Source organism: uncultured Clostridium sp. (assembly GCF_910588715.1).
Taxonomy (GTDB): domain Bacteria; phylum Bacillota; class Clostridia; order Clostridiales; family Clostridiaceae; genus Clostridium.
In genome coordinates, this window is record NZ_CAJURG010000001.1 from 389276 (window position 1) to 446946 (window position 57671).

The 57671-nt window shown below is 26.6% G+C and carries 56 protein-coding genes and 1 other annotated feature (2 of these 57 running past the window's edge); of the genes, 6 read left to right on the plus strand and 50 right to left on the minus strand.

Annotated features, from left to right (window positions below):
• The 10 genes from QZ321_RS01935 to QZ321_RS01980 all read right to left on the minus strand — a co-directional run.
• Nucleotides 1-894, minus strand: the 5' end (the start) of a protein-coding gene (locus QZ321_RS01935) for a valine--tRNA ligase (RefSeq protein ID WP_291741348.1). The gene continues 1749 nt to the left of window position 1, outside the view; the window shows 894 of its 2643 coding nt (coding positions 1-894); the start codon lies at nt 892-894; its stop codon lies off the left edge, out of view.
• 178 nt (nt 895-1072) lie between these two features.
• Nucleotides 1073-1345 (minus strand) — a binding site (T-box leader).
• Nucleotides 1346-1428: 83 nt separating this feature from the next.
• On the minus strand, nt 1429-1815 hold the full coding sequence (locus QZ321_RS01940; RefSeq protein ID WP_291741351.1) for a hypothetical protein: 387 nt from the start codon (nt 1813-1815) through the stop codon (nt 1429-1431).
• A 73-nt stretch (nt 1816-1888) separates the two neighbouring features.
• Nucleotides 1889-2020: a CPC_1213 family protein gene (locus QZ321_RS01945; RefSeq protein ID WP_264319213.1), complete on the minus strand. Its 132-nt coding sequence runs from the start codon at nt 2018-2020 to the stop codon at nt 1889-1891.
• A gap of 330 nt (nt 2021-2350) precedes the next feature.
• Nucleotides 2351-2821 (minus strand): hypothetical protein, encoded by a 471-nt coding sequence (locus tag QZ321_RS01950; RefSeq protein WP_291741354.1) that lies wholly within the window; start codon nt 2819-2821, stop codon nt 2351-2353.
• A gap of 111 nt (nt 2822-2932) precedes the next feature.
• A complete protein-coding gene (hypE, locus tag QZ321_RS01955) occupies nt 2933-3940 on the minus strand; it encodes a hydrogenase expression/formation protein HypE (protein ID WP_291749161.1) in 1008 nt (335 codons plus the stop codon).
• Between the two features lie 18 nt (nt 3941-3958).
• The gene (hypD, locus tag QZ321_RS01960; protein ID WP_291749163.1) at nt 3959-5038 is read right to left on the minus strand and encodes a hydrogenase formation protein HypD; all 1080 of its coding nucleotides are present in this window, start codon (nt 5036-5038) and stop codon (nt 3959-3961) included.
• On the minus strand, nt 5016-5270 hold the full coding sequence (locus QZ321_RS01965; protein ID WP_291741362.1) for a HypC/HybG/HupF family hydrogenase formation chaperone: 255 nt from the start codon (nt 5268-5270) through the stop codon (nt 5016-5018). Before QZ321_RS01965 ends, hypD begins: the two co-directional genes overlap by 23 nt.
• The gene (gene hypF / locus QZ321_RS01970; RefSeq protein ID WP_291749165.1) at nt 5242-7566 is read right to left on the minus strand and encodes a carbamoyltransferase HypF; all 2325 of its coding nucleotides are present in this window, start codon (nt 7564-7566) and stop codon (nt 5242-5244) included. Before hypF ends, QZ321_RS01965 begins: the two co-directional genes overlap by 29 nt.
• 157 nt (nt 7567-7723) lie before the next feature.
• Complete coding sequence (locus QZ321_RS01975; RefSeq protein WP_291749167.1) at nt 7724-8674, minus strand: carbohydrate kinase family protein; 951 nt, start codon at nt 8672-8674, stop codon at nt 7724-7726.
• A gap of 131 nt (nt 8675-8805) precedes the next feature.
• Nucleotides 8806-13095, minus strand: a complete 4290-nt coding sequence (locus QZ321_RS01980; RefSeq protein WP_294196053.1) for a 2-hydroxyacyl-CoA dehydratase — start codon at nt 13093-13095, stop codon at nt 8806-8808.
• Nucleotides 13096-13246: 151 nt separating this feature from the next.
• Here QZ321_RS01980 and QZ321_RS01985 point away from each other — a divergent pair, with 151 nt between their 5' ends.
• The gene (locus QZ321_RS01985; RefSeq protein ID WP_291748640.1) at nt 13247-13603 is read left to right on the plus strand and encodes a tetratricopeptide repeat protein; all 357 of its coding nucleotides are present in this window, start codon (nt 13247-13249) and stop codon (nt 13601-13603) included.
• Nucleotides 13604-13616: 13 nt separating this feature from the next.
• Here the strand turns inward: QZ321_RS01985 and QZ321_RS01990 are convergent, their stop codons facing one another.
• The 3 genes from QZ321_RS01990 to QZ321_RS02000 are packed head-to-tail and all read right to left on the minus strand — an operon-like array spanning nt 13617 to nt 16579.
• The gene (locus QZ321_RS01990) at nt 13617-14672 is read right to left on the minus strand and encodes a transglutaminase-like domain-containing protein (RefSeq protein WP_294196054.1); all 1056 of its coding nucleotides are present in this window, start codon (nt 14670-14672) and stop codon (nt 13617-13619) included.
• Between the two features lie 16 nt (nt 14673-14688).
• Entirely contained in the window at nt 14689-15324 is a 636-nt protein-coding gene (recX, locus tag QZ321_RS01995; protein ID WP_291748645.1) for a recombination regulator RecX, read from the minus strand.
• Nucleotides 15325-15337: 13 nt separating this feature from the next.
• Nucleotides 15338-16579, minus strand: a complete 1242-nt coding sequence (locus QZ321_RS02000) for a pitrilysin family protein (RefSeq protein ID WP_291748647.1) — start codon at nt 16577-16579, stop codon at nt 15338-15340.
• Between the two features lie 213 nt (nt 16580-16792).
• On the opposite strand from QZ321_RS02000, the gene QZ321_RS02005 reads away from it, so the two are divergent.
• Nucleotides 16793-17479, plus strand: coding sequence for a response regulator transcription factor (locus tag QZ321_RS02005; protein WP_291748651.1), 687 nt, complete (start codon nt 16793-16795; stop codon nt 17477-17479).
• Nucleotides 17469-18986: a HAMP domain-containing sensor histidine kinase gene (locus QZ321_RS02010; RefSeq protein WP_291748653.1), complete on the plus strand. Its 1518-nt coding sequence runs from the start codon at nt 17469-17471 to the stop codon at nt 18984-18986. The genes QZ321_RS02005 and QZ321_RS02010 overlap by 11 nt, the downstream gene beginning before the upstream one ends.
• A gap of 45 nt (nt 18987-19031) precedes the next feature.
• On the opposite strand, the gene QZ321_RS02015 is transcribed toward QZ321_RS02010, so the two are convergent.
• The 7 genes from QZ321_RS02015 to QZ321_RS02045 form a co-directional block, all read right to left on the minus strand.
• Nucleotides 19032-20939 carry an ABC transporter permease gene (locus QZ321_RS02015; protein WP_291748656.1) on the minus strand — a complete coding sequence of 636 codons (1908 nt, stop codon included), beginning with the start codon at nt 20937-20939 and terminating at the stop codon, nt 19032-19034.
• Nucleotides 20939-21691, minus strand: coding sequence for an ABC transporter ATP-binding protein (locus tag QZ321_RS02020; protein WP_294196057.1), 753 nt, complete (start codon nt 21689-21691; stop codon nt 20939-20941). The genes QZ321_RS02015 and QZ321_RS02020 overlap by 1 nt, the downstream gene beginning before the upstream one ends.
• Nucleotides 21692-21811: 120 nt before the next feature.
• Nucleotides 21812-22837 carry a sensor histidine kinase gene (locus QZ321_RS02025; RefSeq protein ID WP_294196059.1) on the minus strand — a complete coding sequence of 342 codons (1026 nt, stop codon included), beginning with the start codon at nt 22835-22837 and terminating at the stop codon, nt 21812-21814.
• Nucleotides 22834-23505, minus strand: a complete 672-nt coding sequence (locus tag QZ321_RS02030) for a response regulator transcription factor (protein ID WP_291741293.1) — start codon at nt 23503-23505, stop codon at nt 22834-22836. The genes QZ321_RS02025 and QZ321_RS02030 overlap by 4 nt, the downstream gene beginning before the upstream one ends.
• Before the next feature lie 50 nt (nt 23506-23555).
• Complete coding sequence (locus QZ321_RS02035; protein WP_291741296.1) at nt 23556-23963, minus strand: hypothetical protein; 408 nt, start codon at nt 23961-23963, stop codon at nt 23556-23558.
• A gap of 30 nt (nt 23964-23993) precedes the next feature.
• Nucleotides 23994-24737, minus strand: coding sequence for an SDR family oxidoreductase (locus QZ321_RS02040; RefSeq protein ID WP_291748661.1), 744 nt, complete (start codon nt 24735-24737; stop codon nt 23994-23996).
• Between the two features lie 66 nt (nt 24738-24803).
• Nucleotides 24804-25739: a metallophosphoesterase gene (locus tag QZ321_RS02045; RefSeq protein ID WP_291741302.1), complete on the minus strand. Its 936-nt coding sequence runs from the start codon at nt 25737-25739 to the stop codon at nt 24804-24806.
• Between the two features lie 169 nt (nt 25740-25908).
• Here QZ321_RS02045 and QZ321_RS02050 point away from each other — a divergent pair, with 169 nt between their 5' ends.
• Nucleotides 25909-27081, plus strand: a complete 1173-nt coding sequence (locus QZ321_RS02050) for an amidase domain-containing protein (RefSeq protein ID WP_291748662.1) — start codon at nt 25909-25911, stop codon at nt 27079-27081.
• A 110-nt stretch (nt 27082-27191) separates the two neighbouring features.
• Here QZ321_RS02050 and QZ321_RS02055 read toward each other — a convergent pair whose 3' ends face one another.
• From QZ321_RS02055 to glyA, 18 genes are all read right to left on the minus strand, one after another.
• Entirely contained in the window at nt 27192-29291 is a 2100-nt protein-coding gene (locus QZ321_RS02055; RefSeq protein WP_291748665.1) for a sodium-translocating pyrophosphatase, read from the minus strand.
• Nucleotides 29292-29426: 135 nt separating this feature from the next.
• Nucleotides 29427-29576, minus strand: coding sequence for a hypothetical protein (locus QZ321_RS02060; RefSeq protein ID WP_291741308.1), 150 nt, complete (start codon nt 29574-29576; stop codon nt 29427-29429).
• A gap of 30 nt (nt 29577-29606) precedes the next feature.
• The gene (locus QZ321_RS02065) at nt 29607-29756 is read right to left on the minus strand and encodes a hypothetical protein (protein ID WP_291741310.1); all 150 of its coding nucleotides are present in this window, start codon (nt 29754-29756) and stop codon (nt 29607-29609) included.
• A 363-nt stretch (nt 29757-30119) separates the two neighbouring features.
• On the minus strand, nt 30120-32084 hold the full coding sequence (locus QZ321_RS02070; RefSeq protein WP_291748668.1) for a YgiQ family radical SAM protein: 1965 nt from the start codon (nt 32082-32084) through the stop codon (nt 30120-30122).
• Nucleotides 32085-32344: 260 nt separating this feature from the next.
• On the minus strand, nt 32345-32983 hold the full coding sequence (locus tag QZ321_RS02075) for a hypothetical protein (protein WP_291748670.1): 639 nt from the start codon (nt 32981-32983) through the stop codon (nt 32345-32347).
• 155 nt (nt 32984-33138) lie between these two features.
• The gene (locus QZ321_RS02080) at nt 33139-33882 is read right to left on the minus strand and encodes an N-acetylmuramoyl-L-alanine amidase (protein WP_291748671.1); all 744 of its coding nucleotides are present in this window, start codon (nt 33880-33882) and stop codon (nt 33139-33141) included.
• Nucleotides 33883-33948: 66 nt separating this feature from the next.
• Entirely contained in the window at nt 33949-34461 is a 513-nt protein-coding gene (locus tag QZ321_RS02085; RefSeq protein ID WP_291741319.1) for an AmiS/UreI family transporter, read from the minus strand.
• Between the two features lie 32 nt (nt 34462-34493).
• The gene (locus QZ321_RS02090; protein WP_291748673.1) at nt 34494-35696 is read right to left on the minus strand and encodes an ammonium transporter; all 1203 of its coding nucleotides are present in this window, start codon (nt 35694-35696) and stop codon (nt 34494-34496) included.
• A gap of 119 nt (nt 35697-35815) precedes the next feature.
• Nucleotides 35816-36664 (minus strand): urease accessory protein UreD, encoded by an 849-nt coding sequence (locus tag QZ321_RS02095; RefSeq protein WP_291741323.1) that lies wholly within the window; start codon nt 36662-36664, stop codon nt 35816-35818.
• Between the two features lies 1 nt (nt 36665).
• A complete protein-coding gene (gene ureG / locus QZ321_RS02100) occupies nt 36666-37277 on the minus strand; it encodes an urease accessory protein UreG (RefSeq protein ID WP_291748676.1) in 612 nt (203 codons plus the stop codon).
• A 101-nt stretch (nt 37278-37378) separates the two neighbouring features.
• The gene (locus QZ321_RS02105) at nt 37379-38080 is read right to left on the minus strand and encodes an urease accessory protein UreF (protein WP_291748678.1); all 702 of its coding nucleotides are present in this window, start codon (nt 38078-38080) and stop codon (nt 37379-37381) included.
• Entirely contained in the window at nt 38070-38534 is a 465-nt protein-coding gene (gene ureE, locus QZ321_RS02110; protein WP_291740644.1) for an urease accessory protein UreE, read from the minus strand. The genes QZ321_RS02105 and ureE overlap by 11 nt, the downstream gene beginning before the upstream one ends.
• Nucleotides 38535-38554: 20 nt before the next feature.
• Entirely contained in the window at nt 38555-40270 is a 1716-nt protein-coding gene (gene ureC / locus QZ321_RS02115; RefSeq protein ID WP_291740643.1) for an urease subunit alpha, read from the minus strand.
• A complete protein-coding gene (locus tag QZ321_RS02120) occupies nt 40270-40605 on the minus strand; it encodes an urease subunit beta (RefSeq protein ID WP_291740641.1) in 336 nt (111 codons plus the stop codon). The genes ureC and QZ321_RS02120 overlap by 1 nt, the downstream gene beginning before the upstream one ends.
• 13 nt (nt 40606-40618) lie before the next feature.
• Nucleotides 40619-40921 (minus strand): urease subunit gamma, encoded by a 303-nt coding sequence (locus tag QZ321_RS02125; RefSeq protein WP_291740640.1) that lies wholly within the window; start codon nt 40919-40921, stop codon nt 40619-40621.
• A gap of 84 nt (nt 40922-41005) precedes the next feature.
• Nucleotides 41006-41722 carry a carbonic anhydrase gene (locus QZ321_RS02130; RefSeq protein WP_291740639.1) on the minus strand — a complete coding sequence of 239 codons (717 nt, stop codon included), beginning with the start codon at nt 41720-41722 and terminating at the stop codon, nt 41006-41008.
• Nucleotides 41723-41882: 160 nt separating this feature from the next.
• Nucleotides 41883-42641: an exodeoxyribonuclease III gene (locus QZ321_RS02135; protein ID WP_291748684.1), complete on the minus strand. Its 759-nt coding sequence runs from the start codon at nt 42639-42641 to the stop codon at nt 41883-41885.
• A gap of 92 nt (nt 42642-42733) precedes the next feature.
• Nucleotides 42734-43969, minus strand: a complete 1236-nt coding sequence (glyA, locus tag QZ321_RS02140) for a serine hydroxymethyltransferase (RefSeq protein ID WP_291740635.1) — start codon at nt 43967-43969, stop codon at nt 42734-42736.
• 151 nt (nt 43970-44120) lie between these two features.
• Between glyA and QZ321_RS02145 the strand changes: the two genes are divergently transcribed.
• Both QZ321_RS02145 and QZ321_RS02150 read left to right on the plus strand, forming a co-directional pair.
• On the plus strand, nt 44121-44879 hold the full coding sequence (locus QZ321_RS02145; RefSeq protein WP_291748686.1) for a threonine/serine exporter family protein: 759 nt from the start codon (nt 44121-44123) through the stop codon (nt 44877-44879).
• Nucleotide 44880: 1 nt separating this feature from the next.
• Nucleotides 44881-45339, plus strand: coding sequence for a threonine/serine exporter family protein (locus tag QZ321_RS02150; RefSeq protein ID WP_291740631.1), 459 nt, complete (start codon nt 44881-44883; stop codon nt 45337-45339).
• Nucleotides 45340-45386: 47 nt separating this feature from the next.
• Here QZ321_RS02150 and QZ321_RS02155 read toward each other — a convergent pair whose 3' ends face one another.
• The 12 genes from QZ321_RS02155 to QZ321_RS02210 all read right to left on the minus strand — a co-directional run.
• Nucleotides 45387-45533 (minus strand): hypothetical protein, encoded by a 147-nt coding sequence (locus QZ321_RS02155; RefSeq protein WP_291740629.1) that lies wholly within the window; start codon nt 45531-45533, stop codon nt 45387-45389.
• A 151-nt stretch (nt 45534-45684) separates the two neighbouring features.
• Nucleotides 45685-47472 carry an aspartate--tRNA ligase gene (gene aspS, locus QZ321_RS02160; RefSeq protein WP_291748689.1) on the minus strand — a complete coding sequence of 596 codons (1788 nt, stop codon included), beginning with the start codon at nt 47470-47472 and terminating at the stop codon, nt 45685-45687.
• A 20-nt stretch (nt 47473-47492) separates the two neighbouring features.
• Nucleotides 47493-48740 (minus strand): histidine--tRNA ligase, encoded by a 1248-nt coding sequence (hisS, locus tag QZ321_RS02165; protein ID WP_291748692.1) that lies wholly within the window; start codon nt 48738-48740, stop codon nt 47493-47495.
• A gap of 4 nt (nt 48741-48744) precedes the next feature.
• Nucleotides 48745-50178 carry a coproporphyrinogen III oxidase gene (locus tag QZ321_RS02170; RefSeq protein ID WP_291748694.1) on the minus strand — a complete coding sequence of 478 codons (1434 nt, stop codon included), beginning with the start codon at nt 50176-50178 and terminating at the stop codon, nt 48745-48747.
• Between the two features lie 14 nt (nt 50179-50192).
• Nucleotides 50193-50810, minus strand: a complete 618-nt coding sequence (locus tag QZ321_RS02175) for an MBL fold metallo-hydrolase (protein ID WP_291748698.1) — start codon at nt 50808-50810, stop codon at nt 50193-50195.
• A 26-nt stretch (nt 50811-50836) separates the two neighbouring features.
• A complete protein-coding gene (dtd, locus tag QZ321_RS02180; protein ID WP_291748700.1) occupies nt 50837-51286 on the minus strand; it encodes a D-aminoacyl-tRNA deacylase in 450 nt (149 codons plus the stop codon).
• Between the two features lie 59 nt (nt 51287-51345).
• On the minus strand, nt 51346-53529 hold the full coding sequence (locus QZ321_RS02185; RefSeq protein ID WP_291748703.1) for a bifunctional (p)ppGpp synthetase/guanosine-3',5'-bis(diphosphate) 3'-pyrophosphohydrolase: 2184 nt from the start codon (nt 53527-53529) through the stop codon (nt 51346-51348).
• Nucleotides 53530-53652: 123 nt separating this feature from the next.
• Nucleotides 53653-54171 (minus strand): adenine phosphoribosyltransferase, encoded by a 519-nt coding sequence (locus QZ321_RS02190; RefSeq protein ID WP_291740616.1) that lies wholly within the window; start codon nt 54169-54171, stop codon nt 53653-53655.
• Nucleotides 54172-54232: 61 nt separating this feature from the next.
• Nucleotides 54233-55087, minus strand: a complete 855-nt coding sequence (locus QZ321_RS02195; RefSeq protein ID WP_291740613.1) for a DHH family phosphoesterase — start codon at nt 55085-55087, stop codon at nt 54233-54235.
• Between the two features lie 201 nt (nt 55088-55288).
• Nucleotides 55289-56161, minus strand: a complete 873-nt coding sequence (gene secF / locus QZ321_RS02200; RefSeq protein WP_291748705.1) for a protein translocase subunit SecF — start codon at nt 56159-56161, stop codon at nt 55289-55291.
• 4 nt (nt 56162-56165) lie between these two features.
• Nucleotides 56166-57419 carry a protein translocase subunit SecD gene (secD, locus tag QZ321_RS02205; protein WP_291748706.1) on the minus strand — a complete coding sequence of 418 codons (1254 nt, stop codon included), beginning with the start codon at nt 57417-57419 and terminating at the stop codon, nt 56166-56168.
• Nucleotides 57420-57517: 98 nt separating this feature from the next.
• Nucleotides 57518-57671: the final stretch of a DNA topoisomerase III gene (locus tag QZ321_RS02210; RefSeq protein ID WP_291748708.1), read on the minus strand. The gene runs 2024 nt beyond the window's last position; 154 of the gene's 2178 nt are visible here — the last part of the coding sequence; its start codon lies off the right edge, out of view; its stop codon occupies nt 57518-57520.

Below are 57671 nucleotides of genomic sequence, written 5' to 3' on the forward strand. Positions count from 1 at the left end.
TCTTATTATTGGAAGATTGTGTCTTTTACCAACTTCAAAGTCATTAGGATCATGAGCTGGAGTTATTTTAACTGCACCTGTACCAAACTCTATATCAACATAATCATCACCAACTACTGGTATTTCTCTATCAGTTAAAGGTAATTTTAATGTTTTACCAATTAAGTGTTTAAATCTATCATCATTTGGATTAACAGCAACAGCAGTATCTCCAAGTAATGTTTCTGGTCTTGTAGTAGCTATTTCTAAGAATCCAGAACCATCAGCTAAAGGATAATTTATGTGCCAGAAGCTACCTTCTTTTTCTTCATATTCAATTTCTGCATCTGATAATGCTGTTGTACATTTTGGACACCAGTTAGTTATTCTATTTCCTTGATATATAAGTCCTTCATTATATAACTTAACAAATACTGTTCTTACAGCTTTATTTAAGTTTTCATCCATCGTGAAAGCCTCTCTTGAAAAATCAGCTGAAACTCCCATCTTTTTCAGTTGTTCTCTTATATGTCCTCTATACTCATCAGACCATTCCCAAACCTTTTCTAAGAATGCTTCTCTTCCCATTTCTTTTTTAACTAAGCCTTGCTTTAATAGTTCATTTTCAACTTTAACTTCAGTTGCAATTGAAGCATGGTCTTGTCCTGGTAACCATAAAGTGCAGTAACCTTGCATTCTCTTAAATCTTATAAGCATATCTTGAAGAGTATTATCAAGGGCATGACCTAAGTGAAGTCTACCAGTTATGTTTGGTGGTGGCATAACAATTGAAAATGGCTTTTTAGTTTTGTCAACAACAGGAGTGAAATACTTTTTTTCTTCCCATGTCTTATAAATTCTTTCTTCAAATTCTTTTGGATTATAGGTTGTGGCTAAATTCTTCTTTTCTTCCATCAATAAACCTCCTGAACATTTTTATATTTAAAGTTCTTAATATGTAAGACCACTTTACTATTCTTAAAAATAAATATTTATAATTTCATAAAAAACAGTATTCTTTAATTATATTGTCCATAATTTTATTTTTAAATCTATTTTACTTTTTATAGACATAAAAAAAGCCTTAGTCCTAAAAAAGGACGAAGACTCGTGGTACCACCTTTATTTCTAAGAAAATTGAAGCTTTTAACATTAAATTACATAAATAAAACTATTAATAACCTCTTTAATTTTTTACTTAGATCTCAATTCAAATAACGACTTAGATAAGCCGTCTTTAGCTACTACTATTTCACTAAAGAAACTCAAAAGCTACCTTCAGGATATTTCATATAGAAGACTTACAGCATATGTCTTCCTCTCTTAATACTTCCTATTCCCTACTCCTCTTTATCACTGCTTTTTAAATATTTATTTGTTCTTATATTATGATATTTTTTTCTCTTTGTCAACAACTCTTCTATAATTTCAAATTATTTTTGCTATCTATTATTTTTTTATAGTATTAATAAAATCTTCATAACTTTCTGGTTTTCCATTTCCAAAAATAACTTTAAATTCATTAGTATCTATGTCCTTATAATTTATATAAGTTTTATTCATATCTAATCTAGATATATCACTAAAATTAAACATCTTTAATACTTCTTCTTTAGTTGAATTCTCCCCTAATGTTCCTGCCTTAGTAATTCCCCCTACTGTTACTAATTTATAAGCTCCACAAGGATTTAAATATTCCGTTTCATCTTCACCTTTTTCTTTGCTATAATAATACCCACAACAAGTACAAACTTTTCTTAATCCATGATTATTTTTTTCTATTCTTACTAATCCTCCACAAATTTTACACTTCTCAATATTTAATACGTTATCCATTTTTTTACCCCCATATATTCTTATTATATTAATTTATATTACTTATAATAAGAACATATGAGGGTATTTAAATTTAAATCTTAAAATCTGTTGGATCATAAGTTTTTGCTTTAGGTTCTCCAAAGCAAGCCTTTACACTTTCAACTTGTGGATTATGATTTACATTTTTATGTTGATGTTTTGTTTTTTTCATTTTATTTCCCATTAATCTCACCTCATTAATATTTTTTCCTTAATCCTAATTATTATCCTGTTATATATTTTCCATTTCCTTTTATATTCATTTACGAGTATATTATTTACTATTATATTTTAATTTATTTTTTGGTCACCTTTTATTTTTTTATTCATATTATTGTATTATATGGCTTTTAATTTCGGGCATGGTACATTATTAAAATATTTAGTGTGACACTAATATGCTTACCTTTGAATTAATTAAAAATCCTCCTCTTATTTAAAATTGCTACTGCTAAATGACTCTATAAAACCACAATATAAAAATCAGAATTTTTATATTGTGGTTTTAGTCTTTTTAATTTACTTTTTTATAAAATTCATTATATATTTCTTTTGTATATCCATAATCAATTAATACTAATTTATTTTTGACAATTCCCCAACTAGTAAGTTTATATAAATCTGCCCATACTAAATTATATTTATCATGAATTTCTTTAACAGCTTTATTATTTTTTAGTTCTCTTTTATCTTGAATATTAAAATAGCTCAAAAATTTCTCTTCACTTTTAATTTTATCAGCTTTTTTCATAATCAAGTATTTATAATCACTAGATAAAAAGTATACTTTTGCAAGTAGTGCAGAGTTACTATCTTTTGATATTAAAAATTCGGCTTCATTTTGAGCAATTCCTTTAATATTTCTAGCAATTTTTATTACAAATCCATTATTTAAATCATATACCTTCCTAGCAGAACCTTTTCCAATATATTTATATAATCCTGATTCTATTCCGTATAAAATATTATAAATATCAACATGCATATTAAGCACCTACTCTTTTGTATAAAATTAGAGTACTTTATAAAAAGTACTCTATAATTTATATTATTCAAATAACAATTTATAGGTGCTTAAATTATTAATCTGTAATCTTTAGCATATTCTTACTAATATTTCGCCTTCTGGCATGTTAATAATTCTTCTTCCTCCAATATTAGTTTTTAAATATAATTTATTTTTCCCGTCATCTATTGCTTTTCCTAATATAATAGAATCTCTTCCTACTTTATTGTTTTTCATTACTTTCAATACATTATCTGCATCTTTTTCATCTACTATTACTACTACTTTTCCTTCATTAGCAATAAATAATGGATCCATTCCCAAAATTTCACACATAGCTGATACTTCTGGCTTTACTTTTATAAACTCTTCTTTTATTTCCATGCTAATTTTGCTATGTTCTACTATTTCATTTAAAGTTGTTGCTAAGCCACCTCTAGTTGGATCTCTTAAAACTCTTACATTATTACTAACAGATAATATGTCTTCTATTAATTTATTTAATAAACAACAATCACTTTTAATATTAATATCAAAACCTAAGTTTTCTCTTTCATTCATTATACACATGCCATGATCTCCTAATGTACCACTTATTATTATAACATCACCATCCTTTACTTTATTTCCACTTAAATAATTATTATTTTCTTTAATTATTCCTATCCCTGTAGTATTAATATAAATTTTCTCACAATTTCCTCTTTCAACTACCTTTGTATCACCTGTAACAATTTTAACTCCTGCTTCTTTAGCTGTCTTTGACATAGACTTTACAATTCTTTCAAGCTCTTTAATCGATAATCCCTCTTCTATTATAAATCCTACAGAAATATATAAAGGTTTTGCCCCACTCATGCATATATCATTTATAGTGCCACAAATAGCTAATTTCCCTATATCTCCTCCTTCAAAAAATATAGGATTTATTACAAAAGAATCTGTAGACATTGCAATCTTTCCATTTATGACAGGTAAAACACTTGAATCATTCTTTTGTGATAAAAATTCATTATTAAAATATTTATAAAATAAATTATCTATTAATTCATTAGTTGCTTGTCCCCCACTTCCATGGGATAAAGTTATTATATCCATATAAACCACCTCCTATATTTATCTATATTTATAATATGCTGAACAAGTCCCTTCATCTGATACCATACATGCTCCAATTGGATTTAATGGAGTACATACTTTCTTAAAAAGCTTACATTCTATTGGCTCTTTAATACCTAGTAATATTTCTCCACAAGAACATCCATTATTTATATTGCTTTCTTTCATTTTAATTTTAAATTTATACAAACTATCAAAGTTTTTGTAATTATCATTTAACTTTAATCCAGCATTGTTAATCTTTCCAAGTCCTCTCCATGTACTTTCATTTAAAGTAAATATACTATTTAATAATTCTTTTGCTTCCTCATTACCATTTTCTTTTACTAACCTACTATATAAGTTTATTAATCCATAATCATTTTCTTTTTTCATTTTAATTATCATATATATAGATGCTAAAATATCATTTACCTCAAATCCACTAATAACCATTGGAATTTTATATTTATTAGCTATTTCTATAAAAGGCTTTTCTCCTATTATAGTTGCAACATTACCAGGACATAAAAATCCATCTATCTTAACATTTGGATTCAAAATTAAAGATTCCATTGCTTCTGGCATGGTTTTTAAGCTATTTAATATAGAAAAGTTTTTTATATTTTTTTCCATTGCAATTTTTATACTAAGAGCTATTATTGGTGCAGTAGTTTCAAATCCAATTGCTAAAAACACTACCTCTTTTTTAGGATTTTCTTCTGCTATCTTTATACTATCTAAAGGTGAATACACAATTCTTATATCCATACCTTTAGCCTTTTCCTTTGCTAAAGTGCTATAACTACCAGGAACTCTAATTAAATCACCAAACGTAGTTATTATCACATCTTTTCTTTTAGAAAGTTCTATTGCTGTGTCTACATAGCCTTGTGGTGTTACACAAACTGGACAGCCTGGTCCATTTATAAGTTTAATATTATCAGTTAAAATATCTTTTAATCCACTTTTTAATATTACATTTGTATGTGTTCCACAAACCTCCATAATTGAAATTTTACTATCATAACTTTTATTTATATTATTTAATAAGTTTTGAGATATATTAATATTTTTAAGTTCTTTTAATATTTCCATTTAATTTACACTCCTCTATAGCATCGCTTAACTCATTAAATATATCTAAAGTTTCTCTTGCATACTTTTCATCAATTTTTTGTATTGCACATCCTGCATGAACTAATACATAATCTCCTACACTTGGATTTTCAATAAACATTATATTTACTCTTACTTTAACTCCATCATAATTTACAATAGCATCATTTTCTAATATATCTTCAATTTTTGCTGGAACAGCTATGCACATAATTACTCCCCTCCAATTCTTCTTTTAATAACTCATTTGCAATTATTAATTGTCCTAAACTTACACCACTATCATTACAAGGAATTATTTTATTAGTTAATACCTTAAATTTATATTTCTCTAATCCCTTAACAACTCCTTCAAATAATATTTCATTTTGAAAAACGCCACCACTAATAACTACAGTATTAATATTAGTTTTTTCTCTTATATATAATGTCATTTCAATTGTGCTTTTTATTATAGTATTATGAAATTTTCTTGCTATAATATTTATATTAACTTTTTTATAAATATCATAAATGATTCCTTTTATAATTTTATTAAAATCTAATATAAATTTTTCTTCATCTTTTTTAATTTCAAATTTATAACTTTCACCCTCTTTTTCATCACATATATTCTCAAGAGTAATTGCTGCTTCTCCCTCAAAAGTTATTTCATCAATAAGTCCTAATATAGAAGAAACTCCATCAAATAATCTTCCCATACTAGAAGTTCTTGGGCAGTTTATTTTTTTATCTATCATATTCCTTATTATGTTATATTTTTTATCCTTTAAATTATTAGGGACAAAGTTATTAAATTCATCATTAAATATTTTATAAATTAATGAAATTCCTATTCTCCACGGCTCTTTAATTGCCTTATCTCCACCAGGCAAGTAAAATTCATCTAAGTGTCCAATCCTTTTAAAATTACTTTTAGTACATATTAAAAATTCCCCACCCCATATATTTTTATCTTCTCCATATCCAGTTCCGTCAAATGCAATTCCAATAACCTTTTCATTAATATTGTTTTCTGCCATACAACTTACAATATGACTATGATGATGCTGAACTTCTATTATCTTAATATCCTTATTTATATTTAAAATATTTTTTAAATCAATATTTCTATATTCAAAAGATGGATGCTTATCATATACTAATACTTCTGGTGTAACATCATATATTTTTCTAAAATGTTTTATTGTTTTTTCAAAAAAATCTATTGTTTCAGTATTTTTTAAATCACCTATATATTGACTAATAAAAATATCATTTTTATTACTTAAAGAAATAGAATTTTTAAGCTCTGAACCTAATGCTAATATATTTGATACTGTATTTATATTTAATGTATATGGAAAATATCCTCTTCCATTTCTAATAACTCTCTCTTTACCTAAAGTAATATTGCTTACAGAATCATCAATACTAATATAAATATCTCTGTTATGCATAAAAAAATAATCTACAATATCACTTAACTTTTCAATCGCCTCATTATTTTTATATATAATTGGTTCACCACTAATATTTGCACTAGTCATAACTAAACTATCTAATTCATCATCAAATAATAAATAATGTAACGGTGTATATGGAAGCATAACCCCTACCTTTTTATTATTAGGCGATAGATTTTGTGGAAATATATTTTCCCCCTTTTTATATAAAAGTACAATTGGTCTTTTATTACTTTTTAACACTTCCTCTTGAAGATTATCTAAAACACAATATTTTTTTACAGTTTCTATATCTTTCATAATTACTGCTAATGGTTTTCTTGGTCTATTTTTTCTTTCTCTTAGTGTTTTAATTGCTTGTTCATTTTTACTATTACAAACTAAATTAAAGCCACCTATTCCTTTAATAGCAAATATATTTCCTTCTTTTAATAAATTTATAGCCTTAATAAAATAATCATCACATTGTATTTTATTTTTATGTTTATCTATTATATATACACTTGGTCCGCATTTAGGACAAGCATTTGGTTGAGCATGAAATCTTCTATTATCTGGACTAGTATATTCCTGCTTACAATTATCACACATTTCAAAATAATTCATAGTAGTAGATACTCTATCGTAAGGTAAGGACTTTATTATTGAAAATCTTGGTCCACAGTTTGTGCAATTAGTAAATGGATACCTATATCTTCTATTATTTTTATCAAATATTTCATTTTTACATTCAGAACATATTGAATAATCTGGTGAAATATATGTTGTTGCATTTAAATTATTAATACTTTCTTTTATAATAAAATTTTCATATCCTAATAGTTCCATATTATTTATATTAATTGAAGTTATCCTTGATAAAGGTGGTGCATTATCCTTTAATTTATTTATAAAATTATTAATATTATTTTCATCACCTTCAATATCTATAAAAACACCTTTACTTGTATTATTTACCCAGCCAAATAAATTATTTAATTTAGCTAATTTATAAACAAATGGTCTAAAACCAACGCCTTGAACTATTCCTTTTACTTCAATAAATTTTCTATTTTTACTCATATAATTTATCCTCTAATTTTTTAGTTTATTTTATAAATTAATTATATCATCTTTTTATCATTTTTACATTTTAAGGTAATTGATTGTAAAAAAATAAGACTAATTAGATATTATAATTTATTAACTTTAATAATATCTAATTAGTCTTATTATATTTTTAATTTTCTCTCCACTTTGTCCTATTAATTAAGTCCTTAACTAATTCATGACTCATTTTAGGATTTATTGTTTCTTCATGAGTAATTGTAATTATTGACATAGCAACTGAATACTTAAGTGTATCCTTAATATTTAAATTATTCATATATCCATATCCTATTCCAGCTACAAATGAATCTCCAGCTCCAGTAACATTTTTTACATCTATTTTTTCACAACAAGCTAATTTTCCTTCTTCACCTTCACTAGTTATGTAATAAATTCCATCTGCATCTAAGCTTATAAATACATTCTTTACTCCTTGTTCTATAAAGAATCTACCTGCTTTTCTTAAATCATTGTCAGTTTCAATTTTAAATCCACATAACGCTTCTGTTTCAAATCTATTTGGCTTTATAGTATGAAAATATTTTATTAAATGGCGTATCTTTCTCGCTTTCTTTGCAGATACTGGGTCTAATATAAACTTGCTTTTACCTTCATATTTTTTTAATATGTATTCTAATAAATTTGGATTATCTGAATCAACAATTGTATATTCTGCATTTAAAAAAACTTCATGCTTTCCATTTATAAATTCTTCATCCATTTTATTTAAGCTTTCCATATCTACAACTGCAGATTCCATTTCTCCTTGATGATTTAATATTGCTAAATATGTAGGTGTATTTTCCCCTTCTAAAAAAAGAGAATTCTCCATATTATAGCCATATTTTCTAGAGTGTTCTAAGATACTCTTTCCATGTTCATCATCTCCTAAAGTAGAAATAAATTGTGTATTTACTCCAACTCTAGCCAAATTTTCAGAAATATTTCTACAAACGCCTCCAAAAGATATTTTTATATGTCCTGGAATAGAATCTCTTTGTGCATAACTTCTTCCACAAAAACCAAAAATATCAACTATCGATGCTCCTAAAACTAATATATATGGATTATTATCACTCATACTATCTCTCCTGCTATAAATTTAACGTATTAAAATATAAATACATTATATTAAAGACAAGAAAAAAAATAAAGAGAAAAATAAAAAAATTGTCGAATTTTTTATTTCTCTTTATTTTTATACTCTTACTTTTATATATTATTGGTTCCTAAGGTATTTATATCTATTTTTATTTCACTTCTACATTTATATCCTTCTTGTGTTACATTTATATTTTTAAATGCAACTGACATCATCAATTTAATTCTATTTAATTGATTAACTTCTGATGATCCTGGATCATAATCTACTGCTATAATGTTTGAAAATGGATATTTAGTTTTTAATATCTTTATCATCCCTTTACCTGTAACATGATTAGGTAAGCACGCAAATGGTTGAACACATACTATGTTGTTTACATCATTTTCTATAAGCTCAATCATTTCACCTGTTAATAACCAACCTTCACCTGTTTGATTTCCTAATGAAACTACACTTGAAGCTTTATTTGCAAGATTTTTTATATAAATTGGATTTCCAAATCTTTTACTTTTTTTAAGCTCTTTTATAACAACTTTTCTAAATGATTCAATATAGCTAATTGCTATAATACATACATTTTTAACAATATGACTTTTAGATAAATATTTACTTTTAAAATTAGAATTATAACAACAGTATAAAAAGAAATCTAATAATTCAGGAACTACAACTTCAGCACCTTCACTTTCTAAAATATTAACAATATTATTATTTGCTGTTGGATGATATTTAACTAATATTTCTCCTACAACTCCTACTTTAGGTTTTTTAATATCATTTATCTCTAATTCATCAAACTCCCTTATTATATTTTTTATATTTTCATTCATTTCTCTTTTATTTCCATTTAAAATATTTTCAAAGGCTTTTTCTCTCCAAAACTCATATAATTTATTTGCAGAACCTAATATCTTTTCATAAGGTCTTACTCTATAAAGTACTCTCATAAATAAATCTCCATATATAACTCCCATTACAAGTCTTTTAATAAGAGAATAACTTATGGTAAATCCCGGTTGCTTTTCAATACCTAGTACATTTAATGATATTATAGGAACATTTTCAAAACCTGCTTCTTTCAATCCTTTTCTTAAAAAACCTATATAATTAGTTGCCCTACATCCACCACCAGTTTGACTTATTATTACTGCAGTTTTTTTTGTGTCATACTTTCCAGATTTTAAGGCACTTATTATTTGTCCTATTACTAAGATAGATGGATAACATGCATCATTATTTACATATTTTATACCTTCTTCTATAGCTTCTTTATCATTTGCAGGTAAAACCTCTAAATTATACCCCACTGATTTAGCTGCCTTTTCTATAAATTGAAAATGCATTGGTGACATTTGTGGAGAAAGAATTGTCCACTCTTTTTTCATTTCCTTAGTAAATAAAACTTTGTTATACTTATTATCAAAAGTTTTAAGTTCTATTTTATTCTTTTCTCTTTCTTCCATAGCTGCTTTTAATGATCTAATTCTAATTTTTACTGCACCTAAATTACTTCCTTCATCTATTTTTATTAAAGTATACATTTTCCCCTTTGATGCTAATATTTCCGATACTTGGTCACTTGTTACAGCATCTAATCCACAACCAAATGAAGTAAGTTGAACCAATTCTAAATCATTTCTTTCCTTAACAAAAGCTGCTGCTCTATAAAGTCTAGTATGATACATCCATTGGTCTATAACTCTAATTGGTCTATCTAAGTTTCCTAAATGAGCAACACTATCTTCAGTAAACACAGCCATATTATATGAAGTAATTATATCTGTTAAACCATGATTTATTTCTTGGTCTATATGATATGGTCTACCACTTAAAACTATGCCTTTCATATTATTTTCTTCAATATATTTTAATGTTTCTTCACCCTTTTTTCTTATATCACTTATTACCTTTTCCCTTTCTTCAAAAGCTGAATCTACAGCTATTTTGGCTTCCTTAATGGTTATATTAAACTCTTTAAATATATCATAAATTCTCTTGTATAATTTCTCTTTATTATCAAGTGATAAAAATGGAGAAATATACTTTATATTTTCTTTATTAATTTCATCTATATTATTTTTTATAACTTGAGGATATGATGTAACAACGGGACAGTTATAATGGTTATTTGCCTTATTATCTTCTTTATATTCATAAGGTATACATGGATAAAATATAGTTTTTATTCCATTATTTATTAATGACATTATATGTCCATGAGTTAACTTTGCTGGATAGCATACTGATTCTGATGGGATTGTTTCTATTCCTAAATTAAATATTTTTTTACTTGAAGGAGAAGAAAGTATAACTCTAAATTTTAATTTTGTTAAAAGAGTAAACCAAAATGGGTAATTTTCATAAATATTTAAAACTCTTGGTATACCAATTTCTCCTCTTACTGCTTCCTCCTTAGATAATGGTTTGTAATTAAAAATTCTTGATAACTTATATTTGTATAAATTAGGAACCTTCAACTTTTTAGAACTAATCTCTAATGGCCTTTCACACCTATTTCCAGTTATATATTTTCCATCATTATCAAATTTATTTATAGTTAATAAACAATTATTTCCGCATCCTCCGCACCTTTCACAAGTAGTATTAAAACTAAAGCTTTCTAACTTTTCTTCTTTTATTAAAGTAGATACCTCTCCTTCCTTATAATTTTCCTTACTAACTAACGCTGCTCCATAAGCTCCCATTAACCCTGCTATATCAGGTCTCATAACATTAGCCCCTGTTAATTTTTCAAAACTCCTTAATACCCCATCATTGTAAAATGTTCCACCTTGTACAATTATGTTTTTTCCTAACTCCTCAAAGTTTCTAATTTTTATAACCTTATACAATGCATTTTTTATAACTGAATAACATAATCCAGCAGAAATATCTCCAACACTAGCTCCTTCTTTTTGAACTTGCTTTACTTTAGAATTCATAAAAACTGTACATCTAGACCCTAAATCAACTGGCTTTTTAGCTTTAACTGAAAGAGATGCAAATTCATCTATTGAAATATTTAATGACTTACTAAATCCTTCTATAAATGAACCACATCCAGATGAACAAGCTTCATTTAATAATATATTATTTATTACACCTTCTTTAATCATTAAAGCTTTCATGTCTTGTCCACCAATATCTAGTATAAAATCAACATTAGGCATAAATGATTTTGCCCCTTTAAAATGACATACAGTTTCAATTTCTCCTATATCTATTCCCAAAGCTGCTTTTATTAAACCTTCTCCATACCCCGTTACTGTAGCCTTTGCTATAGTTATATCATCATTTATCTTTTTATATAAATCTTTTAATATATCGACTGTTTTATTTAATGGACTTCCTTCATTATTATTATAACTAGAATATAATAATTCATTTTTTTCACTTATTACTACTAATTTAGTAGTTGTAGAACCTGCATCTATACCTATAAATACCTTACCCCTATAATCTAATAAATTAGCTCTTTTAACCTTGTTAGATGAATGTCTATTTATAAATTCTAAATATTCCTTATCATCTTTAAATAAAGGCTCTAAAACGTCTTGTAATTCATCTTTACAATCAATCTTATTTAAGTTTTCTATTAAATTTTCCAATGTAACAATACTTTCATTTTCTGATAATAATGCTGCACCAATAGCAACATATAACTCTGAATTTTTAGGTATAATATACTCTCCTTCTTTTAAGTTCAAGGTTTCTATAAATCTTTTTGTTAAACCATCTAGAAAATGTAGTGGTCCTCCTAAAAAAGCTACATTACCACGTATTGGCTTCCCACAAGCAAGTCCGCTTATAGTTTGATTTACAACAGCTTGAAAAATAGATGCTGCAATATCACTTTTCTTAGCGCCTTCATTAATAAGAGGTTGAATATCTGTTTTTGCAAATACACCACATCTAGATGCTATTGGATATATAATATTTGAATCCTTAGATAATTCATTTACTCCTTTTGCATCTGTATTTAATAATACTGCCATTTGATCAATGAATGCACCTGTTCCACCTGCACAAGTTCCATTCATTCTTTGGTCAATTCCATCTTTTAAATATGTTATTTTTGCATCTTCTCCACCAAGTTCTATTACAACGTCAGTTTTATGTAAAAACTCTTCAACAGCCTTTGTACATGATATAACCTCTTGCTCAAAATTAACTCTTAACCATTTTGATACTGCAATTCCTCCTGATCCTGTAACTATTACTCTTAAATTAACATTTCCTATATTATCCATACATTCATTTAGTACATTATTTAATGTATTTTTAATATCCGAAAGATGTCTTTTGTAATCACTATATATTACTTTATTATAATAATCTAAAATCACAACTTTTATAGTTGTTGAACCTACATCTATTCCTAACTTAAAACTTTTCATTATTATCCCTCTTCCTTAAATTTTCAACTTTCCAAATTGCACCATTTTTCTTGTTTTAATATATATTATTACCATAATATTTTTTTATGAATAATATTATATTTTATAGACAATAATTTAAATAATAAATCAAGATCTATGGGAGGTCATCATGAGTTATTTTACTGATGGGAATAAATATTATAATAATAAAGATTATTCTAAAGCAATTGAATATTACATAAAATCAATTGATGCTAATGAAAATGAAGGATTTGCTTATTATAATACTGGTGTATGTTATATAAAGCTTAAGGATTTTAAATCTGCTATTAATATGCTAAAAAAAGCATTAACCATACACGAAGAAAGTAAATATTATTTTAATTTAGCATACTGTTATGCAATGTTAGAAAAAACTAATAAAGCATTAATTTATTTTAATAGAGCCTGGGCTCTAGATGCTTCAGATAAAGATTGTGAAAAAGCAATAAATTTAATTATGTCTAAAAATAAAAAAGCGCTATAAAAGCGCTTTTCTTTTACCACTCTCCTGCAATGCTATCAGTAATATGCTCTTCATAAAAGTCATCATTATTAAAATAATCACCTGCATAATAAAACGTAGTATCTACTGGTATCCATTTATCAATTTCACTTATATAAACTTCATTCCATGCATGTGGTCCAAATTGCGAACCATCATATGCAGTTCCTGTTAATAATCTAACCTTTAAATTTACTGCTCTTGCCATGGCAACATACAGACATGAATAATCAAAACAAATTCCACTTTTTGTATTAAATGCTGTTATTGCTCCACTATCTTCCACCTTTTCATTATTTAAAGCCTTTTTAGCTCTATCATAATCATATTTTAAATTACTACCTATCCATGAATATAATATTCTAGCTTTATCCATATCATTATCAACATTTTCAGTTAAATTTATTGCCATTTCATTAATTTCTTTAGTAGACTTAATTCCATCTTCTAATGTTACTCCATTATAATATATTACTATATTACTAGCTGGTAAAAACTCTTCAACAATTTCATCGGTAAGTTTACTTGTATTTTCCTGTAATATTTCTTCTAGCTCAGAGTATATTTTATTTTCATTAAATACTGCTACTTTATTAAAACTTCCTATTGTATTATTGTAAGTAATTATAAATATAAAAATAATTGATATAATTATAATACTTTTTAAAATTCCAAATAATGATGATAATAATACTAGTAAAATACTATTTCCTCTATTTATATTTGAAAATATAGGAATTAAAATTATTTTTAAAAGCTTATATAAAATGCCTTGTATAGTGAAAAATAAAATTATCAATAAAATAATTTTAAAAATATCATTATATATTCCATTTAAGCTTGAAATTTTCAAAACTATATTTGTAATACTTTTAAGTGTTACATCTATTTTTAAAGATATTAATAAAATACTTATAAATATAGAAAAATAATAAATAACCCTTTCTAAAGAAAAACTTATTGTTCTTCTTTTAATAGTATTTTTAACACTACTAATTATAGATAATATTAATATAAATAAGCATATTGAATAAGATAGCATTTCATTCATTAAACTTCCCCTTTATTTAAAAATCTTCTGATTTAACTATAGATTTAATAACATCTTTAATTAAATCATAATCATACCCTTTTCCTACTAAAAATCTAAATAACTTTTGTGATAATTTATAATTATCATTTTCTCTTTTAGATAAAATCTTGTATTTTTTTAATGCTATCTCATGTAAATCTGATTTTACTTCATCTGTATCTAATTTTTCTAATTCTTCTTCAATTATACTTTCATTTATGCCTTTTTGTATAAGTGTATATTTAATTTTTTTCTTTCCTTGGTTTTTAGACTTATCTTTTACATACATTTTGACATAAGTTATATCATTTAATAAATTATATTCCCTTAAAAAACTTATTGTTCGTTTAATTATATGGTCTTCATATCCCTTTAATGCTAATTTGTCCCTTAACTCCTTTTCAGTTTTATAAGTCCTTTCAATTATTTTAAGAGCTGAATTTTTGCATTTTATATAATTATCTTCATTTGCTATCTTTTTTAATTTTTCAACATCAACTTTATCTTTAACTTTTAAATTTTCTTTATATACTAATTCTGCACTTATAGAAAAAGCATATTCTTCATCGATATAAATATTTACTCGTTCTTTATTTTTTTTACCTAGTTCAATTTTAGTTATTATACTCACAATTATTGCCACCTTATGAAGATTTTAATATATGAATAGTGGGATTATTTAATACATTATTTGCTACTTCATATATTTCATCAGCAGTTATTGTATTTAAACTATCCATATCTTTTAAAAATTCAAATATATCTTCACCTTCTAAACTTTGACTTAATATATAATTACATAATTCCACCGAATCTTCTAATGTAGATATTACTGCTGTTTTATGAACTTTCTTCATTATATTTAAATCATGCTCTCCAATTATTATTTTTCTAAACTTAATATCTTCAAAAATATTTTCAATTGCAGTTGATGCATCTTCAATATCTTCTTCATCTACAGCTGTATATACATATAATGTTTTTACATTTTGAGTTATATCTAAATGCGAATATATATCATATGCCAACCCCCTATTTTCTCTTATTTCTCTAAATAATAATGAGTTAGCACTTTCACCAAGCCTATGATTTAATATTCTTAATGGTAATTCATACTTTTTATCTAAATCATAAAATGTAAATAAATAAATTATTGTACAAAGTTCTATATTTTCCCTAGTAGTTATCTTTTTTATATTTTTATTTTTCTCATCCTTAACTACTAATTCAATATTCTCTTTTGCTTCCCATTTACCAAAATATTTTGATATTTCTTTAATAGCCTCATCATGTGATAATGATGATACCATTGTTATCAATGCATTATTAGGTATATAATATTTTTTATAATACTCATAAAGTTCTTTCTTTGTAAATGATTTTACATTTTCATCTAAACCTGCAACATCATATCTTAATGCACTTTTATTAAATGCTATTTCATTTATTTTTTTAAAACTAAAATCCTCTACATTATCTTTACTCGATCTTATTTCTGCTAATATTACTCCCCTTTCTTTTTCAACTTCTTCGTCTGGAAACTTAGAGCGAATTAACATATCACTTAATATTTCTATAGCACTTTTTAACTCTTCTTCTAAACAACTTATTGAATAAACTGTTTGTGAAAAATCTGTATAAGCATTATACTCTCCCCCTAAAGCCTCTAAATCATCATTTAACTTTTGAAATGTTCTATTTTCAGTTCCCTTAAATAACATGTGTTCTATATAATGGGAAATTCCCTTTTCATTTAACCCTTCATTTAAAGCACCAACTTTGACACCTATGTTAATTGATGAGATTTGGGTATCTTTTTGTATTGTTATCACTTCTAAACCATTTTCTAATTTATGCTTTTTTACATCAAAATTTATTTTTACCATATCTTATACCTTCCCCCATCCTTATAATTTCCTCTAGAATTATAATATAATATGTTTAACTTATAATTACAACCAAATAATATTTCTATACTTAATACATTTTTTATAATACAATTTTTATATGAATTATTATGCATTATTTTGTATGATAGTTTATAATTAAATAATAATATTTTATAATTTATAATAAACTTAATTTTTAAAGGAGAATTTATGAAAAAAACTATATTAATAATAGAAGATGAATTAAAGATAAGATTTCTTTTAAGAGATTATTTAAATGCAGCAGGATTTAATGTTTTAGAAGCTTGTGATGGAGATGAAGGACTATTTGTTTTTAAAAATAATAAAGTTGACCTTATTCTTTTAGATATAATGATGCCTAAAATTGATGGAATAACAGTATTAGAAACTATTAGGGAAGTATCTAATTTACCTATAATTTTACTTACAGCTAAAAGTCAAGAAGAGGATAAGCTTTTTGGATATGAAATGGGTGCTGATGATTATGTAACAAAACCTTTTTCACCTAAAATATTAATTGCAAAAATTAAAGCCTTATTAAAAAGAACTATTTCTGATAAAGATGATTTTAATCTCACTCAAAACTATAATGGACTAACTATAAATAAATTAGCTCATGAAGTAAAAATTAATAATGAATCATTAACACTTTCACCAAAAGAATTTGAACTTTTAGTTTACTTATCTGATAATATGGGAATAGCTCTAAGCAGAGATACTATTTTAGATAATGTTTGGGGAATAGATTATTATGGTGATTTAAGAACTGTTGATACAAATATTAAAAGACTTCGCGAAAAACTTGGTGAAAAGTCTAATTATATTATAACTGTTAGGGGTAGTGGCTATAAATTTGAGGTTCAAAATGAAAAATAGTATTTCAAAAAGAATAACACTAATAACCTTTGGACTTATATCAATAGTTTTTTTACTTACTTTTTTATTTCAAAATATGTTTTTTGAAGAATTTTATTTAACAAAAAAAACTGAATCACTAATATTAGATGTTAAAAGAATTAAAACACTATATTCTTATCAAAATTTTAATACTGGTAATTTAAGCAATGCATTAATAAATTATGAAGAAAAAAATAATTCACGTATTGCTATATTTTCTTTAGATGGTACTATTGAATATTTATCTTATTTTGATAAAAATAATATCGAAGATATGAAATCACTTACAGACTTTTGTTCTGAGTTATTATCTAACGAAGAATTAATTCAAGAAGTTTTACTAACAAATAAAATTAAAAGTACTATTTTTACTAATAGATATAGTTCTTATAAAAAAATAGGCATAATATCGTCAATGTCTCTTCAAAGCAAAAATGATGCCATACTTATTTCAGTCTCCTCTGTTCAACCAATAAAGGAGGCCTCAAGTGTAATTCGTAGCTTTTATATATATTTATTTATAGGATTTTTAATCTTGGCTATTTTTTTATCTAAAATTTATTCTAAATTAATAAGTACACCTCTTATTAATTTAAATAAAGTGGCTAAACGTATGTCTAATTTAGATTTTGAAGCTAAATGTGAAGTAAATTCTGATGATGAAATTGGGAATTTAGCAAAGACGCTTAATTTCTTATCTTCTAATCTTGAAAATTCACTTCAAAGGCTTCAAGAAAAGAATGAACAATTAGAAAAAGATATTGAAAAGGAAAGAAATCTTGAAAATATGAGAAAAGACTTTGTTTCTAGCGTTAGCCATGATTTAAAAACGCCCCTTGGGATTATTAGTGGTTATGCTGAAGGTTTAAAAGATGGAATTGTCTCTGGAAAAGATGCTGAAAACTATCTTGAAACAATAATAGATGAAGCAACTAAGATGAATCTTCTTTTAACAAATATGTTGGATTTATCAAAGCTTGAATCAGATACCATAAGTTTAAATTTAGAGTCTTTTAATATAGTAAGACTTATTCGAGGTATGGTAAAAAGATTTTCATTAGAGCTTCAAAATAAGGAATTAAATGTTGTATTTAATCTTCCAGAATATTCCTATGTAGAAGGCGATGTTATGATGTTAGAAAGAGTTGTTCAAAATCTTTTATCTAATGCAATAAAATATACTCCTAGAGGAAATATAATTCTTATATCCGCTATAGAAAAGGAAGAAAACTATTTAATTTCAATTGAAAATAAAGGAATTACTATTCCTGATAAAGAACTTGATAATGTTTTTGCACGATTTTATAGACTTGATAAATCTGGTGATAGAACTAAAAATAGTTATGGTCTTGGATTAGCTACCGTAAAAAGAATATTAACTCTTCATAATAGTAATTTTTTAATAAATAATGGTGAAAATAGTGTCATATTTAGTTTCACACTAAAAAAACAAGATTTAATATCATCAGATGAATTTGAAATATAAAATAAATGGGTACCTATTTTTAAGGTACCCATTTAAATATTTTATCTAAACTTTAACTATATTTTTGAAACTCTTAATTGATATAATTGCACTAAATATGAATATAATTATTGATACTAAGACACTTATAACAAAAGTCAAGTTTAGGTCTTCTGATAAAAACTTTCCTAAAACCTTTATTGCAAAAAAGCTATGAATTAAGCCTATAGATAATGGAAGCACATAAAACAATATAACTTCTTTTCTTATTGCTTTTTGTAAGTCTTTTTTTGATGCTCCTATATTTTTTAAAATTTTATATTTATCTTTATCTTCTGTAGCATCACTATATATCTTAATATAAATAATACTAGCTTCTGCAAGTACAAATACTAAAAATAAAAATGATCCAATAGCATAAACAAGTTTTAGCCACTCTACATTTTTAGTTTTATAAATTCCCACTTGAAAATTAATATCATTTGAAATATAGGGCTCTAATTTTTGAGATAATTTAATTATAGTATCTTCATTTAAAAATTTGTTATCATCATTTATCTTAATTCCATAAAAATTTATTAATTCTCCTTTTAATTTAAGATTTTCATACTCATCACTATTAACAACTATTGTTGCATAATTTAATAAGGAACCTAATACTTTAAATCTTATATTGCCTTCACTAATTTCAAATACTTTATCAGCAATAGTAACTTTATTTTTTTTAATAAAGCTTGCTAATGTTCCAGGTCTTTGAATATATATTGCTTTATTTCCTTTAACCATTTCTTCATTAACTTTTTCTAAATCCTTTTCATATCCATTAATTTTTAAAATATCCCTAAATTTATTATATGGAATTACTATATACTTTTCTTTTTGAAATTCATCAACATCTTTTAATGTATTATCCACCATTAATACATCAGTACTTAAATCAAATTTCTTTTCCCTTAATAAATCAGTAATTTCTTTATTTATATTTAAATTATCTATTTTATTTGTAGAAGAAAAAGACATTGAAAATAACTGATCATTTTGTTCACTCATTGAATATAATCTTCTCATTGATACTGATGTACCTAAAACAGTTACTGTACATGCAGTTAAAATACCAATTGTAGCATAAGTAGTGTAGTTTTTCTTTATTCTATAAGCTAAACTATTAATAGTTATTATATTTTCACCCTTATACAAAATATTTTTATTATTAATTATAAAATTAAGAGCTACTGGAATAACTGCATAAAATAATCCATAAGTACCTATACAAACTAATATTAAAGTTTTAAAAGCATTAATTTGAGATATAATTACCAAATAATATCCATATAAAATACATCCTAAAGATAATACAGCAATAATATAAATAAAAGCATTTACTTTAGGCATTTTTTCTACTCTTTTACTATTATTTATAAGTTCAATTACCTTACTTCTTGCAATATTAATAAATCCCTTAATACTCATTAGTAAAAATATTCCCGTAAAAATTAAAAATGTATTTATTACTGCATTAGCTGTAATATCAAGTTTTACATCAACCTTAAAACCAGCTAAAGCAAAAACTATCATTTGAAAAAACTTAGAAAATAATATTCCAACACAAATTCCAATTATACTAGCTGATATACAAATTAACATCATTTCTGAGAAATATATTTTACCTATAGTTTTTAAATCTACACCCATAAAGGTAAAAAGACCTATTTCTTTTTTTCTATTTTTTAAAAATATATTAGATGTATACCATATAAAAAATATCATAAATATAACTAAAATAACAGTTATTAATCGTAAAATCATTTCTGTATACATAATATTTGCTTCTCCTAAAAGCTTAATAGCCTCTCCATCAAGCAATATTAAAATATTACTTAATATAATTACAGAAAATATCATTGATATAAAAAACATTGTATATGTTTTTATATTATTTTTAAAATTACTAAAAGCTATAGAAAGTACACTCATTATTTAGCACCCCCTAAGGTTGCTAATAAATCAATTATCTTACCATAAAATTCTTTTCTATCATTTCCCCTATTTAATTGACATTTTATTTCTCCATCACTTAGCATATATACTTTTTTAGAATAACTTGCACTAAAAGCATCATGAGTAACCATTATTATTGTTGCTTTAGTATCTTCATTTACTTTTTTTAAGCACTCTAATAAATCTATAGATGACTTTGAATCTAATGCACCTGTTGGCTCATCTGCAAATATAACACTTGGATTAGTAATTAACGCTCTTGCAGCAGCCCCTCTTTGCTTTTGACCCCCAGATAACTCATAGGGATATTTTTTTAAATGATCCTTAAGCCCAAAAATTTCTGCCATTTTAATGACTTTTCTTTCTATTTCTTTATTTCCTTTTCTCCCTAAAGCTAATGGAAGAGCTATATTATCCATTAATGTCATATTATCTAAAAGACTATAATCTTGAAATATAAATCCTATTTTTTCTTTTCGAATATTAGATAATTCTTTATTTTTAACTTTAGTAATGTTTATTTTATCTAAAAATATTTCACCTTTAGTTGGCTTATCTAGCGTAGATAACAAATTTAAAAGTGTAGTTTTACCAGCTCCTGATGGACCCATTATTGATATAAATTCTCCCTTATCAACAGATAAAGAAATATTATTTAAAACTCTAGTTTTAAAACCTTTAATTCCATAATCCTTTGATAAATTATTTAATTTTAATATTTCACTCATTAGGCGTTTCCTCCAAAAATTAATTTATATTTTTCTAAAACATTAAAAACCTTATAAATTAATTTTAGTGGATTTTTAATAATTAATCCTTAACTTAATATTACATTTTAATTTTTAATATTACATTTTTGTAATATTAGTAAATTCAGATTTCTTATTAAACTTTATTGTAAATATAGTATAGTTATCTTTTACTGATTTTACTTCAAAAGAATTTTCTAGCTTTTCTAATATTTTTTTAGAAAAATAAAGCCCCATTCCTGTTGATTTATATATAGTGTTTCTACCATTACTGCCTGTAAAACCTTTATTAAATAATCTTTCTATATCTTCTTTTAAAATTCCAATACCATTATCTCTTATATTTAAATAAATATATTTTTCATCTTCTTCACAATAAAACTTAATTTCTCCATTTTCTTTTGAATATTTTATTGCATTATTAATAATTTGATTTAAAACATATAAAATCCATTTTTTATCCGTGAAAACTTTAAAATTATTATTTTCTAATTTTATTTCTATATTATTTCTTATAAGCATAAAAGCATTATTTTTAATAGCTTGTTTTATTAAATCTTGCACATTTACTTCTGAAATAAAAATATCTTCAGAAGCTGCTGTTGCTCTGCTTCCATACATAACTGAATTAACTAAAAAATTTATTTTTTCAATTTCATTTTTTATATCTAAGCTAACATATTCATTTTCCATACGCTCTAAAATCATATATATTGTACTAATAGGTAATTTTATTTCATTAGTCCACTTTGCAATATACTCTTCTAAATCTTTAATTTGAGTTTCTCTTATGTTTAATTCTTTTAAATAATTTTCATCTTTTTTATTAATTATGTATCTCATTATTTCTTCTTCTAAAAATTCTTTATTAATATCACTTATATTAATATCATTATTTTTTCTCATAATTTCATAAATTTCTTTAAATCTATCTTTCCAAATAATATATTTTATTATAAAGGCACAAATATAAATAAATATTAACATTATATCTAAATATAGTAATTCTTCAAAATTATCATTTAGCAAACTTAATACTAAAAAATATATATTAATAAAAAATAAAACACCTAAGTTAAATAAAATAAATCTTATATTTTCATAAATAAATCTTTTTAAATTCATTTTATTAAATACCCAATTCCCTTTTTTGTTTTAATTATATCTTTTAAACCTAATTCATTTATTTTTCCTCTAAGCCTTGTAATATTTACAGTTAATGTATTATCATTAACAAATTCATCATCATTCCATAAACTCATCATAATTTTTTCTCTTGATACTACTTTTTCTTTGTTTTTTATTAATAATGATAGTATTTTTATTTCATTTTTAGTAAGTTCTATTTCCTTATCATCATATCTAAAAATGCATTTTTCAATATCTAAAACTGCATCATTATAATAAATTAATGTATCTGAGTTGTTATAATCATAACTTCTACGTAATAAAGCATTTATTTTTGATATTAGTACTTCAGTTGAAAAAGGCTTTGTAATATAATCATCTCCACCATTATTTATCCCCATAATAATATCCATATTAGAATCTCTTGAAGATAAAAATATTATAGGAACTTTAGAAACTTCTCTTATTTTTTCACACCAATAAAATCCATCATAATAAGGCAGATTAACATCCATTAATATAAGGCTAGGTTTATTATATATAACTTCTTTTAATATATTATCAAAATTTTTTATTATATCTACTTCAAATGACCATTTTTTTAATGATATAGATAACTCTCTTGCTACGTTTAAGTCATCCTCAATTATTAAAATTTTTTTCACACTTCTCACCCCTAAATAATAGCATTAATTTATATCACTAATTTTAAAAATTAAATATAAATACGGTCTATCTTCTTAAAAATTATTTCTTTTTTTACTTCTAAGGTTTCCTTATTTATTTCTACCTTAAAAATGTTAGGGCACCCTTCTTCTCTCCATTTTTTCATAAACTTTGAATTTGCTTCTAAAATATAATAATACTTTTCATCAAAGTCATCAGAAAACTCTAAATAGGATAATTTACTATACCTATCTAATTTTATGTTGTTTTTATCTAAATTTTTAATAATCGGTAAAAAATATTTTAAAGGAAGTTCGTATTGATATATTCCTTTTATTTCTTTTCCATCTATTAAAGCTCTCTTTAAAAATCTATTTTCTTTTTCATCTAGCTGTTTAAATCCAAGTTTAAATATTGGTTCATTTGACTTGCTTTTATCTATTTTTATCTTTATCATATTAATCACCACTTTTATTTTAGATATATCTTATAAGAAAGCACCATCAACTTTAATGATTTGTCCAGTTAGATACTTGCAGTCATCTTTACATAAAAATATAACTGCCTTTGCAATTTCTTTTGTATCTCCAAATCTATTCATTGGTATTTCATCTATTAATTGATTTTTTTCCTCTTCACTTAAAAACTTATTCATATCAGTGTTTATAACACCAGGGGCTATTGAATTAACTCTTATACCAAAAGGTGCAACTTCTTTAGCAAGTGATTTTGTAAATAAGTTTAGTCCACCCTTTGTAGTTGAATAAACTACTTCACAAGAAGCCCCACTTTCCCCCCAAATAGATGATATATTAATTATATTTCCACTTCCTTTTGATATCATATATTTTAAAGAGTACTTTGATAAATACATAGGAGCTAGAAGATTTGTATTTATTAAACTTTCAAAACTATTATCATCAGTATCAACAAATAGTCCAATTTCTGATTTTGCTGCATTATTAATCAATATATCAATTTTTCCAAATGTATTAATTATTTCATTTATTAATTCTTCACATTGATTTTTTATTGATATATTTTTTTTAATTATCTTAGCATAACCTCCTAGCTCTTTTATTTCTTTTAATGTTTTATTAGCACCATCATCATCTTTAGAATAATTTATAATAACACTTGCCCCATTTTTTGCAAGTTCCTTTGCTATAGCTTTTCCAATTCCCCTAGAAGCTCCAGTAACTAAGGCAACCTTTCCACTTAATTCATTCATTAATTTTCTCCTCTCTAGTTTTATTTATATTATAGTTTATATTGATATTTATATCAAAATAATATACTATTTATTATTTCTTCTTAATCTTTCTTCCTTAGCATATTGTAAATATTCCGAAATATTTACTGGTCCTGCAATAATTTTTCTAGTTACCCAAAGAGAACCAGTATCTTGAGCATCTATTATCCATTTAACTAATTCTATTTTTCCCTTTTCTATTTCTATAACTGTTATTGCAGTTGGATAAACACAGCATCCATCATTAAAATAAGGAGGATCATATAAATCTGGGAATCTACTATTATGTGTATGACCTGAAATAATCATTCTACAGTTATCCCTAGCCCAATTTTGTAATTTAATATCTACTCTACTTCTTTTTGTTTTGCTCTTTGCAGACCTAGTAGGATCTTTGAAACCTGCAACTCCATTTAAAAAACGCCATATATACCTTACTAAAATTTGATTTATTTTCCATACTTCATTATTCCAAAAATCTAATTGATGCCCATGAGTCACTAATATCTTTTCATTGAGTGGTTTATACATTAAATTTATTCCAGAATAATATTCATTGTTATTTATAAATTTTAAAAATTCTTCTCCATAATCTGCACCTATTTTTCTTAGAGCCTTTTCTTGCTTTTGTTTAAAACATTTTTTCTTTTTTATAATATCATGGTTTCCGTAAATACAATAAATAGCATTTTTTTTACTAAATTTATTAAACAATTTATAAATATCATCATAAAAATAAGCTATTTCATTATAATTTCTATTTTTCCAAAGTTCATCCCCATCACCAATCTCTATATAAGTATAATTATTTCTTAAATAATACTTCAATGCTGTTATATATATATTTCTATTAGATAAAAGAGAATCTGAATATGTTCCATCACCTCTATGAACATCTGAAACTAATACTATCTTACTACTATCATCAAAATCTAATGTAAATCCATTTTCATAAATATTATCTAATTCCTTTTCTGACATAATATCCCCAAGCTTTAATATTATATCTTTATCTTATGAAAATAATTTAATATTTGATAATTTCTAATATTTATTTTATATAAAATTTAATAGGATAGCACAAACTATAATAAGTCTAATTTATAATTAATTTTATAAAATAACAAATGATAAGTAAGGAGTAATGAAAATGAATAACTTATTACTAAAAAAGAATATATTTTTATATAAAGTAACTTCTTTTGTTTTACTCTTATCAAGCTTTAGTATTTTAAATGTAAATGCATTAACTTTCCACAATCCAAATATTTCAAATATACAAAAAGAAATTTCTGATGTTTATAATGATAATTATGAAAATAACGAATTAAAAAATCAATTTCAGCCTTTAATAGAAAATATATTTTTAAATAGAAATTGTGCAATTTTAACTAGAGATTGTGAAGGTCTAAAAACATTTTATGATTTAAATAAAAAGGTTTGTAAGTGGGCTTATGAAAGTGAAGTTACAAAAACTAAATATTTTACTAATTGGTGCAAAAAACAATGTGTTTCCTTTACAAAAATAAATTCTACAATCAAAGTTTCAAAGGTAAAGGAAATTGAAAAAGATGTATATAATGTGATTTGTTATGCTGATACAAAGTTTTGCTATAGCTATGAAGATGAACCTAATATTGAAAATTATTTTAAATTAGGTACTTGCCATTATATAAACTTAAAAAAAGATGGTGATAAATATATAATTATAAAAGAATGGTATACTGATCCTTTAGCTGATTCTCTTAATCTTGATAATTTAGAATGTGATGAAATTAAAAACACTATTCTTTCTCATAAAAAACCTGATTTTACAATAGATGAAAGAACCCAAAAAGCCATTGATTATGCACATGAATACTGTGGTATTAGTAATAACGAAGAACATTTATTTAAATATAATAAAAACTATAAAAACTTTAATCCAGATGGTGGTGATTGTGCTAATTTTGCCTCTCAAATTATGTTTGAAGGTGGTGGCTTTAAAAAAAATAGTACTTGGAATTACTGTAATAAAAGTGCTACAAATGCTTGGATTAATGCTCAAGGATTTAAAAATTATTTAATAAATAGTGGTCGTGGATCTTATATAGCAAAAGGATATTATTCTGATACTTATAAAGATGCTTTTAATCTTAGACCTGGTGATATAGTCGCTTACGAAAAAAAAGGAAGAATAACTCATGTTTCTACAGTTACTGGCCTAGATTCTAAAGGTTATCCATTAGTAACTTGCCATAATACAGATAGAATGCTTGTACCTTATGATTTAGGATGGAGCAATAGTGATATAAAATTTCATTTTATAGATGTACATTATTAAAAAAATAGCTGTATCATATTGAAAGTACTTCAATATGAATACAGCTATTTTTAATTATATAAAATTTTTATTAATATAATATTATACACAATTGTTTTTAGATAATTCTTTTAAAATATATGGAATGTTAATATAACCATACCAAATACTATTGAAACTATAGACATTAATTTTATTAATATATTAATGGCTGGTCCTGAAGTATCTTTAAAAGGATCTCCTACAGTATCTCCAACAACAGCACCCTTGTGACATTCTGATCCCTTACCACCAAAATTACCTGCTTCAATATGTTTTTTAGCATTATCCCAAGCTCCACCTGAGTTTGACATCATAACTGCTAAAACAAACCCACATATTGTTGCTCCTGCAAGTAACCCTGCTACTCCATTAGGGCCTAAAATTATTCCTACAGCTAATGGACTTATAATAGCTATTGCTGCAATTACAAGAAGTTCTTTTTGAGAAGATTTTGTACAAATATCAACACAAGAAGCATAATCTGGCTCTGATTTTCCTTCCATTAATCCTTTTATTTCCTTAAATTGTCTTCTTACTTCAACAACTATTTTGCTTGCTGCTCTACCAACTGCACTCATTGTACAAGATGAAAATGCAAAAGTAACCATAGCTCCAATAAATGCTCCAATTAAAACTTGTGGATTTAATATTGATAAATCAAAATTAAATGCTAAATTATTATTATTTACCATTTGTTCTATAGAATTTTTATATGCTGCTATAAATGCTAATGCTGTTAATGCAGCTGATCCAATAGCAAAACCTTTTCCTGTGGCTGCTGTTGTATTTCCTAAAGAATCTAATGCATCAGTTCTATCTCTTACTGCTGATGGTAATCCTGCCATTTCGGCTATTCCACCTGCATTATCTGCAACTGGTCCATAAGCATCAGTAGCTAAAGTTATACCTAATGTAGATAACATACCAACTGAAGATATTGCTATACCAAAAAGCCCCATGTTAAAATTGTTAAATCCTCCTGAAGCAACAAAACTAATTAATATAGAACATCCTATTATAATAACAGGTGCCGCTGTAGATTTCATACCAACTGATAATCCGGTAATTATTACAGTTGCAGGTCCTGTTTGTGATGATTCTGCAATACTTTTTGTAGGCTTATAATTATCACTTGTATAATATTCTGTAAAAAATCCTATTAATAATCCTGCTAAAAGTCCACATAATATAGATAAATATATTCCTATATTTTCTTTACCTAAAATACTATCTACTACAAAATAAGAAGCTACAGCAATAATTATTGCTGAAAAATATGTTCCTCTTCTTAGTGCACTCAATAATGACTTTTGTGATACATCCTCTTTAGACTTAACAAAAAAGCTACCAATTATAGATGCCATAACCCCTATTGATGCAATAACTACAGGTACCACAGCACCTTTTACTGAAAGACCTGCTGCCACAGCTAATGCACAAGAAGATAAAATTGAACCTACATAAGATTCATAAAGGTCTGCCCCCATTCCAGCAACATCTCCTACATTATCTCCTACATTATCTGCTATAACTGCTGGGTTTCTTGGATCATCTTCCGGAATCCCAATTTCAACTTTTCCAACTAAATCTGCACCTACATCTGCTGCCTTCGTAAAAATTCCACCACCAACTCTGGCAAAAAGAGCCATAGATGATGCTCCCATACTAAAGGTTAACATAGTAGTTGTTATTATTGTAATTCTTTCATTTGCTGGAAGTGTTCCGTAATAACAATTTAAAATAAAATACCAAATACTAAAATCTGCTAATGCTAGTCCTACAACAACTAATCCCATAACTGATCCACTAGAAAAAGCTACTCTTAACCCACTATTTAAACTTTTACTACAAGCATTTGCAGTTCTACTATTAGAATTTGTAGCAATTTTCATTCCTAAATATCCACTTAAACCAGAAAAAATTCCTCCAGTTAAAAAAGCAAATGGCATGAAAATGCTTACAAAATTAAATTGAGCTAGTATAAATAAAATAATAAACATAATTACAAAAAATATTGCAACACCCTTATACTGACGTTTTAAAAACGCATTAGCTCCCTTTCTTATACTTTCTGCAATGTACTTCATCTTATCTGTACCTTCATCAACCTTAAAAATCTTATAAGTATAAAATGCAGCAAAGATTAAAGCTAGACCTGCACCTATTGGAGCAAAAACCATTAAGCTCATAAACTCCTCCCCCTTATTTTGAAATAAATATTAAATCCACCTTCGTTTTAAATTATTAAAAAGCAACATAAAATATACCATTATAATAAAAAATAATATATTTCTTGTTGCTTTTAAAAAACTATCTTTATCTTTTTAAAATCCTTTTTTCTTAGCTTCTATACCACTTTCATTAAGTGCAGGTTCTTCTATTGTTGTTACGTATTTATTTTTAGGATTATTATTTTGAGACTTTGTTCCATTTTGTAAGTAATTTTCTTTAGTGTATTCTCTTTTATTCTTCATTTGTTCTCCTCATCTTTTATGTAAATTTTATTAGAACTTTGGATCTATTTCTCCTCTTTGTATTTGCTTTAGATCTTTTAATCTTAAATGAGTTGTTTCTATTATTTTATCCCAAGGCTCTCCATCGATAATCATTTTTTTTGCAACATCTCTACTTAAAAGTTTATCTAACTTTTTCATTTTAAAACCTCCTTTTATCTTTTGATATTATTATTTTATGGGTTTTTAAAAAACTTATACGAGTTATTAATTTCAAAAACTTACATTAAATTATTTAAATTTTCAGTAATAAAAAAACTTTTAACTAATATAATTTAGCATATTGAAAGGAGAAATTAAAAAATGAGCAAGCAAAAACGTGGAAAGTACATTAAAACAATGCCTAAAATGTTTGTAAAAAATGCTCCATTACCTGATATTTAAATTAAAAATAGGCTATATCGTATTGAATTAAAAGTTTCAATATGATATAGCCTATTTTTATTATATAAATATATTTTAAATCTTCTAAAAATTTATTTTGATAAACTCAACTTTAAATTATTAACGGGATTTATTATTCTTTCCTCTTCCATTTCTACTATTTTTAGAATTTCTTGAATCTTTACTTTGCTTTAAATTATTATTCTTACTTCTACTTGAAGAATTTTTTCTCTTTGAGTTTCCTTTAGACTTTGGTCTAACAAGTCCATGAGCCTCTCTATATCTTTGTTCCTTTGATTTTATTAAGCATTTAGATCCATTTCCTATTAAATCTTCTCTTCCAGCTTTCATTAATGCATCATAAACTATATTATAGTTTTTTGGATTACTAAACTGTAATAAAGCTCTTTGCATAGCTTTTTCTTCTTTACTTTTAGGAACATATACTGGTTTCATAGTTATTGGATCTAAACCTGTATAAAAAATTGTAGTTGATAAAGTTCCTGGTGTTGGATAAAAGTCTTGTACTTGTTCTGGCTGATATTTTATATCTCTTAAATATTCAGCAAGCTCTATTGCTTCTTTTAATGTACTTCCTGGATGACTTGACATTAAATAAGGAATAATATATTGTTTTTTCCCAAGCTTTTCTGTAATTCTAAAGAATTTTTGTCTGAAGTCTTCATATGTTCTGCCTGCTGGCTTACCCATATACTTCAATACTTTTTCTGATATATGTTCAGGTGCAACCTTTAATTGACCACTTACATGATGCTCTACTAATTCTTTAAAGAATGTATCATCTTTATCAGCCATTACATAATCGTATCTTATACCTGAACGTACAAATGCTTTCTTTACTTTAGGTAAACTTCTTACACTTCTTAATACATCTATAAACTCTTTATGATCTACCTCCATGTTCTTACAAACACCTGGACTTAAACATTGCTTAGTTTTACATGCTCCTATAGTTAATTGATGTTTACATGCAGGCTTTCTAAAGTTTGCCGTTGGACCACCAACATCATGAATATACCCCTTAAAGTCTGTCATTTCTGTCATTTCTTTAGCTTCTTTAACTATAGATTCTTTACTTCTACTTTGAACAGCCCTACCTTGATGGAATGTTATTGCACAAAATGAACAATTACCAAAACATCCTCTTGAACTTACTATACTAAATTTAACTTCTTCTAATGCTGGAATTCCTCCCATTTCCTCATAGCTTGGATGATATTCTTTAGTAAATGGTAAATCATAAACCTTATCTAACTCTTCTCTATTTAAAATAACTTCTGGTTTATTTACTACTAAAAACTTATCCCCTTGATCTTGAACTATAGTCCTTCCCCTTATAGGATCTTGTTCTTGATATGTAATTTTGAATGCTTCACAATACTTAATTTTGTCTGTAGAAACTTCTTTATATGATGGTATAACTATATGCTCTTCATAAACTTCATCTAAGCTATCTACTAAATAACATGTACCTGGTACATGTCTTATGTACTTTGCATCAAATCCTTCATTTAAATAATGGGCAACTTCTACTATTTGCTTTTCACTCATTCCATAAATTAAAAGATCAGCTCCACTATCAGTTAATATTGATTTTCTAACCTTATCTGCCCAATAGTCATAATGTGCAAACCTTCTAAGACTAGCTTCAACACCACCAATGCAAATATTAATATTTTTATATGCTTCTCTAATTTTATTACAATATACTATAGTAGCCCTATCCGGTCTAAGTCCCATTTTACCGCCAGGAGAATATAAATCCTTTTCCCTAACTCTTTTACTTACAGTATAGTGATTAACCATAGAATCCATATTTCCTGCATTAACTAAAAATGCTAATCTAGGTCTTCCAAGCTTCATAAAGTCATCAGTACTATGCCAATTAGGTTGAGCTATAATCCCAACTTTATAACCAGCATTTTCTAATACCCTAGATATTACTGCTGTACCAAAACTATGATGGTCAACATATGCATCTCCAGTTACAATTATGAAATCACACTGCCTCCATCCTCTTTCTTCCATATCAGCTTTACTTATAGGTAAAAATTTATTATTCATTTAATCACATCTTTCATTTTTTTTGAATATCTATTTGAAATCTATTTTTTTATAATTTAACATATATTAATATAACACCTAATTTTATTCTTGTTAATACCTTATATAAATTTACCATAATATTTATATTAATTATTCTACAATAGAATTTAATTTTTATAATTTCTATTAATAAACAAAAAAATAAATCGTAATTTAAAGAAATAAATATAAGATTTATAACTTCAAAAAAGATTTATTTATAAATTTATATTAAATTTTTAGATATTCAATGTGTTAGTTAGATAAGTTCCTAATCTTCTTAACATAAAAGGATTTTTATCTATTCCATCAAATAAATCTAGTATTTGATTTTTATTTAAATCCATATTATTTTCTAATTTATCAAGCATATTATCATCTTCAAACTCTTTTACAAGCTCTTTTCCTATTTCATTTACATTTTTAAAGAATTCAAGCTTACTAAATATTCCAAACATTATATTAGATTTTGAATTTGTTAAACTAATAAAATTCTTCAATTTTTCTAGTGTAAAATTATCTTTTAAGCTATTTATAATTTTATAATCTTGCTTTATTTCTTTTAAAATATCTAATTTATTATAATTTTTACTTTCTTCAATAATTTCTATGGCTTCATAGTCTTCTAATGCATCTAAAAATATAGTATCTTCTTCTTTTCCAAAAGCTTTTGTTATATATGTTGATGGTATTACAACAAATTTAATAAATCCTATAATTTCTTGTTGTGATTTAAATGAATACCAATTGCAAAAAAAATCTCTACTATATGAATTTATCAAAGAAAATTTTAATATATACTCATTAGGTTTAATATCTATACTGTCTTTATTAATCAAATAATTTCTCCAATAGTAAATTAAATCATATTTCTTCAAAATCACACCTCCTAATGACAAACTCTATTATTAATTTTAGCTTGTACTTAACATAATTAAAATTTTAGCTTTTAATATTACTATGCTTCATAATATTATTTTATCCATAATTTCCATTTTTATTACATATAAATATTAAGCCCATCCCCCTAAAATTAATTCTTATAATTTTCTTCACTATACACATCTATAGATTTAGCTACTGATCCCATTAAAATTTTTTGATAATTAGGATCTGATAACATTTTATCTTCATTAAAGTTACTCATAAATCCCATTTCTAATATAACAACTGGGACCTTAGACCAATTAAATCCTGTTATGTCACTTCTCTCAAAAATTCCATTAACCTTGATATTATTTTCTTGTAATATTTTCTTTAATATTTCTGCATATTTATTGCTTTCAGTATAAATATTTTTTGTATATTGAGAATCTTTTGCAGGGACCAATATAGTAGCTCCAGTTTTTCCTGAATCATTTATACTATCACAATGAATTCTTATTGTAATATCTGCATTTGCATTATTAGAAATTTCTGCTCTTTCAGCATTGCTGATATTAACATCAGCAGTTTCTCTAGTCATAACTACATTATAATTTTTTTGCATTAATAAATCTTTTAATATCATTGATGCTTCCAAATTTACAACATGCTCAGCTTTTTTTGTAGCAACACCAGCTGTTCCTGATGAGACTCTTGCCTTTTTATTAGAAGAACCAGGAGCAACTGGCTCTCCCTTTGGATCACCTTTTCCTTGATGCCCTGGATCTATACATACGGTAAAATTTTCATTAAATTCTTCATTAAATTTTCCATAAGCCTTTATATATGTTGGAGTAATTAAATTTAATATAACTATTCCAAGTAAAAATATTCTTAATAATTTTTTAAACACTCTTATTTTCCTCCTAACTAAATATAAGAGGCTAATACACATAAGTAATAGCCTCTTAATTATTTTTTATTTAGGATACATATTTATTAATAATAAAAATCCTGGAATCCATGCTGTAAATATTCCATCAAATACTGAAAGATATCCAACAAACTTTCCTAAATCTTTTTTCATTACAAGTTCTATGAATCCTGTTAACCATAATAGTCCCCATAATAACCATATAAAAATCCAATATATGTTTCCAAAAGTGAATTCTATAAATTTTTGTGTATTACCATCAATAAATGCTAAAGGTATAGTATTTATTGCAACAAATAAACAATACCATCCATATAGCCTACCATCTAAGTTAAATATACTTCTTGCTGCAATATATAAATATGTAAATCCAAATAATAATCCTGTTCCTGCAGCAAAATAATTACCTTGTATTACAGCAACTATATTTAATATAAATGATAACAAACCAGTAAATACATTAAATACAGCACTTGATTTAGCATCTACATTACATAGTCTTCCTATTCCATTTAAAATAAGAACTACTCCAACATAGATTAAAACTACTCCTAACATATTTTCCTCCTTTGTTTTTATGACATACTATTTTAATCTATCTTAGTTTCATAACTTTCTCTAAAGAATTCATGATCTAATCCAGTTCTTTGAATTTCTTCACTTACTTTAATTGATTTAGTCATATCAACAACCTTAAATATTAAATATGTAACTAAAATGGAATAAACACCTATTATTACAGCTCCTAAAGTTTGAATTAAAAATTGATGTATACCTGCACTAATTCCATTTACACGTGGATCTGCAAATACTCCAATTAATAAAATACCTAAGAATCCACCCATTCCATGTACTCCCCAAACATCTAATGCATCATCCCATTTCTTTCTTTCAAATTCAACACAGAAGAAACATACTAATGCACCTAATGCACCTATAATTAATGCACTCATTGGAGTAACATATCCTGATGCTGGTGTTACTGTTGCAAGTCCTGCAATAGCTCCTATTATTGCTTCAAGGAATGATGCTCTCTTTGCATGCATAGCATGTAAAATTAGCCATACTATCATTCCAGATGCTGAAGCAACACCTGTATTTGCAAAAACTATTGTTGTTATATCTGCAGCAACTATTGTTCCACCTGAATTAAATCCATACCATCCAAATAATAATAAACCTGCACCAATTGCAACTAATCCTAAATTGAAAGGACCTTTTTCATTTTTAATTTTTCTTTCTCCAAGTACATATATTCCACCTAAGCATCCAAATCCTGAAGTTATATGTATTACAGCTCCTCCAGCGAAATCAACAAATCCAAGTTTACTTAAGAATCCTCCACCCCATACCCAATGAGCAACTGGAAAATATATTAATATCATCCATATAATTAAAATTTTAATCCAACCACTAATAGTTAATCTATTTGCAAATGCACCAGTCATTAAAGGTGCTGTAATTATCGCAAACTTCATTTGATACATAAAAAATAATATAAATGGTATTGTTTCACTATATCTCAAATCTATTGTAAACACCATATTCCTAAACCCAAAAAACTGAAATGGATTACCTATAATTCCAGCAATATCATCACCAAATACTAAACTGAATCCTCCAAATATCCACAATAAAGATACTACACCTATTGCAATAAATACTTGAAACATTATAGTTAATGCATTTTTTCTTTCAACTAAACCTCCATAAAAAAATGCTAAACCAGGTGTCATAATTAAAACAAGCGTTGTAGATAATATCATAAACGCTACATCCCCATGAATAATCATAGAATCACTCCCTTAATTTTTCATTTGTTTTGCTTTTTATATTATTCTTATGTTTATTATGTAAAAGATACTTACTTTATAAATTTATAGTTTAAAGACTTCTTTATTTAAAATAAAATCTAATACTTTCTAATAATTAAATCTTTAGAACCTAAAAAACTTTTTCTAATATAATTATGACAAACTCCTGTTACTTGCTCTATATGTTGTGTTAAATTACCTAACACTCTTAAAACAAATCCATTAACTTCTAATTTAGATATTCCAAAATCTACTGGTAGATTTAACTTTCTAATTACTTCTCTTAATTCTGTTATCACTTTATCATCTACATTTTTATTAATCACTAATAATGTTCCAAAATTTGAGTACTCCTCAAAAAATCCTAACTTTGTTACATCATTATTAATAGGATTAACAATTAAATTATCTAATAATACTAACTTATTATTTACATAAACATTACTTTTTAATTGTACACTTTTATATTTAAAATTATCTCCTTCAGGAGACCATCCTGCTGTAATTCCATCACTATAAATTAATGTCGAACTTTCATCTAAATATATATTATTAACCTGTTTATATATAGCATCTTTATATAAAATAACATTATCAGTTATATATTCTAAAACACTATTTTTACCTAATTCTATTTCCGTTTCTTGCTTTGTTTTAATATTATTTAAACACTTATATACTTTTGCTGATGCTTGAGTTGTTATAATAGCTCGTGCATTATCTTTTAATTTAAATATATTTTTATATTTTTCTCCTTCTATATATCCTCCACCAAGTTGTAATAAATAAAATGTAGGTATATTTTCTCTATCCATTTTTATAGTAGGAGATACTTTTACTAATCCTTCATAAAACTTTTTTGTTGCAATTGTCTTATCATCTTTTTTTTCTAATACTAAATCTATTAATCCAGAATATTCACTTTTAGCTTTAGCTTCTTTAAACATATTATGAAATTCCCTCTAACAAACAATTTTTCTTAATCCAATTTATAACACTTAAAATTCCTTCGTCAGTTTTAAGATTAGTAAAAATAAAACTATTTTCATCTCTAAAAGCTAATGTATCTTGCTTCATAATTTCTAAATTTGCTCCAACATATGGTGCTAAATCAATTTTATTTATAATAAATAAATCACTTTTTATCATTCCTTGACCTGCTTTTCTTGGTATTTTTTCTCCTTGTGCAACGTCAATAATGTAAATTGAAAAATCAACTAAATCTGGACTAAATGTTGCTGCTAAATTATCTCCACCACTTTCTAAGAAAATTATATCTAAATCATCAAATCTTCTTTTTAATTCTTCTAATGCCTCAAAATTCATTGATGCATCTTCTCTTATTGCAGTATGTGGACATCCTCCAGTTTCAACTCCAATAACATGATCTTCACTTAAAACAGAATTTTTAACCATAAATTTAGCATCTTCTTTAGTATAAATATCATTTGTTATAACAGCACATTTATATTCATCATTCATTACCCTAGTTAATCTTTCTATAAGTAATGTTTTCCCACTACCTACTGGTCCCCCAACTCCTATAACTACTGGTTTCATAACAACACCCTTTCAAAACTTTAATTAGTTGAATTATGAATATAAAAATTCATAATTCAACTTAAAATTATTTTTAAATCATTTTTGAAAATTTTGAATAATTAAGACATAAATAATCTAAACTCCATAACTTCATGTTTAATTTGAGATAATTCTAAACCTGGACTATTAGCTCCAAAATAATCATAATCTAAATTAATAATATTATTATACAAGCTTTCAAATTGTTCACTAAACTCTTTTAACAATAATTGCCCATCCTTTTGACCTAATGGAATAGTTCTAACGGCATTACTTATAAGAGTAGAAACAGTACTATACATATGATAAATTATAGCTTCCTTTAAATTAAAACCTAGAGAATACATTAAAATTCCAAATACTATTGCTGGATGTCCAAAGACTTCTTTATTAGTAATTTTTATATTATATTTTTTTAATAAATCAAAATCATATAAATCTAAAAAAAGCTTAACCATCCTACTTGCAACCAATTTTCCAGCATTTCTACTTTCTATAGCAACAGTTTGAACTGTTATAAGATTATCTAAATCCCATATTTTTTCTATATCATTATTATTTAAGTATTCATATAACATTTTTATAGCTAAACCATCACTAAATATAAACTGCTCATTTAAATAAACCTTTAACCATTCTTTAAAAGTAGGTGTATTATAAACTTTTTTCAATCTTAAATATGTTTCCATTCCATATGAATGATTAAAAGACCCAACTGGAAAATTTGAATCACAAATTTGAATCACCTTTAAAACATCAGCAATATTATTATTAATTGGCATGTGTATGAGTGTGCCCAAATTCTACGTGCCTAAAAGCTTTTTTTAGTTTTAAGTTTTCTCTAGAATAATTTATTTTTTCTCTTTTTAACTCACTTTCTACTAATGCATCATACTGAATTATCATTTTTCCATCTTCAAATTGAGCTTGTAAATGCCTATTTCCTAAACTATGTGCTATAATTCCCATTTGTGTAATGTCACTAGGCTTTATTACTAGAACATCATCACCTTTAACTTTAATTATTATTAAATTTTTATCATCTTTATAAAGTATATCACCATCTTTTAATTCAACATTTTCAGAAAGTGCAATACCATATTCATGATTATGATCTGAATTAACTCTTAATATTCTTTTTAATGTATCTTCACTATTTATATATATCTTTTCTATATGTAAATTTTCTGTATTTTTTATGTCATTTATATTCCCGAGTACTTGGTTAAAAATCATATAAACCTCTCCTCATTAAATTAGAATAAATAATATCTTTGTGCTAATGGTAATTCACTTGCAGGTTCACAAGTTATTAATTCTCCATCAACTGTAACATCATAAGTTTGTGGGTCAACTCTAATTTCTGGAGTAGCATCATTAAGCTTCATATCTTTCTTAGTTAAGTTTCTAATTCCACCAACTGGTAATACTGTTTTTTCTAATCCTAATTCTTCTTTAATTCCATGCTCATAAGCATATTTAGAAACAAATGTAATACAAGTTGAGTTTTTAGCTTTACCAAGTGCTGCATAACACTCTCTATATACAACTGGTTGACATGTTGGAATTGAAGCATTAGCATCTCCAATTATTCCTCTAATAGCCATTCCACCTTTAATTACTAAATGAGGTTTAACTCCAAAATATGCTGGTTCCCAAAGTACTAAATCAGCAAATTTACCAACTTCAATTGAACCAATATATTTATCCATACCTTGTGCTATAGCAGGGTTAATTGTGTATTTTGCTATATATCTTCTAACTCTATTGTTATCGTTATATTCACTATCATTTGGGAAAGTTCCTCTTTGTTTCTTCATTTTTGAAGCTGTTTGCCAAGTTCTTGTTACAACTTCTCCAATTCTTCCCATAGCTAATGTATCAGAGCTCATAATACTAAATATACCCATATCTTGGAATATATCTTCTGCTGCTATTGTTTGATGTCTTATTCTTGAATCAGCAAAAGCTATATCTTCTGGTACTTTTGCATCTAAGTGATGACAAACCATAAGCATATCTAAATGTTCTGCTATTGTATTAACTGTATAAGGTTTTGTTGGATTAGTTGATGCAGGTAATACATTTATTTGTGAAGCTACTTTCATTAAATCTGGTGCGTGACCGCCTCCAGCTCCTTCAGTATGATATGTATGAATTACTCTACCAGCAATTGCTTGAATAGTGTGTTCTACAAATCCACCTTCATTTAAAGTATCACTATGTAATGCAACTTGAATATCATACTTTTCAGCAGTTTCTAATGCATAATTTATAGCTGATCTTGTTGCCCCCCAATCTTCATGTACTTTAAGGGAAATTGCTCCGGCTTCAACTTGCTCAGCATTAACATCAATATTTGCCCCACTACCTTTTCCTAATATACCAACATTTATTGGCCATCCATCTGCTGATTTTAACATTTCTTTAATGTTCCAAGCACCTGGAGTTGAAGTAACAGCATTTGTTCCATCTACTGGACCAGTTCCTCCTCCAACTAAAGTGGTTATTCCTCCCTCTAATGCTACTTGTGCACATCCTGGATGAATATAATGAACGTGAGTATCAATACCACCTGCAGTAATTATTCTACCTTCACCTGCTAAAGCCTCAGTACCAACCCCTACAACGAAGTCAACATTATCCATTGTATCTGGGTTACCACCTTTACCTATTGCAAGTATTTTCCCATCTTTAATACCTATATCAGCTTTATATATTCCTGTATAATCTACTATTGTTGCTCCAGTTATTATCATATCTACAACTTCTGGATTTTTTCTTGTTTGTGTAGCATTTTGACCCATGCCATCTCTAAGAGTCTTTCCTCCACCAAACTTACATTCATTTCCGTAACCTGTGTAATCTTTTTCAATTTTTATAAAAAGATCAGTATCTCCAAGTCTTATACTATCTCCTTCTGTAGGACCAAATAATTCTGCATATCTATGTCTATCAATTTCAAAACTCATTATTTTTCACCGCTCCCTTTTGACATTCCATCTAAGAATCCATCACACATATTTCTAATTCCATAAACTCTTCTATATCCTCCGATATCAATTAAGTTTACTTCTTTTTTATCTCCAGGTTCAAATCTAACAGCTGTTCCTGAAGGTATATCTAATCTTTTCCCCCAAGCAGCATCTCTATCGAAATCTAATGAATCATTTACTTCATAAAAATGATAATGTGAACCTATTTGAACTGGTCTATCTCCAGTATTAACAACTTGTAATTTTATTGCTTCTTTTCCCTTATTGTATTCAATTGTTCCTTCTTGTATTTTTAATTCACCTGGTATCATATTTTAGACCTCCCTATTTGATTGGTTCATGTACTGTAACTAGTTTAGTTCCATCTGGAAAAGTACATTCAACTTGAACAACATGAATCATTTCTGGAACTCCTTCCATAACCTCATCTCTTGATAAAATTTTTGTTCCATAATCCATTAAATACTCAACTGATTTTCCTTCTCTAGCCCCTTCTAACATTTCATCAGTTATTATCGCCATACACTCAGGATAATTTAATTTTAATCCTTTAGCTTTTCTTTTGCGAGCTACATCAGCTGCAACTGCAATCATTAATTTTTCTTGTTCTCTAACGGTTAAATGCAAAATAAATTCCTCCCTTTTTTAATCAACTAATAAATTTATTCGACAATTTTTAGTTTTTCACTTTCTATATTATTTTATTCAATTCTATTCATTAAATTTTACATTTCCATCTAAACTATAATAAGCTCCAACAACCTTTACTTTTCCTTGTTCTATTAAGTGTTTAACAATATCATCTTGTGATATTTCCCTTACTACAGCATCTATATTATTATGGATCGCATCATCTACTGTTCCATTTTTATTTACACTTGGGGATATTTTTTCAACAAATGATTCCATATTTCCTTCTACTTTTTCATTTTTAACAACCTCATTATATGTTGCTGTTACAGCACCACAGCTTTGATGACCCATAACAACCACTAATGGTGTGTTTAAATGTTCTACTGCATACTCTATAGATCCTAAAGCATCATCATCTACAACATTTCCTGCAATTCTTACATCAAATATTTCTCCAAGTCCTGCATTAAAGACAGTAGTAGGAGTTACTCTAGAATCTGAACAAGACACAATTACTGCATATGGATTTTGACCATCTTTAAGTGAATCTCTTCTTTCTTTATTTACATTTCTTAATATTGATGTGTCAGTAACAAATCTAGCATTCCCATCTTTTAATATTTGTAAAGCTTCATCAGCTGATGATACTGCAGTATCAATTACTACAAATTCAGTTACACTGCCATTAGGTGTGTTATTTACAGTTTTATTTGTTGTATTATTTGTAGTACTATCTCCACATCCAACTAAAAACATTGAACTAACAATAAGCATTGCTATTAATTTTCTCTTCATAATATTTCCTCCATTATTTTTTTACATAATTAAACTTATTTCAATTATGTTTATTAAATATAATATTCGCAAAAATTCAATAAGATATTCATTTGCTTATAAATAAAAAAGTTGCATTACAACTTAAATTAAATAATTTAATTGCAATACAACTCTACTTTTATTTTTCAGATATAACTAACTCAACTGGACAATGATCTGAACCTAAAACTTCAGTATGTATTTTAGCCTCTTTTAATCTACTCTCTAATTCTTTAGAAACTATAAAATAATCTATTCTCCATCCAGCATTATTTTTTCTTGAGTTAAATCTATATGACCACCAAGAATATACACCTTTTAAATCTGGATAAAAATATCTAAAACTATCTATAAATCCAGAATCTAATAATTTAGTAAATTTCTCTCTTTCTTCATCTGTAAATCCAGCATTCTTTCTATTTGTCTTTGGATTTTTTAAATCAATTTCTTTATGTGCAACATTTAAGTCTCCACATACTATTACTGCCTTATTTTCTTCTAATGATTTTAAATATTTTCTAAAATCATCTTCCCAGCTCATTCTATAATCTAGTCTTGCTAGTTCATTTTGTGAATTTGGAGTATAAACTGTAATCATAAAAAAGTCTTCAAACTCCAATGTAATTACTCTTCCTTCTTTATCATGTTCTTCAATACCTATTCCATAATTAACCGACAACGGTTTCTTTTTAGTGAATATAGCTGTACCACTATAACCTTTTTTCTCAGCATAATTCCAATACTGATTGTATCCTTCAAGTTCAAGACTTATTTGCCCTTCTTGACATTTACTTTCTTGAATACAAAAAATATCTGCATCAATTTCTTTAAAAAAATCTAAAAACCCTTTTTGTACACAAGCCCTTATTCCATTTACATTCCATGATATTAATTTCATTTTTCTTCTCCTTTAATTACAAAATTAAATTTAAAAAGTAAGAGTGAAAAGTCAAAATTAATTTTTAACTTTTCTCTCTTACCTCTTAAATTTTAATTATATAATGGGTATTTAGAACAAAGTGATTTTACTCTATCTCTTAATATTTCTAAATTTGAATCTTTATTATCTATAGCTTCATTTATTATACTTGCTATTTCCTTCATAGCTTCAACATCAAATCCCCTTGTTGTAACTGCTGCTGTTCCTATTCTAATTCCAGACGTAACAAAAGGACTTCTAGTTTCATTTGGAACTGTATTTTTATTAACAGTAATTCCAATAGAATCAAGAATGTTTTCTGCTTCTTTTCCTGTAATATCTTTATTAGTTAAATCTACAAGAATTAAATGATTATCTGTCCCGTTAGAAACTAACTTAAATCCAGACTTAACTAATTCATCTCCTAAAACTTTGCAGTTTAAAACTACATTTTTCATATACTCCTTAAAACTAGGTTCTAATGCTTCTTTAAAGCATACTGCTTTTGCTGCAATTACATGCATAAGTGGCCCACCTTGCATACCTGGGAATATATTTTTATCTAATTCCTTTGCATACTTTTCTTTACAAAGAATTAATCCACCTCTTGGCCCTCTTAATGTTTTATGAGTTGTTGAAGTTACAAAATCAGCATAAGGAACTGGTGATGGATGTTCTCCAGCTGCAACTAATCCTGCTATATGTGCCATATCTACCATGAAGTATGCTCCAACTTCATCACAAATATCTCTAAATTTCTTAAAATCTATAATTCTTGAATATGCACTTGCTCCAGCTACAATTAATTTAGGTTTATGTTTTAACGCAAGTTCTCTTACATTATCATAATTAATTTCTTCTGTTTCACTATCAACTCCATAAGATACAAAGTTAAATAACTTTCCAGAAAAGTTTACTGGTGAACCATGAGTTAAATGACCTCCATGACTTAAATCCATTCCAAGAACTGTATCACCTGGTTCTAATATTGTAAAATATACTGCCATATTTGCTTGAGACCCTGAATGTGGCTGTACATTAGCATGTTCAGCTCCAAAAAGCTTTTTAGCTCTATTTCTAGCAATTTCTTCAATATTATCAACTATTTCGCATCCACCATAATAACGCTTACTTGGATAACCCTCTGCATACTTATTAGTTAAATGAGAACCCATAGCTTCCATTACTGCTTTTGATGCAAAATTTTCTGAAGCAATAAGTTCAATCCCCTCTCTTTGTCTTTTTAGCTCTTCCTCCATTAAATCAAAAATTTCTCTGTCTTCTTTCATTACATTTATAAAATCCATTTAATCACCCCAATTATCTTTTTATAAAATTATATATATAAATATAAATTAATTCAACTACTTTTTAATATAAATCTATATATATGTACATTTTTATAAATTCTTATGGTATAATACTAAAAAAATTTAAAAATTATAGGAGTTTTGTATTATGAATGAAATACTTCAAGTTGCAATGCTTGCTGGACAAATGATTTTAGAAAATGGAGGAGAAACTTATAGAGTAGAGGAAACAATTTGGAGAATTTGCAAAATATACGGTGCTGAAGAAGCTGAAAGTTTTGCTACTCCAACAGGAATTATGGCTTCAATTTGCCATGAAAATAAAATATACTCATTAACACGTCGTGTTTCTAATAGAACTGTTAATTTAGATAAAATTGATAAAGTAAATGATTTATCTAGAAGTATATTATCTAAAAATTTATCTGTTAATGATTTTAAAAAAGAACTGATTAAAATAAATAAGGAAGATATTTATCCAACTTATGTTATTATAATTTTTTCTGCTTTAGGGGCTGGCTCATTCTCAGTCCTATTTGGAGGAACATTTAAGGATGTTTTCTCTGCCTTTTTAATTGGACTAATAATTAAATACATAACTATAAAATGGTCTGAAATTGGAATAAACTCATTTTTTATAAATAGTATATGTAGCGGCATATCCGCACTTTTAGCTATAATTCTTTATAAACTTGGGATTGCAAGTCAAGTAAATCAAACTATTATAGGTTCTATAATGTTATTAGTACCCGGATTAGCTATTACTAATGCTATTAGAGATACAATTTCAGGTGATTTATTATCTGGAGTTATAAGAGCCGCTGAAGCATTTTTGGTTGCTATATCTATTGCTGTAGGTACTGGTGCAGTATTAAGCTTCTGGATATCAAATATTGGGGGAATTTAAAATGATTATTTGGGTTACACTTGTATCTTTTTTTGCAACATTTGGATTTTGTATAGCTTTTAATATTCGTGGTAAAAAAATATTTTTTGCTGCATTAGGTGGAGCTATAAGTTGGTTTTTTTATTCATTACCACTTGAAATGGGATTATCAGAAATTTCTTCATTATTTATTTCTTCAGTTATTTTCAGTGTATATAGTGAAGTACTTGCAAGAATTTTTAAAACACCTGTTACAACGTTTGTTGTTTGTGCTTTAATTCCATTAGTTCCTGGTAGTGGAATGTATTATACTATGCGTGAAGCAGTTTTAGGTAATATATCTAAATCTTTAGAACTGGGACTTAATACACTAGCTAGTGCTGGTACATTAGCCTTAGGGGTTTTGTTTGTTTCAACACTTACAAGATTAATCCTTAGTGCTAAAAGGAAAAAGGAAATGAAAAAATTTGCTCAAAAATAATACATAAAAAATAATCTCAACATAAACTGTTGAGATTATTTTTTATACTATTTCATCTTATTTTTTAATTTCTTATATAATTTAGCATTTTCAACTAAGTCTTTTAAATCTTCTGCCATTTCCATTATAAGTCCACTTTTCATTTTTGCCTTATGCATTTTTTTATTCATTTTTTTCATCATTTTGTTTTTCATAGTGACTCCTCCCTAATAAATATGTATAGAGTACTTACAATGTTATTTTAATCAAAATGCTCCTTTTTATCCTGTTAAATATTCTTATAATTTGAAATGACTAATATAATATACATAAAAAAGCCAGCAATTAGCTGGCTTTTTAAACTTTTTATTCTTTATCCTGTGGTTTTACTATTAAGCCTAATTCATCAATTTGTTTTTGATCTACAACATTTGGTGCTTCACTTAAATAACAGTAAGCATTTTGATTTTTAGGGAACGCTATAACATCTTTTATGTTTTCAGTTCCAGCTAAAAACATTACCATTCTATCAAGCCCAAAAGCTAATCCTCCATGTGGTGGTGGACCAAACTTAAATGCATCAATTAAAAATCCAAATCTTTCATAAGCTGATTCTTCAGTAAATCCTAAAGCTTTAAACATTCTTGTTTGAAGTGCAGAATCATGTATTCTTATAGAACCTCCACCTAACTCTTCACCATTTAATACTAAGTCATACGCTTTAGATCTTACAGCACCTGGATTAGATTCAAGCATATCTAAATCTTCATCCATTGGAGATGTAAAAGGATGATGAGCAGCATGGTATCTATCTTCTTCTTCATTATATTCAAATAATGGGAATTCTGTAATCCATGTAAAGTTAAATTCATTTTTATCTTTTATTAAATCAAATTGTTTAGCAAGTTCTAATCTTAATGCTCCTAAACTTTGGAATACTACAGAATTTTTATCTGCAACTATAAGTATTGCATCTCCAGTTTTAGCTCCCACTGTCTTAATTATATTTTCAGTTACATCATCAGTTAAGAATTTAGCAATTGAAGATTTAACTCCATCTTCTTTAAGTTGAATCCAAGCAAGACCTTTGGCTTTATATCCCTTAACAAAATCAACTAACTTATCTAGTGGTTTTCTTCCTAAATCAGCACCACCTTTTAAGCATAAAGCTCTAACACTTCCGCCAATTTCTAAAGCAGATTTAAATACTACAAAGTCTATATCTTTAACACAATCAGTAATATCTGTAATTTCCATACCAAATCTTAAATCTGGTTTATCTGAACCATACTTTTCCATAGCTTCTTTAAAAGGCATTCTTTTAATTGGAAGCTTAACTTCATAACCTAAAACTTCTTTAAATACATGAGCAATTAATCCTTCATTTAAAGCCATTACATCATCTTGCTCAACAAAGCTCATTTCTAAGTCAATTTGAGTAAACTCAGGTTGTCTGTTAGCTCTTAAATCTTCATCTCTAAAACATTTAGCAACTTGATAATATTTATCAAATCCTGATACCATTAATAATTGCTTAAATATTTGAGGTGATTGTGGAAGTGCATAAAACATTCCTGGATAATTTCTTGATGGAACTAAATAATCTCTTGCTCCCTCTGGAGTACTCTTATTTAATATTGGAGTTTCTATTTCTAAAAATCCATTATTATCAAGGTAATCTCTAACGGCTTTTGTAGCTCTATTTCTTATCATAAAGATTTTTTGCATATCTGGTCTTCTAAGATCTAAATATCTATATTTTAATCTTATATTTTCTGCTGCATCTAATCCTTCTTTAATATATATTGGTGGAGTTTCTGATTCTGATAAAACTTTTATGCTTTCACATTTTAATTCTACTATTCCAGTTTCCATAGCAGCGTTTGGAGCTTCTCTTAAAACAACTTCTCCAGTTACAGCTATACAATATTCTGGTCTTACTGCTTTAGCTTTTTCAAAGCTTTCTGCATTAATTTCTTCACCAAAAACTATTTGCATAATTCCAGTTCTATCTCTAAGGTCTATAAATTGAAGACCTCCTAATTTTCTATTTCTTTGAACCCATCCCATAAGAGTTATTTTTTCTCCTACGTTTACTTCTCTCGGTTCACCACACATCATGGTTCTTTTTAATCCATTTAAAGCCTCACCCATAGTGTATTTTTTCCTCCTAACTATTTAATAGCATTAGCTATTTCTTGTATATTATCTAAACTTACCTCAAATACTTCTCCATCGCTCATTCTCTTAAGCTTTATTGATTTATTTTGAAGTTCGTCATCACCTAAAATTGTTGTAAATAACGCACCAATTTTATTAGCATATTTCATTTCAGCTTTTACGCTTCTTCCCATATGATTTACTTCTGTTTTTATTCCTGCTTCTCTTAATTTATTAGCTAAAGTAAAAGCTTCAAACTTAGCTTCATCACCTCTAGCACCAATATATAAATCAAAAAGAGAGTCTTTTGGAATTTCTATACCTTCTTTTTCTAATATCATGATAAGTCTTTCAATTCCCATACCAAATCCAACAGCTGGCATTTCAGGTCCGCCTAACTCTTCCATAAGCTTATCATATCTTCCACCGCCACAAACAGTAAATTCATCATTTAAGATTTCAAATATTGTTTTAGTATAATAATCTAAACCTCTTACTATTCCTGGGTCAACTGTAAATGGAATATTTAATGCTGTTAAATACTTTTTAACTAACTCAAAGTGAGTTTCACATTCTTCACACATATAATCAAGTATTATTGGAGCATTTTTAGTTATTTCTTTACACTTTCTTTCCTTGCAATCTAAAATTCTCATTGGGTTTTTTTCAAATCTTGATTTACATAAAGGACATAAATTTTCATAATTTTCTTTTAAATAATTTTTTAATGCTTCATTATAATTAGGTCTACATTTAGGACAACCTAAATTATTTATATTTAAACTTAAACTTTGTAATCCTAAAGTTTTTAAAACTTGCATTGCTAATGCAATTACCTCTGCATCCATAGATGGCTCTTTTGAACCATATACTTCTGTTCCAAATTGATGGAATTGTCTAAATCTACCCTTTTGAACATTTTCATATCTAAAACAAGGAGTTATGTAATAAAGTTTCGTTGGTTGTGCTTCATTAAATAATCTACTTTCTATAAATGCTCTCCCTGCTCCTGCTGTTCCTTCTGGTTTTAATGTAATACTTCTATTACCCTTATCATTAAAAGTATACATTTCCTTTTGAACTATATCAGTGGTATCTCCAACACCTCTTGCAAATAATTCAGTATGTTCAAAGATAGGAGTTCTAATTTCTCTCATCCCATAATATTTTGCTACATCTCTAAATACTTTTTCAACAAAATGCCATTTATACGCATCCTGTGGTAGCATATCTTTAGTGCCCTTTGGAGCTTGCATTTCCATTTAATTATTCCTCCTTACCTAAGTAAAGGGTATCTAATAATTTTTTCTTTCCCTCTACCATTTCTTCTATTCTATTGCAGTATTCTCTAACATCTTTGATATTTGCAAATCTTTCTATTCTACCTTCTTCTAAAAAAACAACTTTAGAAACTGCATCTGCGCCTAAAGCAATAATAGTTTGCTTATCTTCTATCATTTGAATATTATAAATACATTCTGCACCTTTTCTAGAATAACCTAAGTTCTCCATATTTCCAACCATATTTTTTTGACGATACATATAATATGGATGCAATCCTAAACTTTTTGCTAAACTTCTACTTTCTTCATACATATCAGCTAACTCAGCTTGTTTTTTAACTTGAATTCCCTTTTTAAGTATAAAGTTTTCATAAAGAATTGAAGCTCTCTTCAATGATAATCCATGAACAGTTAAACTATCTGGGTGTAATTTTAATATTTCTTCCTTTGTGCGAAGAACTTCGTTTATTCCTTCTCCTGGAAGACCTATAATCATATCCATATTTATATCATTAAATCCCATACTTCTTGCTAAGTTAAACTTTTCTATTACATCATTAGAATTATGCCCTCTTCCTATAATTTTTAATGTTTCATCATTCATAGTTTGAGGATTTATACTAATTCTTGTTACATTAAACTTTTTCATTGTTTCAAGCTTTTCTTTTGTAATGCTATCTGGCCTTCCACACTCTACTGTAAATTCCTTTACTCCTTTACCTTTAACAAAAGCATTATATGCTTCTTCCATAACAACTTCAAATTCCTCATTACTTATTGCTGTAGGTGTACCTCCCCCAAAATATACAGTTTCAATATTTAATTTTCTTTCATTAATATATTTTTTCATTTCCCTAATTTCGTATATTAATGCTTCTAAATAAGGACTTACTAACTTCTTATTTCCCATTATTGGATTAGCAGCAAAGGAACAGTAAAAACATCTTGTAGGACAAAAAGCCATCCCAATATAAATAGCAATATTTTTAGAATTATTATTTACAAAATTTACTTCTGCTTTAGCAATTTCTATACAAAGCTTAGCCTTTTCTTCCACTGCTAAATGATTTTTCTTAAAGATATCTATAATTTCTTCTTCTGTTTTTCCTTCTTCTAAATACTTAAGCGCAATTTTAGAGGGTCTAATACCAACTAGAATTCCCCATGGATATTCTTCTTTTGTAATATCTTTTAATGAAGAAAATACTAATCTTTTAATATTCTCTTTAATATTTTCAGATATTAAACTTTCTTTATGATACTCATTATAAAGAAATTCTAATTTATTATCTAAAATATTAACAATATAATCTCCATCATCTAAAAATTTAATTTCATCTAATGGAAAATAAATATTAAACATTTGATATACATCATATCTATACTTCATATTGTTTAATTTAATTTTTATTTCCATGATTTCTCCTTTTATTAAAAAATATCAAACTCATCTTGTAAGAAAGGATTTCTCATTCTTTCGTATCCAATGTTTGATGATTCCATATGCCCTGGATATATTTTTATATCATTATCTAAAATCATTAATTTAGTTTTTATAGAATTTATTAATTCATTAAAATCTCCACCAACAAAATCACTTCTACCTACTGAGCCTTTAAATAAAGTATCTCCAGTAAATATAACATCTTTATATAAATAACACATTCCACCTTTAGTATGTCCTGGAGTATGAATACATTTTATAAAATCATCTCCAAAAGGCAAAACATCTCCATCTTTAATAAGATTATATTCCTTTGGAGGATTTCCAAAAACAGTTTTATCTGTTTTCATAAAATTAACTTCATTTTCATTAATATATATTGGAGCTTTAAATTTTTCTACTACCTCATTTAATGCTTCTACATGGTCAAAATGTCCATGAGTTAATAAAATATATTTAATATTACATCCTAAAGCTTCGATATTTTTAATTAATAAATCACCATTTCCACCTGGATCTACAATAAAAGCATCATTTGATTTTTCATCTACTAAAACATAAATATTTTCATCATAAATTCCTATAGGATATGTTTTTATTATCAATAACTCCACCTCATTTACTATTTTATTTAAAACTGTTTGCTGCTATCTAACAGTATTGTAACAGGTCCATCATTTTTAATATCAACTTTCATATCAGCACCAAAAATTCCTGTTTCAATCTTTAAACCTGTTTCTTTCATCATTTCAATAAACTTATCATAAAACCTTTTGGCTTCTTCTCCACCTAAAGCATTCATAAAGTTTGGTCTTCTTCCCTTTCTAACATCACCATATAATGTAAATTGAGAAATTAACAATAATTCGCCTTTAATATCAAGTAAAGATAAATTCATTTTATCATTTTCACCACTAAATACTCTAAGATTAATTATTTTTTCTTTAATATACTTCATATCTTCTTCGGTATCATCTTTTGAAATTCCTAAAAGCACATTAAATCCATTGTTAATTTCTCCCACAATTTCACCATTAACTTCCACACTAGAATATGTTACTCTCTGTACTACCGCTCTCATTTTTAATCATCCTTATTTAAGTAAATTATAAAATTTTAATTAAATATCTTAAACTAACTTTAATTATTCATTCTATAAACATCCATAACACCAGTTAATCTTCTTATTTTCTTCATTAATTCCTTTAATTGTTCTATTGTATCTATTTTAACCTTTATATTTACATATGCCAAATTACTTTTAGCACTTTTTGCATTTAATGCATTAAGAGATAACTTACTTTCCATTATAACATTCATTATATCTGAAAGCATTCCCGCTCTATCCTCTGCCTTAACTTGAATTTCAGCCATATAAGCTACACCCTTAGCTGTTCCCCAAGATACATCAACAACTTTATGAGAATCTTCTTCAATTAAAGCTTGTAAATTACTACAATCTTTTCTATGAATAGAAACTCCACGCCCTTTTGTTATATATCCTAAAACATCATCACCTGGAACTGGATTACAACACTTAGCAAATCTAACCATTAAATTATCTTCACCTTTAACTGTAACTCCAAAGTTATTTTCTTTTTTTCTTTTTTCATTTTTTAATATATTTTCTTCAATAGCCTTATTTAAATTTTCTTCTTTAACCTTTTCGTCTTTAGATAAACTTTCTTCCTTTAATTTAGAAATAAATGAAGATGCTACTATAACTCCAAGTCCTATTAAAGCATATAAATCCTCCATAGAATTTATATTATATCTTTTTACAAACTTTTCATAAGTTTCGCCCTTAGCAATATCTGCATAGTGAACCCCTTGTTTTTTTATTTCTTTTTCAAAAGATTCTTTTCCCTTAGTAATATTTTCTTCTTTTTTAGCTTTCTTAAACCATGCTCTTATTTTACTTTTAGCTTGATTACTTTTAGCAATATTAAGCCAATCCATATTAGGTCCCTTAGAATTATTCGATGTTAAAATCTCAACTATTTGACCTGTTTTAAGCTTATAATCAAGTGGAACTATTTTACCATTAACCTTAGCTCCAACACACTTATTACCTATATCTGTATGTATTCTATAAGCAAAATCTATTGGTGTTGCTCCATTTGGTAAATCTATAACAACACCCTTTGGAGTAAATAAGAAGATTTCATCTGTAAAAAGATTAATTTTAAACCCTTCCATAAATTCTTCTGCATCTGATGCTTCTTTTTGCCATTCAAGCATATCTCTAAGCCAAACTAATTTATTTTCAAAGCTTTTTTCTTTACTGTCTGAAGTATCTCCCTCTTTATATTTCCAATGGGCAGCAATACCATATTCTGCTGTCTTATGCATTTCAAAAGTTCTTATTTGTATTTCAAAAGTTTTCCCTTGTGGCCCTATAACAGTTGTATGCAAAGATTGATACATATTTGGTTTTGGCATTGCAATATAATCTTTAAATCTTCCTGGTATTGGCTTGTAAATAGTATGAACTATACCTAATACTTCATAGCAATCTTTAACTGAATTAACAAGTATTCTTATAGCAGTTAAGTCAAATATTTGTTCTATACTTTTATTTTTAGTAACCATTTTTCTGTAAATGCTATAAAAATGCTTAGGCCTACCATCTATATCTGAATCTATTCCAGCTTCTTCAAGCTTTTCATATAACTCTTCAATTGTTTTTGCAATGTAAGTTTCTCTCTCTACTCTTTTTTCAGCTATTTGATTTACTAAATCATAATATTCCTTCTCATGTAAATATCTAAAACATAAATCCTCTAATTCCCATTTTACCTTAGAAATCCCTAATCTATGTGCTAAAGGTGCATATATATCTAAAGTTTCTTTAGATATTCTCTTTTGCTTTTCCTTAGGCATATATTTCAATGTTCGCATATTATGTAATCGATCTGCTAGTTTAATTATAATTACTCTTATATCATTAGCCATAGCTAGTAACATTTTTCTAAAATTATCTGCCTGTTGCTCTTCTTTAGATTTATACTCCATTTTAGTAATTTTGGTAACTCCACTAACTAAATTGGCTATTTCCTCATTAAAAATCTTTTTAATATCTTCATAAGTGTATTCAGTATCCTCTATAACATCATGTAGTAAACCTGCAACTATAGTACTTGTATCCATTCCTAATTCAGCTAAAATTATAGATACATCAATAGGGTGAATTATATAGGGTTCTCCAGATTCTCTTTTTTGTTCCTTATGAGCTTCTGAAGCTAAGTCAAAAGCCTTGTTTACAACATTTAAATCAACATTTGTACAATTTTCCTTTATTTTTTGTATCAATACCTCAACCATTCAAATCCTCCCTTTAAGAATTTCTAATATTATAAATTTCATATAATTAAAATCAATGGCTGGTTAAATAAACCAGCCACCTTTATATTAATTATATATTAAAATTTAAGGTATTTCAATAAATTAAATATCGTATTGAACAAGTGACATTACTTCGTATCCTTTTAATTTATCTCTTCCTTTTAAATCAGTTAATTCAATTGCAAAATCTAAAGCAACTACTTCTCCACCAGCTTCTTCTACAAGTCTAGTTACAGCTTCAATAGTTCCTCCTGTAGCAAGTAAATCATCAACTATTGCCACCCTTTGACCTTTTTTAATTGCATCTTTATGAATTTCTAATACATCTGTACCATATTCTAAATCATAATTAACTGAAACAGTTTCAAAAGGTAATTTCCCCTTCTTTCTAACTGGTACAAATCCAACTCCTAAAGCATATGCAACAGGAACTCCAAAAATAAATCCTCTTGCTTCTGGTCCTAATATAACATCTACTTTTTTATCTTTAAGATGTTCTGCTATTGCATCTATTGAATACTTAAAAGCTTCTCCATCTGCTATTAAAGTAGTTATATCTTTAAAACTAATTCCTTCTTTAGGGAAATTTTCTACTATTCTTATGCTTTTTTTAAGATCCATAACAAATCCTCCATATCCAATTATTCTTGTATTTATTAGAGTCAAAATTTTTACAAATACATTATACATGTTCTTTAGACTTATTTAAATACTTAGTTATTTGTTCAGCTCTTTCTTTCCTATTTGTTATTAATAACTCAATTATAATTCTAGCATTATCTGTCATAGTAACAACATTAATAGTTGGAGTAATAACATCTATAATTTTATCAACACTACTATCATTTATATTAACCATGCTATAAGCATCCATAATTGCTCTTAATCCATAATTATTTGTATTAACTAAAAATCTCATGCCCTCTTTTATAAGAACACTATTTTCACCTTTTTTAAATAACTTAGTGCACTTTTCACCTATTAATATTAAATCTAGGTACTTATTTATTGTTTTAACATTATAATAAATTGCTATTGCTTGCATTAACTTAAATGTTAAACCACTTATTGATAAATTTTTATATCTATATTGACAACCTCTTTGATTAGGATTTATGTATATGTACTCATAATCATAATTTACATTTCTATTTTCTATAACTATTAAATCTATTCCAAGACTTTTACAAAGTTTTTCTTCTTCTTTTGACTTTAAATCTATTCCTAAAGCTATAAGTAATTCTCCACCTAAAAAATGTACATTATTTATTATATCTTTAGATGAAATTTTAGATTTACTTGAAGAATCATCATGTACTACGTATTCGATATCAGCATTTAAATATTTTAAAACTAATATAAGGGATGAAATAGCACATAATCCATCTACATTTGGTATCCCATAGACAACAATCTTTTTTCTATTATTGATTGCTGATACCATAAGTTGTATTGCTTTATTCATATCTTTAAGTATAAAGGGATTATATCCAGTTATGTAATTATGACTATATATACTTTCCCAAAACTTACGCATGATAAACTCCTCCATAATAATAAGAAAACAGTTATATTATAATAGATAAATTGATATAATACAAATGTTTTCTTCATTTACTAACAAAATATCCTATAAAAATGTATACTTATAAAATTATACTTACTTATTTTATATTTTCTGCATACAATATACAAAAAAGAGTGATAATTTCTTATCACTCTTTTTAATTTATTATCATTATGCTGTTTTTATCTTTTTGTTTTTAGGATTTCTTTTTTGTAGCAATACCCAAACTGGTGATGCTATAAATATTGATGAATAAGCACCAGCAGCAATACCAATTAATAATGGTAATGAAAACTCTCTAACTGTTGGTACAAATATATTAACTGCTCCAATAATTATTAAAGTAGTTAATGAAGTATTTATAGATCTAGCTAATGTTTTATTAATACTTGTATTAGCTATTTCAGCTGGAGTACTTCTTCTCATGCTATGTCTATTTTCTCTTATTCTATCAAAAATAACAATAGTATCATTAATTGAATATCCAACAATTGTTAACATAGCAGCTATAAATGAATTATTTACTGGAATATTAAATATTGCATAAAATGCTAAAGTTATTAAAACATCATGCACTAAAGCAACTATTGCTGCTACACCAAAATTAAATTCAAATCTTATTGCTATATAAAAAAGCATTGCTATACATGCTACTAATACTGATGCAATAGCATTTCTTGTAAGCTCTTTCCCAACTGATGGACCTATTTGACTTTGTGATATTAAAGCAGAATCTTCTAAAGAATACTTTTCTTTTAAAGCCTTAAACATTTCTGATGTTTTTGTTTCATCTAAATCCTTTGATTTAATTTCATATTGAGTATTTTCAACAGTTTTTGTTACTGCATTAGAATCATATTCTTTTACTACTCCATCAACTTCTACTTTATCAAAGTTATTTCCAAAATCAATAACTATTTTAGTACCACCTTTAAAATCAATACCAAAGTTTAATCCTCTAGTTGCCATTAAAACTATACCAACTAATATAATTGCTAGGGATATTGAAAACCAAATTTTTGTCTTTTCTATTACTTTAAACATATCACTACCCCCTCTTTACTCCAAACTGCCAATTAGATTTTAACATTCCCATATCAACAGCCCACTTCATTAATGTTCTAGTAACAACAACAGCTGTAAACATACTTACTGCTATACCTATCATTAAAGTTACAGCAAATCCTTTAACGCTACCTGTACCCATAAAATAAAGAACAAGTGCAGCAATAATAGTTGTTACATTTGAATCAATAATTGAAGATAATGCATTTTTAAACCCTTTGTCTACTGCTGATTTTACAGACATTCCATTTTTAAGCTCTTCTCTAACTCTTTCAAATATAAGTACATTAGCATCAACTGCCATACCAACAGTTAAAAGGAATGCTGCTATACCTGGAAGTGTTAATGCAACATCAGCTTCAGCAAACACTAATAAAACTAAACATACATATAAAGTTAATGCTATACTTGCAATAATTCCTGGTATTCTATAATAAATAATCATAAATACAAATATAATAGCTATCCCTATAAGTCCTGCTTTTACTGCATTTGGAAGTGCTTCTGCTCCTAATTGAGCTCCAACATTTTCTATTTGTATAGCTTTAACAGTTACAGGTAATGCTCCTGCATTGATTAACCCTGCTAAGTTTTTAGCTTCATCTAAATTACCACTACCTTTTATTATAGCATTACCATCAGTTATAACAGAATCTACCGTTGGACTTGATATTTCATCTTCATCCATATAAATTGAAATCTTTTTATTAAGATTTGCTTCAGTTGCTTCTGCAAACTTTTTAGTTCCCTCATCAGTTAATTTTAATGAAACTACTGGAGCATTTGTGCTATTATCGATAACTACACTTGCTTCTTCAACATCAGCACCATTTAAAACTTCTTTTCCTTCTGAATCCTTAAATGTTAAATTTCCAGTTTTAGACAAACTATCAACTAGCTCTTTAGAGTCATATTCTCCTGGAATTTCAACTCTAACTCTTCTATCACCTTCCACAGTTACTGAAGTTTCAGCAACACCTAACTTATTAACCCTTAAATCAATAAGTTGTCTTGTCTTGTCTAAGTCATCTTTTGTTACATTTTCATCTTGTATTTCCATTAATACAGAAACTCCACCCTGCAAGTCAAGTCCTTTAGTAATAGCTTTATTGAATGATTTAAACTCCCATCCCGCTACTTCAAAACCTTTTCCACCTGCACAAGCAAATGCAACTATGATAACTAAAGTTAAAATAAACAATATTATACTTCTAACTTTTGTTCGTCCTTTTTTCATACTTTTCCCCCTTCTGTACCTTTCAAATTAACAGATTCGTACTTTTTTTATCACATTAATTATATTATGTATACTTTCCAATATCAAGTAAGATTAACCTATTTAAAATTTTTTAAAAGTTCTGCAAATGGATTGTCATTTACCTCTTCTGCTTCCTTTTGCATCTTCCTCATTATTCTTTGAGTTTCTCTTTTATCAACTTTTCCTTTTTTATCAAATCTCTTTTCAAATACAGAGGCCTTTTCTCTAAAA

Excerpts from the sequence above, each read along its gene's own strand:
- QZ321_RS02025 (WP_294196059.1), bottom strand. The coding sequence starts at position 22,837 with ATGAATTTAAAAAGATTTATTTATGAAAATATAAGATTTATTTTATTT.
- QZ321_RS01975 (WP_291749167.1), bottom strand. The coding sequence starts at position 8,674 with ATGAGTGATAATAATCCATATATATTAGTTTTAGGAGCATCGATAGTT.
- QZ321_RS02120 (WP_291740641.1), bottom strand. The coding sequence starts at position 40,605 with ATGATACCAGGTGAATTAAAAATACAAGAAGGAACAATTGAATACAAT.
- ureE (WP_291740644.1), bottom strand. The coding sequence starts at position 38,534 with ATGATTTTTAACCAAGTACTCGGGAATATAAATGACATAAAAAATACA.
- QZ321_RS02090 (WP_291748673.1), bottom strand. The coding sequence starts at position 35,696 with ATGATTATTCATGGGGATGTAGCGTTTATGATATTATCTACAACGCTT.
- QZ321_RS02010 (WP_291748653.1), top strand. The coding sequence starts at position 17,469 with ATGAAAAATAGTATTTCAAAAAGAATAACACTAATAACCTTTGGACTT.
- glyA (WP_291740635.1), bottom strand. The coding sequence starts at position 43,969 with ATGGATTTTATAAATGTAATGAAAGAAGACAGAGAAATTTTTGATTTA.
- QZ321_RS02185 (WP_291748703.1), bottom strand. The coding sequence starts at position 53,529 with ATGGTTGAGGTATTGATACAAAAAATAAAGGAAAATTGTACAAATGTT.
- QZ321_RS01985 (WP_291748640.1), top strand. The coding sequence starts at position 13,247 with ATGAGTTATTTTACTGATGGGAATAAATATTATAATAATAAAGATTAT.
- ureG (WP_291748676.1), bottom strand. The coding sequence starts at position 37,277 with ATGAAACCAGTAGTTATAGGAGTTGGGGGACCAGTAGGTAGTGGGAAA.
- QZ321_RS02040 (WP_291748661.1), bottom strand. The coding sequence starts at position 24,737 with ATGAATGAATTAAGTGGAAAGGTTGCCTTAGTTACTGGAGCTTCTAGG.
- QZ321_RS01940 (WP_291741351.1), bottom strand. The coding sequence starts at position 1,815 with ATGGATAACGTATTAAATATTGAGAAGTGTAAAATTTGTGGAGGATTA.
- aspS (WP_291748689.1), bottom strand. The coding sequence starts at position 47,472 with ATGGGTGAGGCTTTAAATGGATTAAAAAGAACCATGATGTGTGGTGAA.
- QZ321_RS02055 (WP_291748665.1), bottom strand. The coding sequence starts at position 29,291 with ATGAGCTTAATGGTTTTTGCTCCAATAGGTGCAGGTCTAGCTTTAATC.
- QZ321_RS01990 (WP_294196054.1), bottom strand. The coding sequence starts at position 14,672 with ATGAATGAAATGCTATCTTATTCAATATGCTTATTTATATTAATATTA.
- QZ321_RS02020 (WP_294196057.1), bottom strand. The coding sequence starts at position 21,691 with ATGAGTGAAATATTAAAATTAAATAATTTATCAAAGGATTATGGAATT.
- QZ321_RS02105 (WP_291748678.1), bottom strand. The coding sequence starts at position 38,080 with ATGCCAATTAATAATAATATTGCTGATGTTTTAAAGGTGATTCAAATT.
- ureC (WP_291740643.1), bottom strand. The coding sequence starts at position 40,270 with ATGAGTTTTGAAATTGATAGACATAGATATGCAGAATTATTTGGTCCT.
- QZ321_RS02135 (WP_291748684.1), bottom strand. The coding sequence starts at position 42,641 with ATGAAATTAATATCATGGAATGTAAATGGAATAAGGGCTTGTGTACAA.
- secF (WP_291748705.1), bottom strand. The coding sequence starts at position 56,161 with ATGTTTAAAGTAATAGAAAAGACAAAAATTTGGTTTTCAATATCCCTA.
- QZ321_RS02095 (WP_291741323.1), bottom strand. The coding sequence starts at position 36,664 with ATGTTTAAAGAAGCTAAAGCTAAAAGTGAATATTCTGGATTAATAGAT.
- QZ321_RS02150 (WP_291740631.1), top strand. The coding sequence starts at position 44,881 with ATGATTATTTGGGTTACACTTGTATCTTTTTTTGCAACATTTGGATTT.
- QZ321_RS02035 (WP_291741296.1), bottom strand. The coding sequence starts at position 23,963 with ATGATAAAGATAAAAATAGATAAAAGCAAGTCAAATGAACCAATATTT.
- QZ321_RS02005 (WP_291748651.1), top strand. The coding sequence starts at position 16,793 with ATGAAAAAAACTATATTAATAATAGAAGATGAATTAAAGATAAGATTT.
- hypF (WP_291749165.1), bottom strand. The coding sequence starts at position 7,566 with ATGAGTAAAAATAGAAAATTTATTGAAGTAAAAGGAATAGTTCAAGGC.
- QZ321_RS02195 (WP_291740613.1), bottom strand. The coding sequence starts at position 55,087 with ATGCGTAAGTTTTGGGAAAGTATATATAGTCATAATTACATAACTGGA.
- QZ321_RS01945 (WP_264319213.1), bottom strand. The coding sequence starts at position 2,020 with ATGGGAAATAAAATGAAAAAAACAAAACATCAACATAAAAATGTAAAT.
- QZ321_RS02045 (WP_291741302.1), bottom strand. The coding sequence starts at position 25,739 with ATGTCAGAAAAGGAATTAGATAATATTTATGAAAATGGATTTACATTA.
- QZ321_RS02065 (WP_291741310.1), bottom strand. The coding sequence starts at position 29,756 with ATGAAAAAGTTAGATAAACTTTTAAGTAGAGATGTTGCAAAAAAAATG.
- QZ321_RS02085 (WP_291741319.1), bottom strand. The coding sequence starts at position 34,461 with ATGTTAGGAGTAGTTTTAATCTATGTTGGAGTAGTTCTTATTTTAAAT.
- QZ321_RS02170 (WP_291748694.1), bottom strand. The coding sequence starts at position 50,178 with ATGGAAATAAAAATTAAATTAAACAATATGAAGTATAGATATGATGTA.
- secD (WP_291748706.1), bottom strand. The coding sequence starts at position 57,419 with ATGAAAAAAGGACGAACAAAAGTTAGAAGTATAATATTGTTTATTTTA.
- QZ321_RS02145 (WP_291748686.1), top strand. The coding sequence starts at position 44,121 with ATGAATGAAATACTTCAAGTTGCAATGCTTGCTGGACAAATGATTTTA.
- QZ321_RS01965 (WP_291741362.1), bottom strand. The coding sequence starts at position 5,270 with ATGTGCATAGCTGTTCCAGCAAAAATTGAAGATATATTAGAAAATGAT.
- dtd (WP_291748700.1), bottom strand. The coding sequence starts at position 51,286 with ATGAGAGCGGTAGTACAGAGAGTAACATATTCTAGTGTGGAAGTTAAT.
- QZ321_RS01950 (WP_291741354.1), bottom strand. The coding sequence starts at position 2,821 with ATGCATGTTGATATTTATAATATTTTATACGGAATAGAATCAGGATTA.
- QZ321_RS02130 (WP_291740639.1), bottom strand. The coding sequence starts at position 41,722 with ATGAAGAGAAAATTAATAGCAATGCTTATTGTTAGTTCAATGTTTTTA.
- QZ321_RS02015 (WP_291748656.1), bottom strand. The coding sequence starts at position 20,939 with ATGAGTGTACTTTCTATAGCTTTTAGTAATTTTAAAAATAATATAAAA.
- QZ321_RS02050 (WP_291748662.1), top strand. The coding sequence starts at position 25,909 with ATGAATAACTTATTACTAAAAAAGAATATATTTTTATATAAAGTAACT.
- QZ321_RS02155 (WP_291740629.1), bottom strand. The coding sequence starts at position 45,533 with ATGAAAAACAAAATGATGAAAAAAATGAATAAAAAAATGCATAAGGCA.
- hisS (WP_291748692.1), bottom strand. The coding sequence starts at position 48,740 with ATGGAAATGCAAGCTCCAAAGGGCACTAAAGATATGCTACCACAGGAT.
- QZ321_RS02190 (WP_291740616.1), bottom strand. The coding sequence starts at position 54,171 with ATGGATCTTAAAAAAAGCATAAGAATAGTAGAAAATTTCCCTAAAGAA.
- hypD (WP_291749163.1), bottom strand. The coding sequence starts at position 5,038 with ATGGAAATATTAAAAGAACTTAAAAATATTAATATATCTCAAAACTTA.
- QZ321_RS02070 (WP_291748668.1), bottom strand. The coding sequence starts at position 32,084 with ATGAATAATAAATTTTTACCTATAAGTAAAGCTGATATGGAAGAAAGA.
- QZ321_RS02000 (WP_291748647.1), bottom strand. The coding sequence starts at position 16,579 with ATGGTAAAAATAAATTTTGATGTAAAAAAGCATAAATTAGAAAATGGT.
- QZ321_RS02060 (WP_291741308.1), bottom strand. The coding sequence starts at position 29,576 with ATGAAGAATAAAAGAGAATACACTAAAGAAAATTACTTACAAAATGGA.
- QZ321_RS01980 (WP_294196053.1), bottom strand. The coding sequence starts at position 13,095 with ATGAAAAGTTTTAAGTTAGGAATAGATGTAGGTTCAACAACTATAAAA.
- hypE (WP_291749161.1), bottom strand. The coding sequence starts at position 3,940 with ATGGATATAATAACTTTATCCCATGGAAGTGGGGGACAAGCAACTAAT.